The organism is Alphaproteobacteria bacterium, from assembly GCA_017308135.1.
GTDB lineage: Bacteria > Pseudomonadota > Alphaproteobacteria > CACIAM-22H2 > CACIAM-22H2 > Tagaea.
Window position 1 is genome coordinate 284,604 of sequence record JAFKFM010000010.1, and the last position, 57,671, is coordinate 342,274.

51 protein-coding genes (2 of these 51 cut by a window edge) are annotated in these 57,671 nt (G+C 64.6%); 36 read left to right on the plus strand and 15 right to left on the minus strand.

Going from position 1 to position 57,671, the window contains the following annotated elements; all coding sequences use genetic code 11:
• The 8 genes from J0H39_18235 to J0H39_18270 all read left to right on the plus strand — a co-directional run.
• Window positions 1–1,071: the 3' portion of an ABC transporter substrate-binding protein gene (locus J0H39_18235; protein ID MBN9498695.1), read on the plus strand. The gene continues 831 nt to the left of window position 1, outside the view; 1,071 of the gene's 1,902 nt are visible here — the last part of the coding sequence; the start codon falls outside the window, past its left edge; its stop codon occupies window positions 1,069–1,071.
• Window positions 1,072–1,158: 87 nt separating this feature from the next.
• Window positions 1,159–2,163, plus strand: a complete 1,005-nt coding sequence (locus J0H39_18240) for an ABC transporter permease (GenBank protein ID MBN9498696.1) — start codon at window positions 1,159–1,161, stop codon at window positions 2,161–2,163.
• Window positions 2,164–2,165: 2 nt separating this feature from the next.
• The gene (locus J0H39_18245) at window positions 2,166–3,032 is read left to right on the plus strand and encodes an ABC transporter permease (GenBank protein MBN9498697.1); all 867 of its coding nucleotides are present in this window, start codon (window positions 2,166–2,168) and stop codon (window positions 3,030–3,032) included.
• Window positions 3,033–3,040: 8 nt separating this feature from the next.
• Window positions 3,041–4,069, plus strand: coding sequence for an ABC transporter ATP-binding protein (locus tag J0H39_18250; protein ID MBN9498698.1), 1,029 nt, complete (start codon window positions 3,041–3,043; stop codon window positions 4,067–4,069).
• On the plus strand, window positions 4,066–4,893 hold the full coding sequence (locus J0H39_18255) for an ABC transporter ATP-binding protein (GenBank protein ID MBN9498699.1): 828 nt from the start codon (window positions 4,066–4,068) through the stop codon (window positions 4,891–4,893). The genes J0H39_18250 and J0H39_18255 overlap by 4 nt, the downstream gene beginning before the upstream one ends.
• A 38-nt stretch (window positions 4,894–4,931) precedes the next feature.
• Complete coding sequence (locus J0H39_18260) at window positions 4,932–6,479, plus strand: alpha-N-arabinofuranosidase (protein MBN9498700.1); 1,548 nt, start codon at window positions 4,932–4,934, stop codon at window positions 6,477–6,479.
• Window positions 6,451–7,512 (plus strand): helix-turn-helix domain-containing protein, encoded by a 1,062-nt coding sequence (locus tag J0H39_18265; protein ID MBN9498701.1) that lies wholly within the window; start codon window positions 6,451–6,453, stop codon window positions 7,510–7,512. The genes J0H39_18260 and J0H39_18265 overlap by 29 nt, the downstream gene beginning before the upstream one ends.
• Window positions 7,513–7,572: 60 nt before the next feature.
• Window positions 7,573–9,126, plus strand: coding sequence for an amidohydrolase family protein (locus J0H39_18270; protein ID MBN9498702.1), 1,554 nt, complete (start codon window positions 7,573–7,575; stop codon window positions 9,124–9,126).
• 10 nt (window positions 9,127–9,136) lie between these two features.
• On the opposite strand, the gene J0H39_18275 is transcribed toward J0H39_18270, so the two are convergent.
• From J0H39_18275 to J0H39_18305, 7 genes are all read right to left on the minus strand, one after another.
• Complete coding sequence (locus J0H39_18275; GenBank protein ID MBN9498703.1) at window positions 9,137–10,024, minus strand: dihydrodipicolinate synthase family protein; 888 nt, start codon at window positions 10,022–10,024, stop codon at window positions 9,137–9,139.
• A 183-nt stretch (window positions 10,025–10,207) separates the two neighbouring features.
• A complete protein-coding gene (locus J0H39_18280; GenBank protein ID MBN9498704.1) occupies window positions 10,208–10,960 on the minus strand; it encodes a ribonuclease activity regulator RraA in 753 nt (250 codons plus the stop codon).
• A 20-nt stretch (window positions 10,961–10,980) separates the two neighbouring features.
• Window positions 10,981–12,141, minus strand: coding sequence for a mandelate racemase/muconate lactonizing enzyme family protein (locus J0H39_18285; GenBank protein ID MBN9498705.1), 1,161 nt, complete (start codon window positions 12,139–12,141; stop codon window positions 10,981–10,983).
• A 16-nt stretch (window positions 12,142–12,157) separates the two neighbouring features.
• Entirely contained in the window at window positions 12,158–13,255 is a 1,098-nt protein-coding gene (locus J0H39_18290; GenBank protein ID MBN9498706.1) for an ABC transporter ATP-binding protein, read from the minus strand.
• A 12-nt stretch (window positions 13,256–13,267) separates the two neighbouring features.
• Window positions 13,268–14,140 (minus strand): carbohydrate ABC transporter permease, encoded by an 873-nt coding sequence (locus J0H39_18295; protein MBN9498707.1) that lies wholly within the window; start codon window positions 14,138–14,140, stop codon window positions 13,268–13,270.
• On the minus strand, window positions 14,137–15,105 hold the full coding sequence (locus J0H39_18300) for a sugar ABC transporter permease (protein MBN9498708.1): 969 nt from the start codon (window positions 15,103–15,105) through the stop codon (window positions 14,137–14,139). Before J0H39_18300 ends, J0H39_18295 begins: the two co-directional genes overlap by 4 nt.
• A gap of 73 nt (window positions 15,106–15,178) precedes the next feature.
• Window positions 15,179–16,666 (minus strand): sugar ABC transporter substrate-binding protein, encoded by a 1,488-nt coding sequence (locus J0H39_18305; GenBank protein MBN9498709.1) that lies wholly within the window; start codon window positions 16,664–16,666, stop codon window positions 15,179–15,181.
• 322 nt (window positions 16,667–16,988) lie between these two features.
• Between J0H39_18305 and J0H39_18310 the strand changes: the two genes are divergently transcribed.
• From J0H39_18310 to J0H39_18325, 4 genes are all read left to right on the plus strand, one after another.
• A complete protein-coding gene (locus J0H39_18310; GenBank protein ID MBN9498710.1) occupies window positions 16,989–18,149 on the plus strand; it encodes a mandelate racemase/muconate lactonizing enzyme family protein in 1,161 nt (386 codons plus the stop codon).
• A 22-nt stretch (window positions 18,150–18,171) separates the two neighbouring features.
• Entirely contained in the window at window positions 18,172–19,365 is a 1,194-nt protein-coding gene (locus tag J0H39_18315; GenBank protein MBN9498711.1) for a mandelate racemase/muconate lactonizing enzyme family protein, read from the plus strand.
• 31 nt (window positions 19,366–19,396) lie between these two features.
• Window positions 19,397–20,596, plus strand: coding sequence for a mandelate racemase/muconate lactonizing enzyme family protein (locus J0H39_18320; protein MBN9498712.1), 1,200 nt, complete (start codon window positions 19,397–19,399; stop codon window positions 20,594–20,596).
• Window positions 20,597–20,735: 139 nt separating this feature from the next.
• On the plus strand, window positions 20,736–22,544 hold the full coding sequence (locus tag J0H39_18325) for a phosphogluconate dehydratase (protein ID MBN9498713.1): 1,809 nt from the start codon (window positions 20,736–20,738) through the stop codon (window positions 22,542–22,544).
• Window positions 22,545–22,565: 21 nt separating this feature from the next.
• Here J0H39_18325 and J0H39_18330 read toward each other — a convergent pair whose 3' ends face one another.
• The gene (locus tag J0H39_18330) at window positions 22,566–23,630 is read right to left on the minus strand and encodes an Ldh family oxidoreductase (protein ID MBN9498714.1); all 1,065 of its coding nucleotides are present in this window, start codon (window positions 23,628–23,630) and stop codon (window positions 22,566–22,568) included.
• A 112-nt stretch (window positions 23,631–23,742) separates the two neighbouring features.
• Here J0H39_18330 and J0H39_18335 point away from each other — a divergent pair, with 112 nt between their 5' ends.
• From J0H39_18335 to J0H39_18345, 3 genes are all read left to right on the plus strand, one after another.
• Entirely contained in the window at window positions 23,743–25,440 is a 1,698-nt protein-coding gene (locus J0H39_18335; GenBank protein ID MBN9498715.1) for a dihydroxy-acid dehydratase, read from the plus strand.
• 83 nt (window positions 25,441–25,523) lie between these two features.
• The gene (tal, locus tag J0H39_18340; protein MBN9498716.1) at window positions 25,524–26,489 is read left to right on the plus strand and encodes a transaldolase; all 966 of its coding nucleotides are present in this window, start codon (window positions 25,524–25,526) and stop codon (window positions 26,487–26,489) included.
• A gap of 59 nt (window positions 26,490–26,548) precedes the next feature.
• A complete protein-coding gene (locus J0H39_18345; GenBank protein MBN9498717.1) occupies window positions 26,549–28,318 on the plus strand; it encodes a phosphoenolpyruvate hydrolase family protein in 1,770 nt (589 codons plus the stop codon).
• Here J0H39_18345 and J0H39_18350 read toward each other — a convergent pair.
• Complete coding sequence (locus J0H39_18350; GenBank protein ID MBN9498718.1) at window positions 28,315–28,884, minus strand: phosphoenolpyruvate hydrolase family protein; 570 nt, start codon at window positions 28,882–28,884, stop codon at window positions 28,315–28,317. The genes J0H39_18345 and J0H39_18350 overlap by 4 nt on opposite strands.
• Window positions 28,885–29,130: 246 nt before the next feature.
• Here J0H39_18350 and J0H39_18355 point away from each other — a divergent pair, with 246 nt between their 5' ends.
• From J0H39_18355 to J0H39_18390, 8 genes are all read left to right on the plus strand, one after another.
• A complete protein-coding gene (locus tag J0H39_18355; GenBank protein ID MBN9498719.1) occupies window positions 29,131–30,015 on the plus strand; it encodes a branched-chain amino acid ABC transporter permease in 885 nt (294 codons plus the stop codon).
• A 26-nt stretch (window positions 30,016–30,041) separates the two neighbouring features.
• Window positions 30,042–31,013 (plus strand): branched-chain amino acid ABC transporter permease, encoded by a 972-nt coding sequence (locus tag J0H39_18360; GenBank protein ID MBN9498720.1) that lies wholly within the window; start codon window positions 30,042–30,044, stop codon window positions 31,011–31,013.
• Window positions 31,014–31,095: 82 nt separating this feature from the next.
• Window positions 31,096–32,373 (plus strand): ABC transporter substrate-binding protein, encoded by a 1,278-nt coding sequence (locus J0H39_18365; protein ID MBN9498721.1) that lies wholly within the window; start codon window positions 31,096–31,098, stop codon window positions 32,371–32,373.
• Window positions 32,374–32,448: 75 nt separating this feature from the next.
• A complete protein-coding gene (locus J0H39_18370; GenBank protein MBN9498722.1) occupies window positions 32,449–33,207 on the plus strand; it encodes an ABC transporter ATP-binding protein in 759 nt (252 codons plus the stop codon).
• A 12-nt stretch (window positions 33,208–33,219) separates the two neighbouring features.
• Window positions 33,220–34,050, plus strand: a complete 831-nt coding sequence (locus tag J0H39_18375) for a phosphoenolpyruvate hydrolase family protein (protein MBN9498723.1) — start codon at window positions 33,220–33,222, stop codon at window positions 34,048–34,050.
• Window positions 34,051–34,052: 2 nt separating this feature from the next.
• Complete coding sequence (locus J0H39_18380; GenBank protein MBN9498724.1) at window positions 34,053–34,973, plus strand: SRPBCC family protein; 921 nt, start codon at window positions 34,053–34,055, stop codon at window positions 34,971–34,973.
• Window positions 34,970–35,692, plus strand: coding sequence for an ABC transporter ATP-binding protein (locus tag J0H39_18385; GenBank protein MBN9498725.1), 723 nt, complete (start codon window positions 34,970–34,972; stop codon window positions 35,690–35,692). Before J0H39_18380 ends, J0H39_18385 begins: the two co-directional genes overlap by 4 nt.
• 15 nt (window positions 35,693–35,707) lie before the next feature.
• On the plus strand, window positions 35,708–36,910 hold the full coding sequence (locus J0H39_18390; protein ID MBN9498726.1) for a Tm-1-like ATP-binding domain-containing protein: 1,203 nt from the start codon (window positions 35,708–35,710) through the stop codon (window positions 36,908–36,910).
• On the opposite strand, the gene J0H39_18395 is transcribed toward J0H39_18390, so the two are convergent.
• Window positions 36,900–37,868, minus strand: coding sequence for a LacI family DNA-binding transcriptional regulator (locus J0H39_18395; protein MBN9498727.1), 969 nt, complete (start codon window positions 37,866–37,868; stop codon window positions 36,900–36,902). The two genes, J0H39_18390 and J0H39_18395, sit on opposite strands and share 11 nt — an antisense overlap.
• Before the next feature lie 246 nt (window positions 37,869–38,114).
• On the opposite strand from J0H39_18395, the gene J0H39_18400 reads away from it, so the two are divergent.
• From J0H39_18400 to J0H39_18420, 5 genes are read left to right on the plus strand one after another with little or no spacing between them, the layout of a single operon-like run.
• Window positions 38,115–39,056, plus strand: coding sequence for an ABC transporter permease (locus J0H39_18400; protein ID MBN9498728.1), 942 nt, complete (start codon window positions 38,115–38,117; stop codon window positions 39,054–39,056).
• 45 nt (window positions 39,057–39,101) lie between these two features.
• Window positions 39,102–39,929, plus strand: coding sequence for an ABC transporter permease (locus J0H39_18405; protein MBN9498729.1), 828 nt, complete (start codon window positions 39,102–39,104; stop codon window positions 39,927–39,929).
• On the plus strand, window positions 39,926–40,921 hold the full coding sequence (locus tag J0H39_18410) for an ABC transporter ATP-binding protein (GenBank protein ID MBN9498730.1): 996 nt from the start codon (window positions 39,926–39,928) through the stop codon (window positions 40,919–40,921). The genes J0H39_18405 and J0H39_18410 overlap by 4 nt, the downstream gene beginning before the upstream one ends.
• Window positions 40,918–41,904: an ABC transporter ATP-binding protein gene (locus J0H39_18415; GenBank protein ID MBN9498731.1), complete on the plus strand. Its 987-nt coding sequence runs from the start codon at window positions 40,918–40,920 to the stop codon at window positions 41,902–41,904. The genes J0H39_18410 and J0H39_18415 overlap by 4 nt, the downstream gene beginning before the upstream one ends.
• Window positions 41,905–41,909: 5 nt before the next feature.
• Window positions 41,910–43,475: an ABC transporter substrate-binding protein gene (locus tag J0H39_18420; protein MBN9498732.1), complete on the plus strand. Its 1,566-nt coding sequence runs from the start codon at window positions 41,910–41,912 to the stop codon at window positions 43,473–43,475.
• 87 nt (window positions 43,476–43,562) lie between these two features.
• Here the strand turns inward: J0H39_18420 and J0H39_18425 are convergent, their stop codons facing one another.
• A complete protein-coding gene (locus J0H39_18425) occupies window positions 43,563–45,161 on the minus strand; it encodes an ABC transporter substrate-binding protein (GenBank protein MBN9498733.1) in 1,599 nt (532 codons plus the stop codon).
• A gap of 289 nt (window positions 45,162–45,450) precedes the next feature.
• On the opposite strand from J0H39_18425, the gene J0H39_18430 reads away from it, so the two are divergent.
• Genes J0H39_18430 through J0H39_18465 form a run of 8 tightly spaced genes read left to right on the plus strand, consistent with a single transcriptional unit; the run spans window position 45,451 to window position 53,526 of the window.
• Window positions 45,451–47,097: an ABC transporter substrate-binding protein gene (locus J0H39_18430; protein ID MBN9498734.1), complete on the plus strand. Its 1,647-nt coding sequence runs from the start codon at window positions 45,451–45,453 to the stop codon at window positions 47,095–47,097.
• 47 nt (window positions 47,098–47,144) lie between these two features.
• Entirely contained in the window at window positions 47,145–48,098 is a 954-nt protein-coding gene (locus J0H39_18435) for an ABC transporter permease (GenBank protein ID MBN9498735.1), read from the plus strand.
• Window positions 48,095–48,994: an ABC transporter permease gene (locus J0H39_18440; protein ID MBN9498736.1), complete on the plus strand. Its 900-nt coding sequence runs from the start codon at window positions 48,095–48,097 to the stop codon at window positions 48,992–48,994. Before J0H39_18435 ends, J0H39_18440 begins: the two co-directional genes overlap by 4 nt.
• Before the next feature lie 2 nt (window positions 48,995–48,996).
• Window positions 48,997–50,043 (plus strand): ATP-binding cassette domain-containing protein, encoded by a 1,047-nt coding sequence (locus tag J0H39_18445; GenBank protein MBN9498737.1) that lies wholly within the window; start codon window positions 48,997–48,999, stop codon window positions 50,041–50,043.
• Window positions 50,040–50,228 (plus strand): hypothetical protein, encoded by a 189-nt coding sequence (locus J0H39_18450; GenBank protein MBN9498738.1) that lies wholly within the window; start codon window positions 50,040–50,042, stop codon window positions 50,226–50,228. Before J0H39_18445 ends, J0H39_18450 begins: the two co-directional genes overlap by 4 nt.
• On the plus strand, window positions 50,225–51,622 hold the full coding sequence (locus J0H39_18455; GenBank protein ID MBN9498739.1) for an amidase: 1,398 nt from the start codon (window positions 50,225–50,227) through the stop codon (window positions 51,620–51,622). The genes J0H39_18450 and J0H39_18455 overlap by 4 nt, the downstream gene beginning before the upstream one ends.
• Complete coding sequence (locus tag J0H39_18460) at window positions 51,619–52,593, plus strand: ABC transporter ATP-binding protein (GenBank protein ID MBN9498740.1); 975 nt, start codon at window positions 51,619–51,621, stop codon at window positions 52,591–52,593. Before J0H39_18455 ends, J0H39_18460 begins: the two co-directional genes overlap by 4 nt.
• A 21-nt stretch (window positions 52,594–52,614) precedes the next feature.
• Window positions 52,615–53,526 carry a polysaccharide deacetylase family protein gene (locus tag J0H39_18465; GenBank protein ID MBN9498741.1) on the plus strand — a complete coding sequence of 304 codons (912 nt, stop codon included), beginning with the start codon at window positions 52,615–52,617 and terminating at the stop codon, window positions 53,524–53,526.
• Window positions 53,527–53,532: 6 nt separating this feature from the next.
• On the opposite strand, the gene nagA is transcribed toward J0H39_18465, so the two are convergent.
• The 4 genes from nagA to J0H39_18485 all read right to left on the minus strand — a co-directional run.
• Window positions 53,533–54,660, minus strand: coding sequence for an N-acetylglucosamine-6-phosphate deacetylase (gene nagA / locus J0H39_18470; GenBank protein MBN9498742.1), 1,128 nt, complete (start codon window positions 54,658–54,660; stop codon window positions 53,533–53,535).
• Window positions 54,661–54,664: 4 nt separating this feature from the next.
• Window positions 54,665–56,296: an iron ABC transporter permease gene (locus J0H39_18475; GenBank protein MBN9498743.1), complete on the minus strand. Its 1,632-nt coding sequence runs from the start codon at window positions 56,294–56,296 to the stop codon at window positions 54,665–54,667.
• The gene (locus J0H39_18480) at window positions 56,293–57,369 is read right to left on the minus strand and encodes an ABC transporter ATP-binding protein (GenBank protein MBN9498744.1); all 1,077 of its coding nucleotides are present in this window, start codon (window positions 57,367–57,369) and stop codon (window positions 56,293–56,295) included. The genes J0H39_18475 and J0H39_18480 overlap by 4 nt, the downstream gene beginning before the upstream one ends.
• A 76-nt stretch (window positions 57,370–57,445) precedes the next feature.
• Window positions 57,446–57,671 carry the 3' portion of a protein phosphatase 2C domain-containing protein gene (locus tag J0H39_18485; GenBank protein ID MBN9498745.1) on the minus strand. Its footprint extends 764 nt past the window's final position, so 226 of the gene's 990 nt are visible here — the last part of the coding sequence; its start codon lies off the right edge, out of view; the stop codon is at window positions 57,446–57,448.

The following is a 57,671-nucleotide window of genomic DNA, read 5'->3' on the forward strand; positions in this document are numbered from 1 at the left end:
GAAGGCATGTTCACGCTCGCGCGCCAGAACCCGACCTCGAAGGCGTGGTTCAAGGGTTTCCCGTTCGGGCATCCCGATCCCACGCTGCCGTCGGCGATCTTCAACACCCAGCTCGACATGTTCAAGAACAAGGACGTGCGTTGGGCGTTGACGCTGCTGGTCGACATCAAGGCCGTTTCGATGGCGTCCTATCGCGGTGCGGCGACGATCTCGCCGATCCACGTGCCGCCGACCGGCCGCCATCCGGAGACGTATCACCTCGCGATGCAGGATTGGCTCGCGGATTTCGAGATCGACACCGGCAAGCGCAAGATCAAGCCGTATGACCGGACGATGGCGCGCCAGATCGCGGACAGCTTGCGTCCGTCGATGGGCAACCAGATCCCGTCGGATCCGAAGGACATCGCGAAGGCCTTCGGGACCGGCTGGTGGAAGCCCGATCCGCAGGCGGCCACCGAATTGCTGGAGCGCGCGGGTTTCCGCAAGCAAGGCAATCAGTGGCTCAAGCCCGACGGCACGCCGTTCGTCATCCGCGTGGTGGTGGAAGGCGACGCGCGTCCGATCATGACCCGCGCGGGTTCGATGATCGCGCAAAGCTGGCGTCAGTTCGGGATCGACGCGCGCGTCGACGTGGCGGCGGGCACGCTGCTCACGCGCCGCGCGGCGGGCGATTTCGACGTGATCCTGAGCTGGAGCGTCGAGACCTGGGGCGGTCACCAGGATCTGTCCTTCTTCATGGACAGCTGGCACTCGGCCTATGTCGCGCCCCCGGGGCAATCGCAGCCTTCGCGCAACTGGCAGCGCTGGTCGCACCCGGAGCTCGACAAGATCATCGAACAGATCCGCGGGATCGACTTCGACGATCCCAAGGGCATCGAGCTCGGCAAGGAGTTCGTCAAGCTCGCGACGCGCGAAATGCCGGTGATCCCGCTGATGTCGTACAACGTGTTCACCGTGGCCGACGAAACCTACTGGACCGGTTTCCCGACCGCGGACAACCCGTACGCCAATCCGGTGCCGAACTGGGGTAACTCCCGCTACATGTTCGTGAAGATCAAGCCGAAGCAGTAAGCGACGATCCGCTCCGGCCGGCCGGCATGCGCAGTTCGCGTGCCGGCCGGAAGGCGGACTTCACGTTCCCCGGGAAAGCACACGAATATGCGCGCCTACGCCAGATATGCCTTCGGCCGGTTTTTGCAATTTCTGCTGGTCGTCTTCATCGGCATCAATATCGCCTATATCATCACGCATGCCACGCCGATCGATCCGGTGGAGCATACGGTTTCCGTCGCCACGGCTTTCGGGCACACGGCCCCCGAAGCGATCGAATCGATGCGCCAGTCGTTGCGCGAGCTCTATGGCCTGACCGGTTCGCCGATCGAGCAGTATCTGAATTTCTGGCGCCGCGTTCTGGTCGCCGATTTCGGACCTTCGCTCTCCGCCTTTCCGTCGCCCGTGTCGACGCTGATCGGGCGCGCCATTCCCTGGACGGTCGGTCTGTTGGGCGTGGCCACGATTCTCACCTGGATCATCGGCAATCTGCTGGGCGGTCTCGCCGGCTATTATCGCCGCAGCCGTATCCTTAAGGGCTTCGGCATCGTCGCGATGGCGCTGCATCCGATGCCCTACTATATCGCCGCGATCCTGCTGCTGATCGTGTTCGGCTATCTCTGGCCGATCCTGCCGATCTCGGGCGGTTCCCAGATGAACGTCGCGCGCGGCTGGTCGTCCGAATACATTCTGTCGGTCGTTCGCCATTCGATGCTGCCGCTGTTGTCGCTGCTGCTCGTCGGGCTGGGCGGCTGGTTCGTCGGCATGCGCAGCCTCGTGTCGAACGTCGTGACCGAGGATTACGTCGTCTACGCCGAACTCGCGGGCGTGTCGAAGCGGCGCATCCTGACCGCTTACGTGATGCGCAACGCAATCGCCCCGCAGGTCACCGGCCTCGCGATTTCGCTCGGCCATGTCTTCTCCGGGGCGCTGATCACCGAACGCGTGTTCGGTTATCCGGGCATCGGCTCGCTGCTGGTCGACGGCGTTCACGCCGGCGATTACAGCCTCGTCCTCGGCGTCACGACGGTGTCGATCGTCGGCGTTTCGCTCGCGGTGCTGGTCATCGACTTGATCTATCCGCTTATCGACCCTCGCGTCACGGTATCTTGAGCATGTTCGTCGTTCTTCGCGATCTCCTGCGCTACAACGGCGAATTCCTCGCCGGCATCCTCATGACCGGCGTGGTCGTGGCGATGGCGCTGCTATCTTTCGTCTCGCCGTATCCGCCGCTCGACCAGTTCGTGGCGCCGATGGACGTGCCGCCCTCGGGCGCGCATTGGTTCGGCACCACGTCGCGCGGGCAGGATCTGTTCTGGCTGCTGACCTACTCGATCCGCAACACGCTGGCCTTCGGCCTGCTGGTCGCGATTTTGAGCCGCATCCTGTCGCTGTCGATCGGCTTGCTCGCCGGCTATCGCGGCGGCTGGGTCGATCGGGTGCTGATGTCGATCAACGACACCTTCATCGTCATCCCGCTATTCCCGATCCTGGTGCTGTTCTACTTCGTCATGCGCGACAACATGTCGTGGGTGATGCTGGCGGTGCTGACGGCGCTGTTGGGCTGGTCCTACGACGCGCGGCTGATCCGCTCCGTGGCGCTCAGTCTCCGGCATCGGGAATTCACGCAGACGGCCGTGTTCTCCGGCATGCGCACGCACGAAATCCTGTCGCGCGAGCATTTGCCCTTCGTGCTGCCGATCGTGTTCTCGACCTCGCTCAACAATATGAACTGGTCGATCGGCTTGGAGGTGACGCTCGCGGTGCTGGGCTTCACCGATATCAATCGGCCCAGCGTGGGCGGGATGATCTATTGGGCCAATCAGCACAGCGCCGTCGTTGCCGGCGTGTGGTGGTGGATCGCGTTCCCGGTCGGCCTGGTGGTGATGCTGTTCATCGGCCTCTATCTGCTCGCGATCTCGATGAACGAGTACATCGATCCGCGATCTAGGCTCGAACGGGGCGGGGGGCGCAAAGAATGAGCGCCGCCATGCGAAACCCCGCCGCCAAGCCGGAAACGGACGAAGGCCCCGTCGTCGCGGTGCGCGATCTGCGCGCTTGGTATCGTCTGCGTCTGTTCGGCGTCGACCGGGAAGTGAAGGCCGTCGACGGCATCACCTTCGAAGTCCGCAAGGACGAGATTTACGGCCTCGCCGGCGAATCGAGCTCGGGCAAGTCGACGCTGGTGAAGACCATCGCGGGTGCCATGCGCCCGCCGCTGGAAATCGTCGGCGGCGATATCCAGTTCAGCTTCATGGACGGCACGATGGGCTTGAATCGCGCTCCGGCCGATCTGGTCGAGCGCGTTCGCTGGCGGCATCTCTCCTACGTCATGCAAGGCTCGATGAGCGTGCTGAACCCCGTGCGGCGCATCGGCACGTCGTTCTTCGATTTCGCCTTCCGCCATATGGGCCTGGACAAAGCCGGGTTCGAAGCGGCGGTCGTCGCGCATCTGGCGCGCGTCAATCTACCCGCCTCGGTGCTGAAAGCCTATCCGCACGAATTGTCGGGCGGCATGCGCCAGCGCGTGACGATCGCGCTCGCCACGATCTGCCGGCCGCAATTCATCATCGCCGACGAGCCGACGACCGCACTCGACGTCGTGGTGCAGAAGGACGTGCTGGCGATGTTCCGCTCGATCCAGCGGGAAATGGCGTCGTCGGTGCTGTTCGTGACGCACGATATGGGCGTGCACGCGCATCTGACCGATCGCCTGGGCATCATGTATGCCGGACGATTGGTGGAGGAGGCGCGCACTCCGGACGTGTTCGCACGGCCGCGCCATCCCTATACGCGCCATTTGATTCACTCGTTGCCGCGCATCGGCGACGACCGGCCGCGCAGCGGCTTGGAAGGAACGCCGCCCAGCCTCGCCAATCCGCCCTCGGGCTGCCGGTTCCATCCGCGCTGCGTTTTCGCGACGGAACGCTGCCGCGTGGAAGTTCCGCCGATGGAGCAGGTGGCACCCGATCATCGCGTCGCCTGCTTCGAGAAAGACCGCGTGGAGGCCACGCCATGACCGACGCGTTGCTCGAACTCGATTCCGTCTCCAAGACCTTCACGCGCGGCGGACTATTCTCCCGCACGCAGGTCGAGGCAGTGATCGACGTCAGCTTCCGGCTGGAAACGGCGAAGCCGGAGATTTTCTCGATCATCGGCGAATCCGGCTCGGGCAAGTCCACGCTGGCGCGGATCATCCTGGCACTGCAAACGCCGACGCGCGGGACCGCGCGTTTCAAAGGACGCGATCTTGCCGGATTGCGCAATGGCGCGGATCGCCACGCGTTTATGGCGTCGGTCCAGCCCGTGTTTCAAAATCCGTTCGAGGCGTTCAATCCGTTGAAACGGCTCGACCGCTATCTCTACGCGACGTGTCAGCGCTTCGCCGGCGCCAAGGACGAGGCGGCGATGCAGGCGGGGGCGGACAAGGCGTTGCGCCAAGTCGGTCTATCGCTTGCCGAAATCAAAGGCCGTTATCCGCACGAATTGTCGGGCGGGCAGTTGCAGCGCGTGGCGATCGCCCGCGCTTTGGCGTCCGGCCCGTCGCTGCTGATCGCGGATGAGCCCGTGTCGATGGTCGATGCGTCGCTACGCGCGTCGATCGTCAATCTGTTCCGCAAGCTGCGCGACGAGCTGGGCCTGTCGATCATCTATATCACGCACGATCTGGCGACCGCGTATTCGATTTCCGACCGCATCATCATCATGCAGAAGGGCAAGGTGGTGGAAAGCGGCGATGCGCGGACCATTCTCGCCGATCCCCAGCATCCCTATTCCAAAACGTTGAAGGAATCCGTGCTCGAACCGCTCGCCCCCGGCGAGCGTCCTTTGTTCGCGCGGTAGAGACATCGAAACAACATCAAGCAAGTCAGGGAAACGCCATGAGAAAAGCATCCGTTCTACTCGACCGCGACTTTACGATCGGTCGCACCGATCCCCGCCTGTTCGGCGCGTTCATCGAACATCTGGGTCGTTGCGTCTATGGCGGCATCTACGAGCCCGGCCACAAGACCGCGGACAAGAACGGTTTTCGCGGCGACGTGCTGGCGCTGGTGCGCGAATTGGCGCCGACGATCATGCGCTATCCCGGCGGCAATTTCGTCTCGGGCTATAATTGGGAAGACGGCGTGGGGCCGGTGAAGGATCGCCCGGCGCGCCTCGACCTCGCTTGGTTCTCGACCGAGCCCAACACCTTCGGCACCAACGAATTCGTCGATTGGTGCAAGGCCGCGAATATCGAGCCGATGCTGGCGGTCAATCTGGGCACGCGCGGCGGCGACGCGGCGCGCAATCTGGTCGAATACTGCAACCATCCCGGCGGCACGTATTATTCGGACCTGCGCAAGAAGCACGGCTGGGAAAAGCCGCACGACATCAAGTTCTGGTGCCTGGGCAACGAAATGGACGGGCCCTGGCAGATGGAAACCAAGACCGCCCGCCAATATGGCGCGGTCGCGCGCGAAGCGGCGAAGATGATGCGCTGGATCGATCCGTCGCTGGAACTGGCGGCGTGCGGCTCGTCCGGCCGTACGATGCCGACCTACGGCCAGTGGGAAGACGAGGTGCTGGACGAGACGTTCGAGCATGTCGAATTCATCTCGCTGCACACCTATCTCAACAACTACAACGGCGACACGGCGGCCTTGCTCGCCAGCCCCGATCTGATGGACAGCTTCATCGACGAGGTCGTGGCGATCGCGGACGCGGTGTCGGCCAAGCGCCGGTCGTCCAAGCGCATCATGCTGTCCTTCGACGAGTGGAACGTCTGGTATCGCACGCGCCGTCCGCGCGCCAACCGGATCAAGCCCGGCTGGCCGGTGGCGCCGGAGATTCTGGAGGAAATCTACGACATGGCCGACGCGCTAGCGTTCGGCGGTGCGTGCATTTCCTTGTTGAACCACGCGGACCGCGTGAAGGCCGCATGTTTGGCGCAGCTCGTCAATGTGATCGCGCCGATCATGACCGAAACGGGCGGTCCCGCCTGGCGTCAGACGATCTTCCATCCCTTCGCCCAGATGAGCCGCTATGGCCGCGGCGACGTGCTGCGCACGCGGATCGAAAGCGACATCTACGACGCGTCGTATTACGACCCGCGCGGCGATCAGGACCTCTATTATCCCGTCAAGGCGCCGTATCTGAAGCTGTCGGCGGTGGCGGGCGAGGACGGCAAGTCGCTGACGCTGTTCGCGCTCAACCGCGACCTGAAGGGCGAAATGCAGGTCAAGGTCGATATGCGCGGCTTCGGCGGAATGAAGGTCGCGGTCGCCGAGGAGTTGCGGCATGATAGCCTCACGGCGGTCAACGACAAGAATGCTCCCGACCGCGTGTCGCCCAAGCGCCTCGAAGGCGTGACGGTGGCGGACGGAGCTGTAACGATGACGCTGAAACCGGCCTCGTGGAATGTCATCCGACTCGAGTCGTCGAAATAAGGGAGAGACATCCGGCGGGGCGGGTCACACCGCCTTCGCCGGGTCCGACCCGCGCCGCGGCCCCGCCGATATCGCGGCGGGCGCCGGCGCGGATGGGGAAGCGACTCATAGCTTCCTCGCCGTCGATCCCGCGCGTCAGTTCGCGGTCGTGCGCGGACTTGCCTCGCCGATCCGCGTGCGCATTCTTCAGCTATTGCGCCGTACCGGTCCGTTGAACGTTAACCAGATCGCCGAGGCGCTCGAGCTGCCGCAATCGACCGTCGCGACCAACGTGCAGATTTTGACCGATGCCGAGCTCATCGAAACCTCGCTCGGCAAAGCCAGCAAAGGGCAGCAGAAGATCTGCTGGGCCCGATTCGACGAGATCGTCATTCAATTGGCGCCCGAACGGCCGAGCCGCGACAGCAACGTGGTCGAGGTCGAGATGCCGCTCGGCCTCTACACGAGTTGCGAGGTCTCGGCGCCCTGCGGCATTTGCTCGACCGAGCGCATCATGGGCGTGCTCGACGTGCCCGACCTGTTTCTCGATCCCGCGCGCGTGCAGGCGGCGTTGATCTGGTTCGGGCGCGGCTATGTCGAGTACAAGTTCCCGAACAACGCGAAGCTGATGAACCGCACGGTCGAGGCTTTGGAGTTCGAGCTCGAGCTGTCGTCCGAAGTGCCGGGCACCAACAAGAATTGGCCGTCGGATATTTCGCTATGGGTCAACCATGTCCATGTCGGCGTGTGGACGGCACCGGGCGATTACGGCGACCGGCGCGGGCGCTTCACGCCGCGCTGGTGGAAGCTGGAAGGCTCGCAATACGGCGATCTCACGCAATGGCGGATCAGCCGCGACGGCACGTTCGTCAACGGCAAACGCATCTCGAGCATCGGTTTGTCGAAGCTCGATCTGCCGAACCATCACTCGATCCGCCTGCGCGTCGGCATCCAGGAAAAAGCCAAGCGTCCCGGCGGCGTGAATATTTTCGGCAAAGGCTTCGGCAATCACGGCCGCGATATCGTGATGCGATTGAAACTCGCGCCGCGTTGATCCTTCGGCGCCGCTGGCACGGCGCTTGCTGTCACCCTCCATCGCCGATGGGAGGGTGCCGTGACGTCCGTTCGTAAAACATTGATCGCCGATGCGCTGCTGGTTCGGTCGAGCGGCAAGATCTATCGCTGGGCACGCGGCGATCTGTTGATCGACGGCGACCGGATTGCGGCGATCGAGGCGCCGGGGGCGATTCCGCACGACCGGGCCGACGCCGTGGTCGATGGCGCGCGGCTACTGGTGATGCCGGGGCTGATCAACGGCCATATGCATTCTTGGGATCATTATCTCAAAGGCTGCCTGGAGAACCTGACGACCGAGGTCGCGATGTCGCTGATCCGCCCGCGCAAGGCGGTGGCGTTGACGCCGCGCCAGATGTATCTGCGCACGGTCGTCGGCGCGCTCGAATCCTTGCGCACGGGTGCGACGACGATCGTCGACGATTTGTCGCTGGGGCAGTTGTTCTCGCGCGAACATATCGACGCGGCGTTCCAGGCCTACGAAGATACGGGCACGCGCGCTTTCGTCGGCTTCTCGATGATCGACCGCGCGGTGGTCGATTCCTATCCCTTCGGCGAGGCGGAATTCCCGCCGGCATTGCTCGGCGAACTTCGCGGGCTGAAGCGGCCGACCGCCGACCAGCTTCTGGGGCTCGTACGCGATCTCGCGGCCAAGGGCAAACATCCCAAATCGGCGCGCGTCGCGACACTCGTGTCGCCGTCGGCGCCGCATCGCTGCACCGACGGATTTCTGGTCGCGAGCCGCAAGCTCGCCGACGAGCTCGATCTGCCGGTGATGACGCATTGCCAGGAAACGCGCATGCAACTCATCACGGCCGAGGAATTCTACGGCCGATCGCTGGTGGCGCATCTCGACCATTTGGGATTCTTGAAGGAAAACACGTCTCTGATCCATGCGACGTGGCTGTCCAAGCGCGATATCGAGATCATCGCGCGGTCGGGCGCATCGGTTCAGTACAACCCGTGGAGCAACGCGATCATGGGGTCGGGGGTGGCGCCGCTGCGCGCGTTGCTCGACGCGGGTATCAACGTCTCGATGGGCTCGGACGGCTGCGGACTGCTCTACGGCGTCAACATGCTCAACACGCTGGGCACCGGGGCGGTGATCCCCAAAATCGCCTCGCCGGACAGCGACAGCTGGCCGACGGCGGAGGATATCTATCGCGCGGGCTGCGAGGGCGGGGCGAAGGCGTTCGGCCTTGCGGATCGGCTCGGCAGGATCGAGCCCGGCTTCAAGGCCGATCTTGTCTGCTACGATCTCGACGCGACGACGTTGACGCCGCTCAACCATCCCGTCCGCCAGATCGTCTATGGCGAGCGTGGGGCGGCGATCCGCGAGGTGTTTGTCGATGGCCGCCACGTGTTGCGTGAAGGCCGCAATACGATGGTGGACGAGACGGCGCTGCTGCGCGAGATGCAGGCGGCGCATGCCGAGCTTGGCGATACGCTGGTGTCCTCGCAGGAAGACGCGGCGCCGTTCCACGACGCGTTGATGCGCGTCTATCTGCGCGCCTTGTCGTGCCCGATCGCCAGCGACCACTATGCGGCGTTGATGACCGGCAACAATATCGCCGGCCAATCGCCCAACGCGTGAACGCGATGCGTCAGGCCGTCAGCTTGCGATAACCGTCGATCACGGCGTCGCGATCGGCGGCGCTTAGCGCATCGAACGGCGGCAGCAGCTTCGCGATCGCGTCGTCGCCCAGAATATGCGCGGTCAGCGCCTTGACGCCGGGCACGAGCGGCTTGCCGTCGAACAATTTGCGGATCTCGACGGCGGTTTTATGCGCCGTCTCGTCGCCGTCGCGGAATGCGCGGCCGCAATAGGGCGCGTTGGTGTTGGCGGTCGCCGAGATGCAACCGGCGAAATCGCCCTTGCGCGCGTCGAGCAGGCAGGCTTCGTTCGACGGGAACACGTCGAGCGATTTCGACAGCGCCACGACCGAACGCGCATAGGGCATGTCGCCGGACGAATCCTTCAACCCGGCGATCCGCGCGCCGAAGGTCTTGATCAGCTTTTCGATCAGCGCCAGCGTGTAGGGCACGCCCGATTGCGCGGGGAAGTGATAGAGGTAGAGCGGAACGTCGCTCGCCTTCGTCGCGTCGGCGATGCGGTCGAAATAGCGCACGATGCCGCTTTCCGGCACGCCTTTGTAATAGAAGGGCGGCAGCAGCAGGGCGCCCGCGAAGCCAAGCTCGCCCGCCAGAAGCGACAACGCAGCAGCATCCTCGACGGCGGCGGCCCCCGTGCCGACCATCATGCGCGAGACAGGCAACGGCGAGGCCGCGATCTTGCGCATCAGGTCGGTGCGCTGGCGCAAGGAGAACGACGTCGCTTCGCCGGTCGTGCCGAGCACGTTCAAGCCGTCGCAACCATTGTCGAGAAGATGTTTGGCGACGCGCGCGAAACGGTCGAAATCGGGCTCGCCATGGGCATCGATCGGCGTGACGATCGCGGCGATCACGCCGCGCAGCTTCTTGGACAAAGTCATCTCCCTCGACGGATGGGTCATTCGACCGATTCGTCGATAATGTTCCGTCGCGGAGCGCCGAACAAGGCTGAATACAAAATTCGCCAACCGCTTCACGTTTGCACTTGCGCTCCAAACAGCAAAAAGCCCGCCCTTGGCGAACCAAGCGGCGGGCTTTCGCGTTCGAGCGGGTATCGACCTGCGTTAGCGCTTCTTGCCCCCGATCGGGTTGAGCTTGCGCCACGCCTGATATTCGTCGTTCGCGTCGGGGTGCAGCGGGTAGTAACGCTGCAACGATTCGCCCTGCGTCAACTTTATGCGGGAGAATTCCTCCCACTCGGCGTGCTTCTTCGCCTCTTCGATCACCGCTTTGGCCATCGACACGGGCACGATCACCACGCCGTCGTCGTCCGCGACCACGATATCGCCGGGGATCACGGTGACACCGCCGCAGGCGATCGGCACGTTGACTTCCATCGGGAAGATCGTCGTCTGCACGTGATAATTCGGCGTCCAGCCGCGCAGCCACAAGGCGAGATCGAGCTTCTTCACGTTGGGCCAATCGCGCATGCATCCGTCGATGACGATGCCGGCCCCGCCGCGCCCCTTGAAATAGGTCGACATCATGTCGCCGAACACGCCCGAGCTCATATCGCCGCGCGCGTCCACGACCACCACATCGCCTTCCTGCACGTGATAGAGCACGTGGCGGTGCAGCTGCGTTTCGGGATCGGCGTATTCGCCTTCGCTGAACAGATCGGGCCGCTGCGGCATGAATTTCAGGGTCAGCGCCGGCCCGACGATCGATTTGCCGGCGTTCTGCGAAACCGGGCCCACCATATGCGGGTTCTTATAACCCATATGGCCGAGCGTGCCGGCGACCGTCGCCGCCCCGATATTCCTGAGCCCGTCGATCAGTTCCTTGGGCGGGCGGACGATGTCTGCACTACGCGTCATTTTGACCTCGGAAGTTGGAGCTACCAGTTCGTGACGGAGCCGTCGCGTCGCGTGAGATGCGGTGCTTCCCAGAAGCGCAGGCTTTGCGCGGCGATCGCCGCCTCGTTGACCTCGACGCCAAGCCCCGGCAGATCGCTGACCGGATAATCGGCGCGGTCGAGCCGCGGCTGCACGGGGAAGTATTCCGCGCTGTCGAAGCCCTTGGCTTCGGGCACGCGCGTTTCGAGCCAGGCAAAATTCGGGATCGCCGCCGCCAGATGCACGGTCGCGGCCGTGCAGATGGGGCCGAGCGGGTTGTGCGGCATTAGGTCGACGTAGTGGGCTTCGCTCCAGCCGGCGACCTTCATCGCCTCCGTAATCCCGCCGACATTGCAGACGTCGAGCCGGTTGAACTGATGAATGCCGCGCTCGATATAGGGCAGGAACTGCCATTTGCTGGCGAATTCCTCGCCGATCGCGAACGGCACCTGCGTCAGCGTGCGCAGCGACTCATAGGCTTCGGGCGTTTCGTCGCGGATCGGCTCCTCGAGGAAGTCGAGCGTGTCGCGCCCGAGCTTGGCGCAGAAGCTCGCCGCCTCGGCGACAGATAGGCGGTGGTGATAGTCGATCCCGAGCACGAGATCGCCGCCCAACGTTTCGCGCGCCTTATTGAGCATCTTCGCCGTCGGGCCGATCGACTCGCGCGGCTCGAAAATGTCGCGGCTTTTCTGCCCGACAGGGAAGAAGCGGATCGCCTGCCAGCCTTGGGCCGCCAATTGGCGCGCGCGTTCGATCGCGACATCGCCTTCCGCCTCGTCGCCGGTCGAGGCGAAGGTCGGCACGCGGTCGCGCTGCTTGCCGCCAAGCAACTCGTAGACCGGTACGCCCAGCACCTTGCCCTTGATGTCGTGCAGCGCGATGTCGATCGCGGAGATCGCCGCCTGCAGCACCCGACCGCCCTCGAAATACTGGCTGCGATAGGTTTCCTGCCAGATCCGGCCGATCTGCATCGGGTTCTGGCCGATCAGGAATTCCCGGTAATGCTCGATGGCGCCGGCCACGGCCTTTTCGCGGCCGCTCAAGCCGCTTTCGCCCCAGCCGAACACGCCTTGGTCGGTCTCGACCTTGACCAGCATCTGGTTCCGGATGCCGACCCACACGGGATAGGGCTTGATCGCCGTGATCTTCAACTTCGCGGTCATACTAGAAATTCCTACGTCAATCCGCCTTGAGCGCCATTTGCGTGGCGCCGTCGAACAGGTGCATGCGCTCCTGATCGAATTCCAGCCAGATCGGCTGATCGGCTTCGACGGCGACATCCGGCGCCACGCTGATATTGACGATCGCGCCGGACAGCATGGCTTGAACGAAGGTCACGTCGCCGGTCGGTTCGACCGTATAGGCCTTGGCCGGCACCGCGCCGGGGACCGCGACGGTAGAAAGCTTGATCGCCGAATGGCGCGCGCCGAGCACGACTTTGCCGGACGTCGCGCGCTGTACCTTGCGCGCGTTCTTGGGCGACAGCGCGACCGTCCAGCCTTCGGCGCCGGTCAACACGGCGTTGCCGTCGCGCGTCGACGCCTCCAGCGGGATCAAGCTCATCGCCGGGCTGCCGATGAAGCTCGCGACGAACATATTCACCGGGTTGGCGAACACTTTGGCGGGCGCGTCGTATTGCTGGAGGAAGCCGCCGCTCATCACCGCCAGCTTGTCCGCCATCGTCACGGCTTCGAGCTGGTCGTGCGTCACGTAGATGATCGTCGCCTTCAGATCCTGGTGGAAACGCTTGATTTCGGAGCGCATCTGCACGCGCAGCTTGGCGTCGAGATTGGACAGCGGCTCGTCCATCAGGAACACGGCCGGATCGCGCACCAGCGCGCGGCCCAGCGCCACGCGCTGCTGCTGGCCGCCGGACAATTCGCGCGGCTTGCGCTCCAGCAGATGCGTCATGTCGAGCATCTGCGCCGCTTGCTTGACCTTGCGGTCGATCTCCTCGCGCCCCAATTTGCGCATTTGCAGCGGGAAGGCGAGGTTGGCGTAGACGGTCTTTTGCGGATACAGCGCGTAATTCTGGAAGACCATCGCGATATCGCGATTCTTCGGATCGATATCGTTGACGACGCGATCGCCGATGACGATGTCGCCGGAGGTGAGCGACGTCAAACCCGCGACGAGATTGAGCGTCGTCGTCTTGCCGCAACCCGAGGGGCCGACAAGGGCGACGAACTCGCCGTCGTTGATCGTCAGGGACACGTCGTTGACCGCCGTATAGGCGCCATACGTCTTGACGAGGTTCTTCAGAACTACATGGGCCATACGGCGAACTTTCTAGTGTTTGACCGCGCCCTCGGTGAGGGCGCGGACGAAGTAGCGTTGGAGCATGAGGAAGAGGACGACGACCGGCACGCTCATCATGAAACTCGCCGCCATCAGGCCAGGGAAGTCGGACGAGCTTTCGGAGAAGAAGCGCTGAATGCCGATCGGCAGAGTCAGGCGGTCGTTCCGGTTGATGAACGTGTAGGCGAAGATGTACTCGTTCCACGCCCCGATGAAGGAATAGATCGCCGTCGCGATGATGCCCGGCACCGACAGCGGCATGACGATCAGCAGGAACGCCTGGAAGCGCGAGGCGCCGTCGATACGCGCGGCTTGTTCGAGCTGGTAGGGAATGTTGTCGTAGAACCCTTTCAGCAGCCAGATCGCGAGCGGCAGGCCGAACGTCAGATAGGTCAAGATCAGCGACCCGTGCGTGTTCATCAGCCCGAGCAGGCGCATCAGGATGAACAACGGCACCAGGAACACGACCGCCGGGAACATGTTGCGCAGCAGGACCGAGAAGAACAGGAATTTACGGCCCGGAAAGTCGAAGCGCGAGAAGGCGTAGGCGGCCGGGACGGCGACGATGACCGACAGGATCGTCGACATGGTCGAGACGAAAAGACTGTTCCAGAAGAAGCGCAGGAAATCGGCACCCACGCTGTTCGTGGGGTCGAGCAGCTTGCGATAGCTCGCGAGCGTGGGTTCCTTCGGCCACCATTGCGGCGGGAATTGCAGCGCCGCGAAGCCCGATTTGAAGGATGTCAGCAACATCCAGACCATCGGCAGCAGCGTGAACAGCAGCATCACCGTCAGGAAGATGCGGCCGGCCCAGCGCCAGAGATCGATTCCGGCGCGGGAGCGGGGGGTTACGGCGTCGGTCATGATCCGCCGCCTTCCTTCTCGGCGCCGCCCAGGCCGCGCACGTAGAAATAGCCGAGCGACATGACGATCAGGAACAGGATGACCGAATAGGCGGCCGCAATGCCCCAGCGCTGCCGTCCGAATGCGATTTCGTAGATATGCGTGATCCAGATATGCGAGGCGTTGGACGGGCCGCCGCCGGTCATGATCCAGGTCACGATGAAGGAATTGAAGTTCGCGACGGCCAGCAGCAGGATCGTGGCGATCGACACGCCGCGCAGATGCGGGAAGGTCACGTGCCAGAAACTGTGCCAGGCGCCCGCGCCATCGACCTTCGCCGCGCGCAGCAGCTGGTCCGGCACGGTTTGCAGGCCCGCCGCCAGCATGATCATCGCGAAGGGAAATTCGCGCCACACATTGACCACGATCAGCGACGCCAGAACCGTGTTGACGTTGTCGATGAAGTTTGGCTGCCGGTCCATGATCCCGAGTTCGACCAGAATCGCGCCGATCACGCCGAAATTGGAATGGTAGATCCACTTCCAGATATACGAAGCGGCGACCGCGCTGATGACCCAAGGAATGATCAGGATGGCGCGCATCACGGCGCGGCCGGGGAAGGCTTGATGCAGGCACAGCGCGCAGCCCAATCCAAGGATATAGGCGCAGCCTGTCGAGACGATGGTCCAGATGAAGGTGTTCAGCGTTACCCGCCAGAACACCTCGCTTTCGAGAATGGTCTTGTAATTGTCGAAGCCGATGAAAATTTTGTCGCGCAGCTGCAAGCTGGGCGGCGTGCTGTAGAACGACAGATCGATGGTGTAGTAGACCGGATACGCGATGACGATCAGCATCACCACGATCGCGGGCAGCACATAGAGATAGTCGGCGCGATGAATCCAAGTCCGCCGAAGAACGCCGGGTTCGCGCGCCGCCGTTCGTGCCGGTGCTCCGCCCGCCGGTGCGTCGCTTGTACGTATCGACATGTTTGCCAAGCCAGTCCGTTCGCGTCGCCGGAAGACCGGCGGCTTTCGCCGCCGGTCCCGCGGGTGATGTCCGTTAGAGCTTGTTGCCGCGCATGACGTTTTGGATCTTCTTGGCGGCGTCCTCGGCGGCCTGATCCACCGTCATCGTGCCGGTCAGCGCGTTCTGCAGCATGTCGGGAACGATGATGTTCATGATCTCCGGCGTTTCCGGGATCGTCGGGAACGGGATGCCGTAAGGCAGCATCGATGTCGTCACGTCGAGGAACTTGATGTTCTCCAGACGCTCCTTCATCCACTTGGTCTTAAAGCCGTTGAGATTGCCGGGGTTCGACCCGGCATAAGCCATCTTCAGCGACCATTCGGGGCTCGTCCAGAAGCAGACGAGCGCCTTCGCGGCCGGCTGATCGACCTTGCCGCCGTCGACGTATTCGGGCTTCAGGATGTGCATGTTCGACCCGCCGAACACGACGGCGCGCTTGCCGTCCGGCCCCTTCGGGATCAGGCCGTAGCGCATGTTGTCGATGACCGCCTGCGCCGTCTGGGCGTCGCTGCCGGTCGCCTTCTTGCGCAGATCGTGCATCACGTCGTAGTCGGACGGATGCGAGATCATCATCGCAAGCTGGCCGGCCAGGAACAGCGGCTGGTTGTCGGCTTGCTGGTTGGTCAACGCCGAGACCGGCACCGACTTGTCGCGCACGAACATATCGTACGAGGCCTGCAAGGCGCGCTTGCTCGCCGCCGTATTGATCTGAATCTGCGAATAGTTCGGGTTCGCGGCGGATTCGTCGAACACGCCGCCGCCATAGGCCCAAAGCTGCGGCATAAATCGATAGGGCGTGTTGCCGGCGTTTTTGCGGGCGACCAGGCCATAGCCGGCCGCGCCGGTCTTCTCCTTGATCTCCTTCGAATAACGGACGACGTCGTCCCAGGTTTCCGGCGGCTTGTCCGGGTCGAGCCCGGCGCGCTTGAAGAGATCGGCATTCCAAATCAATGCCATCGTCTCGTTGTTGGTCGGGATGCCGTAGGTCTTGCCCTTCCACATGTTCGACTTCATGGCGCCGGGCCAGAAATCTTGGGTCTTGAGACCGATATCCTCGGGCTTCAGTTCCTGAAGATATCCCTTCGAGGCGAACTCGACGCCGCCCAGGATTTGCAGGCGCACGACCATCGGGCCGGCGGAGCCGAGCAGCGCCGTGCGGAATTTATCCAGCAGGTCGTTATAGGTCAGCGCCTGATCGACGAGCTGGATGTTCGGATAGGTCTTCCGGAACTCCGCGAAGAAGTCCCGATAGTACTGGCGCAGAAGATCCGGATCGCCTTCGAATGCGCCCTGATACCAGAACGTGACGCGCCCGCGATAATCGCGCGGCGTGACTTTGGCGCAATCGGCGGCCGTGTCGTAATCCTGGGTGCCGGCGATCGAGCGCACATACTCGGGCGACCATTTGCTGAGGTCGATGGGCGCTTGCGCCGATGCGGGGCCCCAAACGGCGAGTGCCGCCGCGATTGAAGCCATCGAAACGCCACGCCGAATGGCGCGGCCGAGGTGAACCTGCGACATGCTTCCGTTTCCTCCTGTTTCGCCACCGCCCACGAGACGTTGGCGTTGTTTGTTATCTTTCATGGCTTCGGAGCATCTGTATTCGTGCCCCGTTTGCGTCACGGTTGCAGAAGTCATATTGCGAGTCAATTTCGTATTAATGTATATCCAGAAAAAATGATATGCGCCCGTCGGATTTTGAGGGGTTTGAGGGGAAATGCCGCGCCATCGCACGGCAAATCTGTCGGGTGGCTTTGAAAAGATCGACGCATTCGCCGCGGCCGACTGGGCAGGGGAGATGTCTCGCTGGCCGTTTTTGATCCTCGAACAAGAGCGACAAAAAATGAAGATCACCAAAATCGAGCCATGGCTTATCAAGTCGGCGGCGTCCTACTGGGGCGAGTTTTTGTTCGTCGAAATCCGTACGGATGAAGGCGTCACAGGCTGGGGCGAGATCACCACGACGACGAAAATCGCGAACCGCGCGCTCACGGCGATGCTGCGGCGGATCAGCGACATGATGGTCGGCGAAGATCCCGCGCATATCGAACGCCTCTGGCACAAACTTTTCCGCAGCTTCACCTATATGGGCAGCCGCGGGGCGGCGGTCGAATGCGTCAGCGCGATCGATATCGCGCTATGGGACATTCGCGGCAAAGTTCTCGGCAAGCCGATCTACGAATTGCTGGGCGGCCCCGTGCGCGACGAGATCGCACTTTATACACATCCCGATCAGCGGAAATTCACCAGCAAGGAAAACGTGATTGCCGAGATCCGCGACATCGTGAAGTCGGGCCACACCGCGCTCAAATTCGATCCGTTCCCGCAACAGGGGCCGTATGTGGATGGCCGCGCGCGCGAGCAGCGTGAGGGCTATCTCGACGGCAGCATGACGCGCAAGGATCAGCGCAAAGCGGCCGAGCTGACCGCGTTGATCCGCGAAACCGCGGGGCCGGACGTCGAAATCCTGATCGACGCGCATGGCCGCTTCGACGTGCCCACGGCGATCCGCTTGTGCAATTCGCTGGAGGAAGCGGGGCAGATCGACTGGTTCGAGGAACCGTGTCCGCCCGAAAGCGTCGATGCGCTGATGCAAGTGCGCGAGAAGGTCAATGTGCCGATCTCGTGGGGCGAGCGCGGGCACACGAAATGGGATTTCGTGCCGATCCTGGAGAACCGTCTGGCCGACTACATCATGCCCGACGTCACGTGGACCGGCGGGATCAGCGAGCTCAAGAAAATCTCGACGCTGTGCGAGGCGTTCTACATTCCCGTGTCGCCGCACGACGCGGCAGGCCCGATCAATGTCGTCGCCGGCGCGCAAGTGATGATGACGGTGCCGAATTTCTACAAGCTCGAGACGTCGGAGTGGAATCTGTCGAAATACGATCCGCTCATCGACAAGCCGCTCGACAATTCGAACGGCAGCCTCAAACTGAACAAGACGCCGGGGCTCGGCATCGAAATGAATCGCGAATATCTGGCGGCGAACGTCGTCGAGTAAGCGGACGGAAAAGGCATCGAACATGAAGATCGTCGATTTGAAATGCGCCGTGATCGGCGGAAGCCCGATCGTGCGGATCGTCACCGACCAGGGCATCAGCGGCTTCGGCCAGGTCGAGAAGTACAAGCCTTACCTCAAGCCGTTCGTTTTGCAGTTTCGCGAGCCGTTGCTCGGCGCCGATCCGACGGATGTCGAGCGCACGATGCTGCGCATCCGCCAGCGCGGCGCGTTCAAACCCTATGGTGCGGCGATCAGCGCGATCGAAATGGCGCTGTGGGATGTCGCGGGGAAGGCGGCCGGCGTGCCCGTCTACAAGCTGTTGGGCGGAAAGGTGCGCGATCGCGTGCGCGTCTATAACGGCGCCTATCGCAAGCCGTTGGCGCGCCATCGACCCGAAGATTTCGCCGACGAAATGAAGCGCATGATGGCGCTGCCCGAAGGCTTCACGATCGTCAAACAGGGCATTTCGTTCCACAGCCCGATGAAGAACGAGCCGGGCTATTTCTACGGCGAGGTCGAGAAGAGCTCGCTGCATGGCTGGCTCGATCGCGGAATGCTGACCGAACGCGGTATGGCCTATACGCTCGATTGCGTTGCGGCGATGAAGGAAGCGCTGGGCGACAAGGTCGGGCTCGCGCTCGATTGCGGGCCCGGCTGGATGCTGCCCGACGCGATCCGCTTCGCCCGCGCGGTCGAGAAGCATCATTTGATGTGGCTCGAGGATATGCTGACCGGCGATTACGTGCCGTTCGTCAACGCCGACGTCTATCGCGACTTGACGCAATCGACATCGACGCCGATCCATACCGGCGAGCAAATCTATCTGCGCCAGAACTTCAAAGATTTGATCGAGCGGCAGGCCGTGCGCGTCGTCGGCCCGGATCCGTGCGACGTGGGCGGCATCGCCGAACTTAAATGGATCGCGGAATACGCCGATCTGCACGGCATTCTGATGGCGCCGCATGGCACGGGCAACGGTCTGCTGGGACTTGCGGCTCTCGTGCAAGTCGGCGCGACGCTGCCGCATAATTTCATCGCCTTCGAATGCCCGGTCGGCGATCCCGAATGGTGGTACGACATCGTGGACGGCTTGCCCAATCCGATCATCCGCAATGGCATGATCGAGGTGTGGGACCGGCCGGGCATGGGCGTCGAACTCGTGCCCGAGCGGGCGAAACGCTATTTGGCGGCGGAAGACAGCGCGTTCTTCGATTGAGCGCGGTCGATAAACGAATTCGGAGGACACGGTGAAGATCACGGATATCAAATGCGCGGTTATCGCGAACAGCCCGGTTATCCGCATCACGACGGATGAGGGGATCACGGGCTGGAGCCAGATCGAAACGCCCAAGCCTTATATGCAGCCGATCGTACTGCAGCTGAAATCCTGGCTGGTCGGCCAGGACCCCGTGAATGTCGAGCGGATCATGAAGCGCATCCGCGTGCGCGGCGGGTTCAAACCGTTCGGTGCCGCCGTCAGCGCCATCGAGATCGCGCTGTGGGATATCGCGGGGAAGGCCGCCAATTTGCCGATCTATCGCTTGCTCGGCGGCAAGGTGCGCGATCAGGTACGGACCTATCGCACGCTCTATCAGCACGAGGCGAAGGTCGGGCACACGCCCGACGATTATCGCAAATGGGCGGAATACGGGATGTCGCTCGAAGGCGGCTTCACGATGTTCAAGCTGCCGACGTCGTTCCATTCTTCGATGGTCGCCGACTTCCCCGATTTCCATTACGGCGCGGTCCAGCGCGATGCGCCGTTCCCTTATCCGCATAAGGGACTGCTGAGCGAGCAGGGCTTCGATCATCTCGTCGCTTGCGTGCGCGCGGCGAAGGAAACGCTGGGCAAGGGCATCGGCCTCGCCGTCGATGCCGGCCCCGGTTATCTCAAGCAGGATGCGCTGCGTTTCGCCAAGGCGGTCGAGGATCTGCATCTGCTGTGGATCGAGGATATGATCACCGGCGATTACGTTCCGTATGTGAACGCGGACGTCTATCGCGAGGTGACGCCGCACACGACCACGCCGATCCACACCGGCGAGCAAATCTATCTGCGCCAGAACTTCAAGACGCTGATCGACGGCCATGCGGTCGACGTGATCGGGCCGGACCCGTGCGATGTCGGCGGAATCGCCGAACTCAAATGGATCGCCGAATACGCCGACCTGTACGGCATCTCGATCGCGCCGCACGGCACGGCGAATGGCATTTTCGGCTTGGCGTCGCTGATCCAAGTTTGCGCGACGCTGCCGGACAATCTGATCGCGTTCGAGTATCCCGCGCGTTTCGAGCCGTTCTGGTACGACATCACTGAAGGCTTCGACCGGATGCCGGTCAAGAACGGCTTGATCGACGTCTATGACCGGCCCGGGCTCGGTGTGAACCTCATTCCCGCGAAGGCGAAGAAGTATCTGACGGAAGGGGATTCCGACTTCTTCGACTGAGGGCGCGATCAAGCCCTTACGCGTATACGCGAACGTGCCAGCGAAGCGCAGAAGCGCTATGTTGCCGAGAATCGGTATTGGCGGTGGCGGCGACGGCTTTGACCGGCCGCGACGGCCGCTTATGGCATGAGGAACGACGATGAAGCTCCATTCCGTGCTCGAATCGACCGCCGCCGCGATCGCTTCCCGTAGCGCCAAATCGCGCGCCGCCTATCTGGCGCGGCTTTCGCGCATGCGCGACGCCGGTACGGGGCGCGGGAAGATCGGTTGCGCCAATCTGGCGCATGGTGTGGCCGCGTGCCCGGCCGACGACAAGGCGGCGCTGGTCGCCGGCGATGCGCCCAACGTCGCGATCGTCACGGCCTATAACGATATGCTCTCGGCGCATCAGCCGTTCGAGACCTATCCGCAGGCGATAAAGAAGGCGGTGCGCGCGGCGGGCGGCGTGGCGCAGGTCGCGGGCGGCGTGCCCGCGATGTGCGACGGCGTTACCCAAGGCCGCAAGGGCATGGAGATGTCGCTGTTCAGCCGCGACACGATCGCCATGTCGACGGCGATCGCGTTGTCGCACGATATTTTCGACGCCGTGCTGTGCCTGGGCGTTTGCGACAAGATCGTGCCCGGCTTGGTGATGGGGGCGTTGTCCTACGGCCATCTGCCCGCGATCTTCGTGCCCGCCGGACCGATGACATCGGGCCTGGGCAATTCGGAAAAGAGCAAGATCCGTCAGCTCCACGCCGAAGGCAAAGTCGATCGCGCGGCGCTGCTGGCGGCGGAAAGTGCGGCCTATCACGGGCCGGGGACGTGCACGTTCTACGGCACGGCGAATTCCAATCAGTTGCTGATGGAGGCGATGGGCTTGCATATCGCGGGTGCGGCCTTCGCCAATCCGGACACGCCCTTGCGCGCGGCCTTTACCGACGCCGCGGCGCGTCGTGCGGTGGAACTGGCGCGTACCAAAGCCAAGGGTACCGGCGAAATGCTCGACGAGCGCACCTGGGTCAACGCGATCGTGGCGCTGCTGGCGACCGGCGGGTCGACCAACCACACGATCCATCTGATCGCGATGGCGCGTATGGCGGGGATCGAACTCAATTGGGACGATTTCGACGCGTTGTCGAGCGTCGTGCCGCTGCTGGCGCGCATCTATCCCAACGGCAACGCCGACGTGAACCATTTCGCGGCGGCGGGCGGTACGGCTTTCCTGATGCGCGAACTGATCGACGGCGGTTTGCTGTTCGCCGATGTGACGACGGCGATGGGCGAGGGGCTTGGCGCTTACGCGCGCGAACCCTGGCTCGATAACGGAAGCTTGGCGTGGCGCGAGCCGCCACGCGACAGCGCCGACCGCAACGTGCTGCGCGCGATCGGCGAACCGTTCGACGCGCAAGGCGGTATTCGCATTCTCGCCGGCAATCTCGGCCGCGCGGTGACGAAGATATCCGCCGTCGCGGCGGATCGCCGGCGTATCGAAGCGCCCGCGAAAGTGTTCGCCGATCAGGCGGAGCTGCTGGCGGCGTTCGGGGAGGGCGCGTTGACCGGCGATTTCGTCGCGGTCGTGCGCTTCCAAGGCCCGCGCGCCAACGGCATGCCGGAACTCCACAAGCTGATCCCGCCTTTGGGCGTGTTGCAGGATCGCGGGCAGCGCGTGGCGCTGGTAACCGATGGGCGCATGTCGGGCGCTTCGGGCAAGGTCCTCGCCGCGATCCATCTCTCGCCCGAAGGGGCGGCGGGCGGGCCGATCGCGCGTTTGCGCGATGGCGACATGATCCGCATCGACGCCGAAGCGGGCACGCTCGAGGTGTTGGCCGACATTTCGGCGCGCGAGCCGGCGATCCTCGACCCTGCGCGCGACGCCGATGGCTGGGGGCGGGAATTGTTCGCGTCGTTCCGCGCCGTCGCCGGCACATCCGAGGAAGGCGCCTCGGTCATCGCGGCGCAGCGCTAACGCCGCGATGACGTCGTTCGTTTAGCCGCCGCGCAGTTTGGGCAATTCGACGCCGGTCTCGGCGGCGAGTTTGGCCAGCGCGGGCATGATTTCCGGATGCAAGGCGACGCCGTCTTCGCGTTGACGTTTGCGCAAGGCGAGGGCGCGTTCGCCGGGAATGCGGACGGGCGGATTGCCCGGCGCCACCGGTGCCGTCCGGCATGAATCGACGAACCAGCCAAGCTCGCGCTTGAACGCGTCGCCGCCGCCGAACGCATTGGGATCGATGATCTGAAGGAAAACCGAAGCGCCCCAATTGGTCTCGCCGTCGGCGCGGCCATAGCCGGCGAGTGCGGAGGTCAGCGCTTCGACGATCAGGCCCAGCGCGAAACCTTTATGGCCGAGATCGAGCCCGCCGAGCGGCAGGATGGCCCCCGGCGGTTTGCCGAAAAGCACGGCGGGATCGTCGCTGCTTTCGCCATCGGGCCCGACCAGCCAAGGGCCGGGCAGGCGCGCGGCGGGATCGGTGCGGTGCATGCGGCCGGTCAGGCCGTTGGTCGTGGTCGAGGCGCTGATATCGATCAGTACCGGATCGCCGCCGGTCGGGAATCCCGCCGCGAAAGGATTGGGCGTATAGCGCGGGGCGACCGCGCCATGCGGGGCGACCGACGCGACCGACGGGTCGGAACAGGTCAGCAGCATCACCAGCCCGCGATCGGTCGCGCGCGTCAGATAAGCGGCGAGGCAGCCGATATGATGCGCACGGCGGATCGCCACGCTGACGACCGGATGCGTCGTGATCCGTGCGAAGGCGGTCTCCATCGCTTGCACGACCAGCCAAGGGCCGGGCAGGAAATGTCCATCCCACGTAAGGGCCGATCCGCGATCGGCGATAACCGTCGGCGCGCCCGTTACCTTCATCTTTCCGGATTTCGCGGCGGCCAGATAAGGAGCGAGCAATTGCAGTCCATGGGTCGTGTGTCCCATCAAATCGCCGTCGACGAGGATCTCCGCGACGGTCTTCGCCTTGTCGGCATCGAGCCCCGATTTGATTGCGACGCCGGCCGCGAACGCGATCAGTTCGTCGGCATTGTAGGTGCTGGTCATCGAGATACCGTCCTGATGTGGGATTGCGCACCGCAGATTGTGACCCGCTTTGGCGCAAGGCAAGCGCGTTCGCATCGTGCACGCAAAACGCTTTTGGTGTTAAGAAAGGGATATGACGAAGAACACGAAGCACGGCATCGCGGGCGGCCTCACCAATTACGGCGACCCGGAATTCGCGGCGTATCTGCGCCGATCCTTCGCGCGCTCGATGGGCTATTCCAGCGAAGCGCTGGCGCGCCCGATCGTGGGCATCGCCAACACCTATAGCGGCTTCAACAACTGCCATCGCCATTTTCCGGAATTGGTCGAGGCGACGAAGCGCGGCGTGCTGATGGCGGGCGGATTGCCGGTCGAGTTTCCGACCACGTCGCTGGGCGAGGTGTTCCTCAATCCGACCAGCCTCAAATTCCGCAATCTGATGGCGATGGACACGGAGGAGATGATCCGCGCCCAGCCGATCGATGCGGTCGTTTTGTTGGGCGGCTGCGACAAGACCGTGCCGGCACAGCTGATGGCGGCGCTGTCGGCGAACGTGCCGGCCGTGCAGGTCGTCGCGGGGCCGATGTCGACCGGCCGCCATAAAGGCGAGCGTCTGGGCGCTTGCACCGATTGCCGCCGCTTCTGGGCGCGTTATCGCGCGGGCGACGTCGATGCGGCGGAGATCGAGACCGTCGAAGGCCGCCTCGCCACCACGGCGGGGACTTGCGCCGTGATGGGGACGGCCTCGACGATGGCCTGCATTTCCGAAACGCTGGGCATGTCGCTGCCGAACTCGGCGGCGATCCCGGCGGTGCATGCCGATCGCCTGCGCAACGCGGAAGAAAGCGGCAAGCGCGCGGTCGAGTTGATCGGTACGAATACGCTGCGTCCGCGCGATATCGTGACCGAAAAATCGATCGAGAACGCCTGGCGCGTGCTGCTGGCGATCTCCGGCTCGACCAACGCGGTGATTCACCTCACGGCGATCGCGCGCCGCGCGGGCGTGAAGGTCGATCTCAACCGATTGAACCAACTCTCCGACGAAACGCCGGTGCTGGTGAACCTCAAACCCGTCGGCGACAATTATATGGAGGATTTCCACGCGGGCGGCGGCGTGCCGGCCGTGCTGAAGGAGATCCGCGACCTGCTGCATCTCGACGTGCCGACCGTGTCGGGTAAGTCGCTGCGCGAGTTGATCGATGCACCCCTGGCCGATCAGGTGAACCGCACGATCGTGCGTCCGCGCGCCGAGCCGGTCGATCCCGATGGCGGCTTGGTCGCGGTGTTCGGCTCGCTCGCCCCGCGTGGTGCCATCGTGAAGCGCGCGGCGGCCGACAAGAAGCTGCTGGAGCATGAGGGGCGGGCGGTCGTGTTCTCGTCGCTCGAAGACCTCTCGAAGCGCATTGACGATCCCGATCTCGACGTCACCGCCGACGATATTCTGGTGTTGCAGAATGCGGGGCCGCGCAGTGCGGCCGCGATGCCGGAGGCGGGGTATCTGCCGATCCCGCGCAAGCTCGCCAAAGCGGGGGTCAAAGACATGGTGCGCATCTCCGATGCGCGTATGTCGGGCACGGCCTATGGCGCCATCGTGCTGCATGTGGCGCCGGAGGCCGCCGTGGGCGGACCGCTGGCGCTGGTCAAGAACGGCGACCGGATCAAGCTCAGCGTCGCTCAGCGCAAACTCGATCTATTGGTCGACGAAGCCGAGCTCGAAAAGCGGCGCAAGGCGCTGCCCGCACCGGCGAAAATCGAACGGCGCGGCTACGACAAGCTTTACGACGCGCATGTCCTCCAGGCCGACGAAGGCGTGGATTTCGACATCTTTTAGCCTCCGACGGCCCCGGTCGAAACCCGGGGCCGGACGTGCTATGGGACTCCGACGCTAAGGCGCGATTCCGGAAGAGAGAGACGATGACGACAGCCAAAAAATCCAAGCTCGATCAGCTGCGCGAAATGTCGACCGTGGTCGCCGATACCGGCGATATCGACGCGGTGCGCCGCCTGAAGCCGGTCGATTGCACGACCAATCCGTCGTTGATCCTAAAGGCGGTCGAGAATCCGGCGGCGTCGGCGATCGTCGATGCGGCGATCGCGTGGGGCAAGAAATCGTCCTTGCCGCGCGATGCGGCGATCCATGCCGTGTGCGACCGCCTCGCCGTCGATTTCGGCGCCGAGCTCGCCAAGATCGTGCCGGGCCGCGTGTCGACCGAGGTCGATGCGGATTTATCGTTCGATGCGAAGGCGTCGGTCGAAAAGGCGCGCGAAGTGATTGCGGGCTATCAGGCGCGCGGGATCGGCCGCGAGCGCATCCTGATCAAGCTCGCCGCGACCTGGGAAGGGGTGCGCGCCGCCGAAGTGCTTCAGCGCGAAGGCATCGACTGCAATCTGACGCTCGTCTTCAGCCTCGCCCAGGCGATCGTTTGCGCCGAAGCGGGCGCGTTCCTGATCTCGCCCTTCGTCGGGCGCATCCTCGATTGGCACGTCAAGGCGGGCAAGGGCCCGTTCGACGCGGAAACCGATCCCGGCGTCGTCTCGGTGCGGAACATCTACGCCTATTACAAGGCGCGCGGCTTCGCGACCGTCGTGATGGGCGCTTCGTTCCGCAACACGGGCGAGATCGAAGCTTTGGCCGGCTGCGATCGTCTGACGATCAGCCCCGCGCTGCTCGACCAATTGGCCGCGCAGGAAGGCGATCTGCCACGCAAGCTGACCGCCCCCGCCATGCCGACGGAAGCCGCCGCGCCGAAAATGAGCGAGGCGGAATTCCGCCGTCGCCTCAACGACGACGCGATGGCGACCGAGAAACTGTCGGAAGGCATTCGCCTGTTCTCGGCCGATCTCGCCAAATTGCGCGCCATCGTCGCCGCGCGGTTGTAAACGCGCCTCGGCACGGCCGGTCACTTGCGCGGCCGCATCGTTCCGCGCGACGATGCGCCATGTTCGACGAACGCCCCGCGACGTACCCTTCGCAGCGCCGGCCGTGGCGCAGTCCGCGCAAGCGTGACGGCGGCTTGCTGGTCGGCGCGGCGATCGGCGTGGGCCGTGCCGCGACCGCGGCCGAACGCGGCGGTGCGGATTTCCTGCTGGCGCTGAATGCAGGTCGGTTGCGGGTGCGCGGCGCCACGTCGCTCGCTTCGATGCTGCCGCTCGCCGATTCCAACGCCTACACGCTCGATTTCGCGCGCGCGGAGATTCTGCGCCGCGTCGCGATCCCGGTTTTTTTCGGCGCTTGCGCCTTCGATCCGCAGCTCGATATCGGCGCCTTCGTGCGCGATCTGGCCGACGAAGGCTTCGCGGGTGTGGCCAATTTTCCGACCGTCACGCATATCAGCGGCCGGTTTCGCGCGGCGCTGGAGGCGGCGGGGCTCGGCTATGCCCGCGAAGTGGCGCTGCTGAAGGCGGCCAAACGCGAAGGCTTGGCGGCGTTCGGTTATGCCAAGACGCGCGACGAGGTCGATGCGCTGATCGAAATCGGGGCCGATATCGTCTGCGTCAATTTCGGCTGGAACGCCGGCGGTCCGGCGGGATTCGACGAATGGGTCGGACTCGACGAAGCGACCGAGCGCGCGCGTCAGCTCGTGCGGCGCATCCGGCGTGCGGCACCCGGCACGATCTGCGTCATCGAAGGCGGGCCGATCGTGACGCCCGAGCAGATGTACCAAGTCTGCGCGCAAGCCGGCGCCGACGGCTATGTCGGCGGTTCGACGCTCGATCGCTTGCCGTTCGAACTCGCGGTGATGCAATCGACGTCGGCTTTCAAGACGGCGGCGGTCGTCGGCCAGCGCGCCTTGGCCGACAAAGCGGGTGGGGCGCGCACGCCGGGCTTCGGCGGGTTGGTCGGGCAATCGGCGGCGTTCCGCGAATTGATGGCGACGATCGGGCGCGTCGCGGCGAACGATCTGCCGGTGCTGATCGTCGGCGAAGCGGGGTCGGGCAAGTCGCTGGCCGCGCGCGCGATCCACGCGGCGGGACCGCGACGGCGCGGACCGGTGATCGTCGTCGATGGCGGGGCCGATGCGGCCGAAACCGAGTTGAAACTATTCGGGCGCGAGGCGAGCGAGGGGCAGAAGCGTCGCATCGCCGCGATCGAAGCCGCCGATACGACGGTGATCGTCGAACGTTTCGAACGCTTGCGGGCGGATCTGCAATTGCGTATCGCCGCGTGGCTCGAAAGCGGCAATTTCGAACGCGGCGGCGGGGCGCCGGTGCGCGGGCTCGCGCGGCTGATCGGCATGACGTCGTCCGATCCGCTGCGGCTGGCGGCGGAAGGCGCGTTGCGCGAGGATCTTCTCGCGCGTTTCCTGCCCGCGCGCGTCGATGTGCCGTCGTTGCGGGATCGATTGGACGACGTGCCGCTGATCGCGCGCCATGTTCTGGCCTCACTGCCGGGGCAAGCGCCCACGCTCGACGCCGAAGCCTATCGCGCTTTGCTGCGCCACGCCTGGCCCGGCAATCAACGCGAATTGCGCGCGGTGCTGGAACGTTGCGCGCTTCGCACGCGCGGTGGAAGTATCTCGGCCGCGGCGATCGAAGACGCGATCGCGGGCGCTGCCGCACCCGCACCGGCGGATCCGGAAGACGAGCGCGGCTGGATCGTCGAAGGATTGCGCCGCCATCGCTTCCGGCGCGGGGCGGCGGCGGCCTATCTCGGCCTGTCGCGCAAGACGCTCTACAACAAGATGCGCCGTTACGGCATCGACGGCTAAGTTCCGAGGGGGAGCACCACGCCGCGCGCCTTCGCACACGCCGCGTCGAGCGCGGTGTCATAGCCGGCGGCGCGATGGACCAGAACGGGGGCGCCCTTCAGCGCCGCGCATGCCGCGTCGATCGCCGCCGCCGCTGTTTTATTCGCGCGCTTGTCCGGCGTGGCAGGGCCGGGATGCAAGGCGACGCGCGTTGCGCCGTCGGCCAGCAGCGCTTTGGCCGCGGCAAGATCGGTCGCGAGGGCGAGTGTGGCGAAGCCCGCCGCCTTCGCCGCGCGCACGAATGCGAGATCGGCGCTCAGGCCGTAGCCGGCGGTCGCGATGGCGCGCGCGGTTTCGCCGTCGAAGAGTTGCGCCGACGGAAACGTCGCGAGCGCTTCGACACCCGCCCGCTTGGCCGCGCGAAACACGGTCGGCAGATGTAAAAAAGGATCGCCCGCGAACAACGCGAGATGCGTGTTCTTGTTCGGCTTCGCTATGCCGTCGAGTGCGGCGAGGGCGGCGCCGTTCGCATCGCACACCGGCAAATGAACAAGGATTTCCGCTTGCGCCGCCGGCAGTTTCGCCATCGCGGGGCAAACAACCCAGCCGGTCGCCGGTGTTTCACCCGGTCCCGGAAAGGTTGTCGTCAGCCGAAATTCTTCCTTTTTCATATCAACTGTTTACTTGCCGATTACCCGAAATTACCCAACAACCCTTCCGCGCAACGTGGCATGGCATGCCGCCCCGTTCAATAGTCGCGGTCGCCGCCGCGTGATGATTCCCGGCATGTACCGGAATTCGGACGCGACGGTGGAGAGGAATCGTTCGCGCCCGTGACGTCGCAACTCGCCCTGACGATCATATTGAACGGCCTGACTCTGGCGGCGCTGTATTTCATCGTCGCGAGCGGCTTCTCGTTGATCTTCGGCCTGATGCGCACGGTCAACATGGCGCATGGCTCGCTCTATATGGTCGGCGCCTATGTCGGTTACGCGCTGTGGGAGCCGCTTTACGACGCCGATGCGTGGTACGCGTGGTATGTCGGGGTCGCCATGGGCATGGCCGCCGCGGCGATCGTCGGCGTGGCGATGCAGCGCGTGGTGCTCGGCTGGATGCAAGGCCAGGAATTGCGACAAGCGCTGGTGACGATCGGCCTGTCGATCATCATCGCCGATCAGATCCTGGCTTATTACGGCGGCAATCCGCGCCAGTTCTTCGCGCCCGACGCGATTTTCGGCGCTTCCGAATTGCCCGGTATCGGCCGCTATCCGACATTCCGCTTGTTCCAGATCGGCGTCGCCGTCGTCGTCGGCATAGGGCTGTGGCTGCTTTTGAACCGCACCAAAGTCGGCTTGATGATCCGCGCGGGCGTCGACGATCGCGACATGTTGTCGGCCTGCGGCGTCGACGTGCCGAAGATCAACATCATCGTCTTCGCGCTGGGCGCAGCACTCGCCGGGCTCGGCGGCGTGATCGGCGCCACGGCGCAGCCGCTTGCCCAGGGCGTGGACGGGCGCTTCCTGTTGATCTCGCTGGTCGTCGTCATCGTCGGCGGCATGGGCTCGATCACGGGGACCGCGATCGGCGCGATCCTGGTGGGCCTTGCCGAACAGATCGGACAGGCGCTGTTCCCGACCTATTCAGTGATCCTCACCTTCGTCATCATGGTCGTCGTGCTGGCGCTGCGCCCGCAAGGCATCATGGGGCGGCTGCGATGAGCGCTTGGCTGCGCACGCCCGTGGGGATGGCGTCGGCCGCGACGCTGGCGTTGCTGTTGCTGCTGCCGGCAATATTGCCGGAGTTGATGCCGCAGAATCAGGCGCGCTTCTGGCTCGCCAACATTTTCGGCCGCGCGATCATCTATGGCATTATCGCGATGTCGCTGATCTTCCTGGCGACCTATGGCGGTCTCGTCTCGCTGGCGCAGATGAGCCTCGCGGGTGTGGCCGGTTACGTCGTCGCGATCACGATCAACGGGGCGGCGCCCAGCATCGTCGGCGGTTTGTCCTACGCGGCGGCGATCCCGCTGGGGATCGCGGCGGCGACGCTGGCGGCGCTGTTCGTCGGCCTCGTCTCCGTCCGCACGCGCGACATCTATCTGCTGATGATTACGTTGGCTTTGGCGATGGGCTTCTTCCGCTTCGTCGAAACCAATCTCGCCTGGTTCAACGGCTACGAAGGGATTCGCAACGTGTTGGGGCCGACGGTCTTCGGCCTGCCGTTCCGCGAACCGCATGTCCTCTATTACGTGTCGCTGGCCGTCGCCGTGCTGCTCTATGCGGCCGTGCTCTATCTCGTGCGCTCGCCCTTCGGCTTGGTGCTGCAAGGGATCCGCGACAATCCGCGCCGCGTGGCGGCGCTGGGCTACAACGTCGCACTCCATCGCATCGCCGCGTTCGGCGTGGCGGGGTTCATCGCCGGCTGCGGCGGCGTGCTGGCGACGATCTACAATATCGGGATTTCGCCAGGCTCCATCGGCTTGGGCGCCACGGTCAACGTGCTGATCATGAGCGTGATCGGCGGCCTCGGCCATCCGATCGGCGCCTTCATCGGCTCGCTGATCTTCGCCTTTTTCGACACGTTCGCGGCGTCGATCTACGACCGCAACCGCTTCAACACGCTGATCGGAATCGTCTTCCTCGTCATCGTGCTGCTCTCGCCCGACGGCGTGATCGGCCTCGCCAAACGCGTGGGGGCGTTCATGCGGCGCGATTGACGCGAAGGTACAAGCGGGCGGGAACGAGGTTCCGGACCGGCCGCGCACGATCAACCGGAACCGCAAACCATGGAGGAAACCAATGTCGCTTCGTCTCTCCCGGCGTTCGGCTCTCAAAGGGGCGGGTGCACTCGCCCTCACCGCGGCGGCGACCGGCGCCATCAAGGCCCCGGCGATCGCCCAGAACACCCCGATCCGTCTCGGCTCGGTCACGACGCTCGAAGGTCCGTTCGCGACCGGCGGGCAAGACGCCTATCGCGCGATGGAAATGCTGCTCCAAGCCGACAACTTCACCATCGGCGGGCGCCGCATCGAATGGACGCGCGAATCCTCGAACGCGCAGGCCGACGTGGCGCTGGCCCGCGCGCGCAAACTCATCGAGCAGGACAACGTCGACATCATCGTCGGCCCGCTGTCGGGTGCGGAAGGCATCGCGCTGAAGGATTACTCGGCGACGCTGACCGGCAAGACGATCGTCAACGGCTCGTCGGGCGCTTCGGACACCACGCTGCGCAATCCATCGCGGAACTTCTTCCGCTTCAACACCGACGGCACGCAATGGATGGCGGGTCTCGGCAACTATGTGCGCCGTACGCTCAACGTGTCGGAAGTCACGGTCGTCGCGGGTGACTACGCGTTCCCCTACGCGCAGGTCTTCGGCTTCAGCCTTGAATACTGCCGTGCGGGCGGCAAGGTGAATTATCTGTGGTCGCCCTTGGGCACCACCGATTTCGCCTCGCAGATCGCGCAGATCCCGCGCAGCTCGGGCGCGCTGGTCGTCGTCCATGGCGGCACCGACGGTCTGGCGTTCATGACCCAATACGCCCAGGCTGGCGGCAATCTGCCGATCATCGGCGGCTCGATCATGGCCGACCAGACCATGCTGTCGGCGCGCGGTCCCCATCGCCGCCTGATGGTGGGCATGGTGGCTTCCGGCCCGATGGCCGACGTCATCGACGATCCGATGTGGACCGATTTCGTCGCGCGCTACAAGCGCATGCCGAACGCGTTCCCGTCGCCGTCGATCCACGCGGTCAACTATTCGACCAACCTGATGGGCGTGATCCGGGCGTTGAAGGAGGTCAACGGCGACCTCTCCAACAACCAGGCCGCGTTCCAGCGCGCGCTGGCGGCGCAAAAGTTCAAGGCGCCGACCGGGGCGGATGTGTCGCTCGACCATAACCGCCAGGCGGTTTCCGACATCTTCCTGACGAAGATCGAGGAACGGGGCGGCGCGCCGATGACGGTCGCGTTCGAACGCGCGCGTCAGATCAACCAAACGCTGGGCACGCCGGAGCCGGCGTTCCTGGCGCTGGGCGCGCCCTCGCGCAACAACACGGGCTGCATCGCCGCATCCTGACGCGGACGAGGCAACGGTGAAGGGGCGGGGGCCGGGAAGCCGGTCCCCCTCCCGATCCGCGGCTGGAAACACGAGATGACACCAACACCCGCGATCGAATTGAAGAATGTCGGCCGCCGTTTCGGCGCGTTGCAGGCCGTGCGCGACGTCACGTTCGACGTGGCGGTGGGCGAACGGCGCGCCGTGCTCGGCCCCAACGGGGCGGGCAAGACGACCTTGTTCAACACGATCTGCGGCGATTTTCCGCCGACCGCCGGCACGATCAAGCTGTTCGGCGAGGATATTTCGCATTTGCCCGCGCATACGCGCGCGCGGCGCGGTATCGGGCGTACCTACCAGCAATCGCTGCTGTTCGACGGGCTCAGCGTGCGCGACAATATTTTCGTCGCGGTGCGCGGGGTGAAACCCAACCGTTTCAGCTTCCTGGCGCCCGGCCGGTCCGATGCGCATCTCGCCCAAGCGCGCGACGTCGCCGAACGCGTGCGCCTGACGCATCTGCTGGACGTGAATGTCGGCGATTTGAGTCACGGCCAACGCCGCCAACTCGAAGTCGGGATGGCGCTCGCAGCCGAGCCGAAACTGCTGATGCTCGACGAGCCCGCCGCCGGCCTTTCGCCGGTCGAGCGGCCCGAGCTTCTACGCCTGCTGCGCGATCTGCCGCGCGATCTGACGATCGTGCTGATCGAACACGACATGGACGTCGCCTTGCCCTTCGCCGATCTGGTGACGGTGATGAAGGACGGCGAAGTCGTGGTCTCCGACACGCCCGGCCGGATCCAGAACGATCCGGTCGTGCACGAAATTTATCTCGGCCATAGCGGCCGCAAGCACTGAAGGACAGCGACGATGCCCCGCTTCGAACGCAAGAAACTCCTCGCGAAGTTCCAGAACATGGTGAAGAAGCGCATTCCCATCGTCGGCGGCGGTGCGGGGACGGGCTTGTCCGCCAAATGCGAGGAAGCGGGCGGCATCGACCTGATCGTGATCTACAATTCCGGCCGCTATCGCATGGCGGGCAGGGGCTCTCTTGCCGGTGTTCTCGCCTACGGCAACGCCAACGACATCGTGAAGGATATGGCGCGCGAAGTGCTGCCGGTCGTCAAGCGCACGCCGGTGCTCGCGGGCGTCAACGGCACCGATCCCTTCGCCATCATGGATCATCTGCTCGACGAACTCGCGGCGCTGGGCTTCTCGGGCGTGCAGAATTTCCCGACCGTCGGCCTGATCGACGGCACGTTCCGCGCCAATCTCGAGGAGACGGGCATGGGCTACGGCCACGAGGTCGACATGATCCGCCTCGCGCGCCAGAAGGATCTGCTGACCACGCCTTACGTGTTCAACCCCGACGAAGCGGTCGAGATGGCGAAGGCGGGGGCCGACATTATCGTCGCGCATATGGGATTGACGACGGGCGGCGCCATCGGTGCGGAAACCTCGCTGTCCTTGAAGGATTGCCCCAAGCTGATCGACGAATGCGCGGAAGCCGCCAAGCGCGTGCGCAAGGACGTGATCGTGCTGTGTCACGGCGGGCCGATCGCGAATCCCGACGACGCGCAATTCGTGCTGCGCAATACGCGCAATTGTCACGGCTTCTACGGCGCTTCGTCGATGGAGCGTTTGCCGACCGAAACCGCGCTCGTCGAGCAGACGAAGCGCTTCAAGAACGTGGAGTTCTGACCATGGCCCGCGCCTATGCCAGCACGATCATCGATGCGCCCGTCGAGAAGGTCTGGGGCGTCGTCCGCGATTTCAACGGCCTGCCGAATTGGAATCCGGCGATCGCGAAAAGCAAAATCGAGGACGGGCTCGCGTCCGACGTCGTCGGCTGCGTGCGCAGCTTCCATCTGAACGACGGCACGCATGTGCGCGAGCGTCTGCTGAGCCTCAACGACGCCGATCGCAGCTTCAGCTACAATTTCGAAACGCCGGCATTTCCGGTGAGCGATTATCTCGCCACGCTGCGGGTGATCCCGGTCACGGCGGGCGACCGCAGCTTCGTCGAATGGGAAGCGACGTTCGAGGAACCGGCCAACGAGCGCGGCAAATACGAAGCGATCGTGTCGCGCGACGTGTTCGCGGGCGGCCTCGCCTCGCTCGCGACCGCGGTCGCGAAGGCCGAAACGCCGGTGGGTGCCAAACGCTGGAAAGGCCGGCGCCCGGCGAAGGTTTTCGCTTCGACCGTCATCCGGGGGGCCACGAAAGACGTGTGGCCCATCTTGCGCGATTTCGCGGGCATGGGCGAATGGCATTCCGACATCACGAAGATGCATATGCTCGACGGCAAGCGGTCGGATCAGGTTTCGGGCGTGCGCGAATTCCTGTTCGGCGAGGGCTTGCTGCACGAGGAATTGCTGCATGTCTGCGACCGCACGCGCAGCTTTTCCTACCGCATCAACAAAAGCCCGATGCCGTGGCTCGAATACGTCGCGGGCGCGCGGCTCTATCCGATCACCGACCGCAATCACACCTTCGCCGTGTGGACCGCCGATTGGGACGCCAGCGCCAACGACGATGTCGAGTTGATCCCGACGGTCCACAACAACGTGTTCCTCAAGGCGTTCGACACGATCGACGCCAAGTATTTCGGCGGCGGCAAATGACATCGCCGCTGCTGGAGATCGTCGATCTTCAGGTCCATTACGGGCGGGCCCATGTGCTGCAAGGCGTGTCGCTGCGCTTGTCGCGCGGCGTGCTGGGCGTGATCGGCCGCAACGGCATGGGCAAAACGACCTTATGCCAGACGATCATCGGCCTGAAGGCGGCGACATCCGGCTCGATCAAATTCATGGGGCAAGAATTGATCGGCCTGCCGCCCAACAAGATCGCCAATCTCGGCATCGGCTACGTGCCGCAAGGGCGGCGTACTTGGCCGTCGCTGACGGTCGACGAACATTTGCGCTTGGTCGCGCAGAAGCGTCCGCCCGCGGGCGGCTGGACGATCGAGCGCGTCTACGCGACGTTTCCGCGCCTCGCCGAGCGGCGGCGCAATGGCGGCACGCAGCTTTCCGGCGGCGAACAGCAGATGCTGGCGATCGGCCGCGCCTTGCTGCTCAACCCGCGTCTTCTGGTGATGGACGAGCCGACCGAAGGCCTTGCTCCGGTCATCGTCGAGCAGGTCGAGGCGCTGCTGAAAAGCCTCGCCGCCGACGGTTCGCTCGCGGTGTTGCTGGTCGAGCAGAATTTGGGCGTGGCGACCGCGACGGCCGAGACCGTCGCGATCGTCGTCAACGGCGGTATCGCGCGCGAAATGCCGGCCGCCGATCTGGCCGCCGACCGCGAATTGCAGGAACGCCTGCTCGGCACCCGCGTCGACGCATAAGGAAAGGACGAGACGATGCCTGCGCAGAACCGCGTCTATGTCGTCGGCACCTACGACACCAAGTCGCGCGAGCTTCTCTATATGAAAGCGCTGCTCGACCGTGCGGGTGTGGCGGCGCTGTCGGTCGATCTGTCGACCTCGGGCAAGGAATCTTCCGCCGACATCAAGCCGGAGGAAATCGCGGCGCATCATCCCCACGGGATTTCGGCCGTGTTCACCGGCGATCGCGGCGCATCGGTCTCGGCGATGACCGTCGCGTTCGAGCGTTTCGTGGCGACGCGCGACGATATCGGCGGCATGCTGTCCGCCGGTGGATCGGGCGGGACGGCGCTGGCCACACCGGGGATGCGCGCTTTGCCGGTCGGCGTGCCCAAAATCATGGTCTCGACCGTCGCGTCGGGCGATGTCGGGCGCTATGTCGGCCCCGCCGATATCATGATGATGTATTCGGTTGTCGATGTGCAGGGACTCAACCGTATTTCCGAACGCGTGCTCGCCAACGCCGCGCATGCGATGGCGGGCATGGCGTCGAACGCGATCGAAGCGTCGGCGCAGACCAAACCCACGCTGGGGATGACGATGTTCGGCGTCACCACGCCCTGCGTGCAGGAATTGCAGCGGCTGCTGTCGCCCGATTACGATTGCCTCGTCTTCCATGCGACGGGGACCGGCGGTCAGTCGATGGAAAAGCTGGCCGATTCTGGTTTGCTCGAAGGCGTGATCGACGCGACGACGACCGAGGTTTGCGACCATCTATTCGGCGGCGTGTTTCCTTGCACCGACGACCGGCTCGGCGCCTTCGCGCGTACGCGCATTCCCTATGTCGGATCGTGCGGCGCGCTCGACATGGTCAATTTCGGGCCGCTCGAGACCGTGCCGGCGAAGTACAAAGGCCGCAATCTTTACGTCCATAATCCGCAAGTCACGCTGATGCGCACGACGGCGGAGGAAAACGCGCAAATGGGCGAATGGATCGCGGAACGCCTGAACCGTTGCGAAGGTCCGGTGCGGTTCCTCATTCCGGAAGGCGGGGTGTCGCTGATCGATGCGCCGGGCAAGCCATTCCACGATCCCGCCGCCGATGCCGCGTTGTTCGACGCGTTGGCGCGGCGCTTCAAAAGTGCGGGCGACCGCCAGTTGATGCGTTTGCCGTTCGCGATCAACGATCCCGAATTCGCCAAAGCGTTGGCGGAGACCTATTTGCGCATCAAGGGCTGATCGGCCGCGCGGTCGAATCGCGGACGAGCAACGCGGGCTCCAGAACGATCTGTTCGGCGGGCAACACGCGGCCATTCGCGGAGCGGACGCGTTCGAGCAGCGTTTCCATGCAGCGATTGGCCATGGCCTCGGATGGCTGCACGACGACGCTGACGCGCGGCCGGATAACGTCGAACCACGGCAGATCGTCGATCGCCATGACCGAAAGGTCGCGCGGCACCGACAGCCCCGCATCGGCGACGGCGCGCAACATGCCCAGCGCCAAATGGTTGTTGGTCGCGATGATCGCGGTCGGCCGGTCGGGCCGGGCGATCAGGCGCTGAGCCGCGCGGAAGGCGGCGGCTTCGTCGAACGCCATTTTCTCGACGAAGCTTTCCTCGAGCAACACGCCCTGGCGCGCGAAGGCTTCGCGGAACCCGTCGACGCGGTGGCGCGCGATCGCCATTTCCGGTGAGCCCATGATGACCGCGACTTTGCGGTGGCCGAGCGCGTGGAGATGCTCGGCCGCCAGCGCGCCCGCCATCCGGTTGTCGATCGTGACGGAGTCGAAATCGAGCCCGTCGAGCCGCCGATCCAGCAAGATCGCGGGGAAGGGCAAGCGGGTGAGGGCGGCGATCCGCCCGGCCCAACTGTCGCGCGTCGGCACCAGGATCATGCCGTCGGCGCGCTGCGACAGCAGCAGTTGCAGATTGCGCCGCTCGCGCTCGGGGTCTTCGGCGCTGTTGCACAGGATGACCGAATAGCCGGCCTCGCTCGCGCGCTTCTCCAGCGCATCGACGAGCGTGAGGAAGAACGGGTTGGTGATGTCGGCGACGAGCAAGCCGAGAATGCGGCTCGCACCGCTGCGCAAACTGCGCGCGCTGGCATGCGGCGCGTAGCCGAGTTGATTCGCGGCGGCGACGACGCGGGCGAGGAGTTCCTCGCTGACGAAACCCGTGCCGTTCAGCGCTTTCGACACCGTCGCGACGGATACGTCGGCGAGGCGGGCGACTTCGCGAATTGTCGGTAACTCGGCGATCGGAGTCTCCTCCAGAAAAACGATTTTCTAAATTGTAGAATGTCGAACGATCTTCGGCAAGTTCCGAAGCCTTAAATTAACTTTGTTTTTTCAGATGATTGTGTCGGCTTGTGAGATTCATCTTGCCGGTTTCGATCGACTGCGGATAAAGTCAAAAAAACGATTAACTAAGTGAAGGAGGATCGCTTGCTGGGCTATGTCGCGGTCCGGTTGCTCTCGGCCATACCCGTGCTCGGCATCGTCGCGGTCTTCGTCTTCTTTCTTTTGACGATGATCCCGGGCGATCCCGCACAGGTGATCGCCGGCGATTTCGCGTCGCCCGAGCAAGTCCAGCAAATCCGCGCGGCCCTTCAGCTCGATCGGCCGCTCGCCGAACGTTTCGTCGCTTGGGCGCTGCGCCTGGCGAGCGGCGATTTCGGCAAGTCGCTGTTCTCCGGCATTCCGGTCGCCCAGCTTGTCGGCCAGCGCATCGAGCCGACTTTGATGCTGGCGACGATGACCGTATGCATCGCCGTCGTGATCGCCGTGCCGCTCGGTCTCGTCGCCGCCTATAAGCCCGGCGGATGGGTCGCGCGCGTGTCGATGACCACGGCGGTCCTCGGCTTCTCGCTGCCCGTGTTCATCGTCGCTTATCTGCTCGTCTATCCGTTCGCGCTGGGACTGCGCTGGTTTCCGGTGCAAGGCTATGTGCCGCTGTCGCAAGGGCTGTGGGCGTGCCTGCATAGCCTGACGCTGCCCGCGCTGGCGCTGTCGCTCCTCTATATCGCGTTGATCGCACGCGTCACCCGCGCGGCGGTCTTGGAAGTGCTGCGCGAGGATTACGTGCGCACCGCCCATGCCAAGGGCCTCGCGGAACGGCGTGTTCTGGTGCGCCACGTGTTGCGTAATGCCGCCGTGCCGGTCGTCACCGTGGTCGGCATCGGGTTCGCCGCCTTGCTCGGCGGCGTGGTGGTGACAGAAACGATCTTCAGCATTCCCGGTCTCGGTCGGTTGACGGCGGACTCCATCCTGCGCCGCGACTATCCGGTCGTGCAGGCGCTGATCCTGCTGTTCTCGACCGTCTATGTCGTGGTCAATCTCGGCGTCGATCTGATCTACGCCGCGATCGACCCGCGGATCCGGTACTGACCGATGGCCGCGCCCGAAGCTTCGATGCCCCTCGCGAACGCGGACATGCCCGTCTCGGCGCTAGCAGCGTTGCGCCGGCGGCCGCTTTTCCTGATCTGCGTGGGCGTCGTCGTGGCGTTCGCGCTGCTGGCGCTGGTCGTGCCGTTCCTGCCGGTCGATCCGGCGGTGTTGAATCCGCTGCGCCGCTTGCGCGCGCCATCGATGCTCGAGCCGTTCGGCACCGACCATGTCGGCCGCTCGGTCCTCGCGCGCACGCTTTGGGGCACGCAGATATCGCTCGGCGTGGGCCTGGCCGTCGCGGCGTTGACGACGCTCGCGGGCGTGTCGATCGGCTTGCTCGCGGGATATATCCGCGCCCTCGACATGGTGCTGATGCGCGTGATGGACGCGGTGATGGCCGTACCGGCCATTTTGCTGGCGATCGCGCTGGTGGCGCTGATCGGGGCGGGGCCGGTCGTCATCGTGGTCGCGATCAGCATGCCGGAAATCCCCCGCATGGCGCGCACCGTGCGCGCGGGCGTGCTGGTCCTGCGCGAATTGGCGTTCGTCGAAGCGGCGACGATCTGCGGCGGGCGTTTGTCGACCATTCTGCTGCGCCACATCCTGCCCTCGGTCGCCGGCCCGGTGCTGGTGCAAGCGACCTATGTGTTCGCCGCCGCGATGATCCTGGAAGCGATCCTGTCGTTCCTGGGGGCCGGCACGCCGCCCGACGTCGCAAGCTGGGGCAACATGATGGCCGAGGGCCGCCAATATCTCGAGATCGCGCCGTGGATATTGGTGTTCCCGGCGATCGCGCTGACGATCCTGGTTCTCGCCATCAACGTGATCGGCGACGAGCTGCGCGACATGCTCGATCCGGAGAGCGCGCGATGATGGCCCCGTTGCTCGACGTTCAGGGCCTGGAAATCTCGCTGCGTACGGGCGATGCCGCGCGGCCGCTGGTGCACGATCTGAGCTTCCGGATCGAGGCGGGCGAAGCGCTCTGCCTGGTGGGCGAAAGCGGCAGCGGCAAAAGCGTTACCGCACTGGCGTTGATGGGCTTGCTCGATCCCAAGAAGCTGCGCCCGACCGCCGGGCGCGCGATGTTCGAAGGCCAGGATTTGCTGGCGCTGCCGCCCGACCGGATGCGTGCCTTGCGCGGCCATCGCATCGCCATGGTGTTCCAGGAGCCGATGAGCGCGCTCAATCCCGTGCAGCGCATCGGCGATCAGATCGCCGAAACGATCCGCGAGCATCGCGGCACGTCGGCGCGCGACGCGGAACGCCAGGCGGTCGATCTGCTCGATCTCGTCCAAGTACCCGACGCGAAGCGGCGCGCGCGCGAATATCCGCACCAGCTTTCCGGCGGCATGCGCCAGCGCGTGATGATCGCGATGGCGGTGGCGCTGCGCCCCGCCTTGCTGATCGCCGACGAGCCGACGACGGCGCTGGACGTGACGATCCAGGCCCAAGTCCTGTCGCTGATCGACGATCTGCGCCGCGAACTGGGAACGGCCGTGCTGCTGATCACACATGATCTGGGCGTGGTGGCGGAAATCGCCGACCGCGTGCTCGTGCTTTACGCGGGCCGCGCGGTCGAGCAAGCGCCGGTCGCAACGTTGTTCGACGCGCCCGAGCATCCCTATACGGCCGCGCTGATCCAATCGATCCGCCATTTGCAAACCTTCGCCGAAGGCGACCGCTTGATCGAGATTCCGGGCGGCATGCCCGCACCGGGCCGCTGGGTCGAGGGCTGCGCCTTCGCCGAGCGCTGCGCCTATGCGCTGCCCGATTGCGCGACGCGTTTGCCCGATTTCCGCCGCCGCGCGCCGGAGCATTTCGCCGCATGCTGGCGCACGCCGCCTTTCGGGGGTGCGGGGAGATGAGCATCGTGCTGGAAGCGGTGGGCCTCACCAAAACCTTCACGCTGGGCGGCGGCTTTTTTGGCTTGGGCGTCAAGCGGACGATCCGCGCGGTCGACGATGTCAGCTTCACGATCGGCAAAGGGCGCACGCTGTGCGTCGTGGGCGAAAGCGGCTGCGGCAAGACGACGATCGGCCGGATGATTCTGCGCCTGACGGCGCCCAGTGCCGGTAGCGTGCGCCTGGAAGGCGAGGATTTCACCCAATTGCGCGGCGAGGAGCTGCGCACGCGCCGCCAGCGCGTGCAGATGGTCTTTCAAGACCCCGCCGCGTGCCTCAACGCGCGAATGACGGCCGCCGAGATCGTCGCGGAGCCGTTGGTCAATTTCGAATTGCTCGATTCTGCGGGCCGCGCGCGGCGCGTCGAACAGCTTTTCGATCAGGTCGGTCTGCCGCGCGGCATGATGGGCCGGCTGCCGCGCAATCTTTCGGGCGGGCAGCGTCAGCGCCTGGGGATCGCGCGCGCTTTGGCGTCGTCGCCAGCCGTGATCGTCGCCGACGAAGCAGTCGCCGCCCTCGACGTCTCGATCCGCGCGCAGATCCTCAATCTGCTGCGCGACGTGCAGCGTGAAACCGGTGTCGCGTATCTGTTCATCTCCCACGATCTCGCCGTCGTGCGTTACATCGCCGACGAAATCGCGGTGATGTATCTGGGCGCCATCGTCGAACGCGCGCCGGCGCGCGAATTGTTCGAAGCCCCCGCCCATCCTTATACGCGCGCGCTGATCGCCTCGATCCCCGCGACGCATCCCCGGTTCCGCAAGAAGCGCGCGGCGTTGACGGGCGAGGTGCCGAGCGCGGCGGCACTGCCCTCGGGCTGCCGCTTCCGCGCCCGCTGCCCGCTCGCCAGCGATATCTGCGCCGCGCAATCGCCGCCGATGCGTCAGATCGCGCCGGGACACGAAGTCGCCTGCCACAACACGACAACGATCAATCAGGGAGGATGAAACCGATGAGTTGGACAAGGAAACTGACGCTCGCCGTCTGTTCGGCCGCACTCTTCGCGGCGGCGAACGCCGCGCAGGCAGAGACCGTGCTGCGCGTGCGGCCGTTCGGCGATTTGAAGCAGATCGATCCCGTGATCACGTCGGACTATATGGTCCGCAATCACGGCTACATGGTCTACGACACGCTGTTCGCGCTGGACGAGAATCTGAATGTCAAGCCGCAGATGGTCGAGACGTTCACCGTCAGCGACGACAAGCTGACCTATCGCTTCGTGCTGCGCGACAAGCTGGCGTTCCACGACGGCAAAGCCGTAACGTCGGCCGATGTCGTCGCGTCGCTGAACCGCTGGATGGAGCGCGACGGTCTCGGCCAGCAGCTTAAGGCCGTGACGGCGCAGCTTGAAGCGTCGGATGGCAAGACGGTCGTGCTGCGCTTGAAGCAGCCCTGGGGCCTCGTGCTCGACGCGCTGGGCAAGCCCAGCTCCAACGTGCCCTTCATCATGCCCGCGTCGATCGCGGCCACACCCGCAAATACGGCGATCACCGATCCGATGGGGTCGGGCCCGTTCATCATGAAGCGCGACGAATGGGTGCCGGGTTCCAAGGTCGTTTACGTCAAGAACCCGAACTACGTGCCGCGCGCGGACGCCGCCAGCGGCCTTGCGGGCGCCAAGCTCGCCAAGGTCGATCGCGTCGAATGGCGTTACATCCCCGACGCGCAGGCGGCGATCAACGCGCTGCGCGCGGGCGAAATCGATATCCTCGAGGAAGTGCCGCCGGATTTTCTGCCGGCGTTGAAGAACGACGCGAATATCCGCACCCGCGCGCAGGACTCGCTCGGCATGCAGATGGTGTTCCGCATGAACACGATCCAGCCGCCGTTCGACAACCCGAAGATCCGCCAGGCGATCCGCTACATGATCGACCAGGAAGCGTTCGCGCGCGCCTTCGTCAACGATCCGGCGCTTTATAAAGATTGTCCGTCGTTCTTCATGTGCAGCTCGCCTTACTTCACGGATGCGGGCTGGGTGAAGCCGGATATCCGCAAGGCCAAGCAGTTGATCGCCGAAAGCGGCTATGACGGCACGCCGGTGGTCATTCTGCACGCCACGGAATCCGGGCCGACCAACACGTTCAGCCTGGTCGCCGCACAGCTGATGCGCGAGATCGGATTGAAGGTCGAGCCGCAGGCGATGGATTGGGGCACGCTGGTGGGCCGGCGCGCGTCGAAGGAGCCGGTGGGCAAAGGCGGCTGGTCGCTGTTCATGTCGGGCCCGACGGGGGCCGATATGATGGACCCGGCCGGGCATCTGGGCTTGCGGTCCAACTGCGACCGCGCGTGGTTCGGCTGGCCGTGCGACGAGGAGATCGAGAAGCTGCGCACGGCGTTCTCCAACGAGCCCGATCACGCCAAGAAGGTCGAGATCGCCAAGCAGATCCAGCTGCGCGCGGTGGATACCGTGCCGTACTGGCCGGCGGCGCAGTTGCACCTCGTTCGCGGGGTGCGCACCAGCGTCGACGGCATTCTGAATGCCGCGATCCCGGTCTACTGGAACATCACCAAGAAGTGATCCGGCGCATGGACTGAACGAAAAGGCCCGCATCTTGCGATGCGGGCCTTGCCGTTTCGAAGGATGGCGCTTGTTAGGGCGTCCCCATCACGGCGCCATGCTGATCGACGAGAAGTTCTGGAACCAGTTCTGGGCCTGCACGAAGCCCTTCACCTTGGCGCTCATCGCGCGCGGATTGACGTCGTGCGTGACCATCAAGAACAGAGCGTCGTCGACGTATTTTTCGTGGATCTTCTTGAGGACGGCGGTTTGGCCGTCCTTGTCGAAGGTATTGCGCACTTGATCGAACAGCTGGTCCATATCGGGGTCATTGTAGAAGCCCCAATTGGTACCCGCCGGCGGGGCGAGGTTACCCTGCAGATGGCGGATGAAGCCGGTGAACGGATCCTGGATGAAATAGGTGTAGTTCATCCCCGTCGCACCGCGCGACGTCTCGTGCTTGGCGCCCGCCCGCCAGATATTGATCAGCGTGTTCCAGTCGACGACTTCGAAATCGACCTTGATCCACGCTTCGGCAAGCCCCTGCTGCACCGCTTCGTTCATCGGCAAGGGCTGCATCTGGCCCGAGCCCGACGGCGCGATCAGGATCTTGGTCGTCAAGGGCTTCGACGCCGAGTAACCGGCTTCGGTCATCAGCTTGCGCGCTTCGGCGATGTCGTGCTTCAGCTTGAACTTCGGCTCGCCGAACCATTGATGGCCGGGCGGGAAAAAGCCTTGCGCCGGGATCGCCAGGCCGCTCAGCAATTCCTTGATGCCGTCGCGATCGACCGCGAGGTTGGCGGCCTTGCGGATACGGATATCGTTCCACGGGCTGCCTTCGACGCGGCTCAAATGCCAGGTCCAGTTATGCGGATAGGCGTTGACGACGATCGAGAAGCCGGCCGATTTCAGCGACGGAATCGCGTCGGGCGACGGCGCTTCGATCCAATCGACCTGACCCGAGCGCAAAGCCGCCGTGCGCGCCGAAGCCTCGGGCAGCGGGATCAGGATCAGCTTTTCGAGCTTGGGCACGCGCGTCTTGTCCCAATACTCGGCGAAGGGCACCATCTCGGCGCGCTCGCGCGGCACGAAATTGGTTAGCTTCCACGGGCCGGTGCCGGACGGCGTCTTGGCGAAGTTCTCCCACGACTTGCCGACCTTTTCCCACTGCGCCGGGCTCGAGTGCATGATCCAGGCGAGCTGATAGGGCAGGGTCGCGTCCGGCGACTTCGTCGTGATCTCGAGCGTGTATTTATCGACCGCCTTATAGGATGCGACCGCAGGGATACGCGTGCGGCCTTGCGCCGATTGGCGCGGATCGAATTGCGGGGCCTGCTGGTTCAGCAGCTTTTCGAAATTCCAGACCGCGGCTTCGGCGTCGAACGTCGATCCGTCGTGGAACTTGACGCCTTCGCGGATTTTGAAGGTCCATTTGTTCTTGTCGGTCGCGTCGACCGCCCAAGACGTGGCAAGGCCGGGAACCAGGTCGGACGGCTTATCGGCGCTGGTCAGATCCCAATTGATCAGGGAATCGTAGAGCGTGTAGCCGGTGAAGCGCTGACCTTCGCCGCCCTGGTCGGGCTGGCCCGTGGTCAGTGGAATATCCGACGCGGTCATGCCGATGCGCAACGTGCCTTGCGCGAAGACGCCGCCGGTCGACAAAGCGAGCGCCAAACCGGCGGCCGCGAAGATTTTCGAATGGAGCATAGCCCCCCCTTTGTTGAGCGAACGGGGCTGTCCTTCAATTTCCGTGCCCGTGCTGGAGACGCGACTTTTGCGGGCGGCGGCGCGTGGTGTGATTAAATTTAAGGCGCTCAACCGCTGCGTCTTGTGCCGATCCGCGGAATCATCCGCTTAATTCGCCTTTCCGGTTTATGGCACTTGCCTTGCAGTTCGTCTCCCCGGTTCCCGGACGGCTGTCTCGCATCCCCCCGATCGAGCGGCCGCCGATATCGCCGACGCAACGTAACGCCGACGAGACAGGGAGACATGGAAAATGAAAACAGGGAAAATTTTTGGCGGCCTTTTCGCCGCCGCCTTCGCGCTCGCTTCGGGCTACGCGGCCCAGGCGCAAACGGTTTTGCGCATCGGTATGACCGCCGCCGATATTCCGCGCACCCATGGCCAGCCGGATCAGGGCTTCGAAGGCAACCGCTTCACGGGCCTGACGATGTATGACGGCCTGACCGGCTGGGATCTGTCGAGCGCGGAGAAGCCTTCGGTCGTGATCCCCGGCCTTGCCACCGAATGGGCCGTCGACGCCGCCGACAAGACCAAATGGATCTTCAAGCTGCGGCCGAACGTGAAGTTCCACGACGGTTCGCCGTTCAACGCCGACGCCGTCGTCTGGAACGTTCAGAAGGTGTTGGAGAAGGAGGCGCCGCATTTCGATGCGAGCCAAGTCGGCGTGACCGCCAGCCGCATGCCCACGCTGCGTTCGGCGCGCAAGATCGACGATCTGACGGTCGAGCTGACGACCGCGGTGCCCGACAGTTTCCTGCCGATCAATCTGACCAATCTGTTCATGGCGTCGCCCGCACACTGGGCGGCGAAGCTGGCGGCCGTGCCGGCGAGCGTGACCGACGCCGCACAGCGTTCGGCCCAGGCGTGGCAGGCTTTCGCGGCCGACGCATCGGGCACGGGCCCGTGGAAGATGACGCGGTTCGTGCCGCGCGAGCGGCTGGAACTCGCCAAGAACGCCGAATACTGGAACGCCGCGCGCGTGCCGAAAGTCGATCGCATGGTGCTCGTCCCCATGCCGGAGGCCAATGCGCGCACGGCTGCCCTGCTGTCGGGCCAGCTCGACTGGATCGAAGCGCCGGCCCCCGACGCCGTCGCCCAGATCCGGCAGCGCGGCTTCACGGTGCATGCGAACCAGCAGCCACATGTCTGGCCGTGGCAGTTCAGCTTCGTGGAAGGCTCGCCCTGGCTCGACAAGCGGGTGCGCCAGGCCGCCAATCTCTGCGTCAATCGCGACGAGATGAAGGAACTTCTCGCCGGGTTGATGGTGCCGGCGGTCGGTTCGGTGCCGCCGGGCCATCCGTGGTGGGGCAATCCGGCGTTCAAAATCCGCTACGCGCCGGACGAGGCCAAACGCCTGATGGCCGCCGCCGGGCATTCGGCGCAGAAGCCGCTGAAGGTGAAGATCCAGACCTCCGCTTCGGGGTCCGGGCAGATGATGCCGCTGCCGATGAACGAGTTCATCCAGCAGAATCTGCGCGACTGTTTCTTCGACGTCGAACTCGATGTGATCGAATGGAACACGCTGTTCACGAATTGGCGTATGGGCGCCAAGGATGCGACGGCGCGCGGATCCAACGCGATCAACGTGACGTTCGCCGCGATGGACCCTTTCTTCGCGTTCGTGCGCTTCGTCGACAGCAAGATGGCGCCGCCGACCTCGAATAACTGGGGTTTCGTCAACGACCCCGAATTCGACCGTCTGGTGTCGGTCGCGCGTACGACCTTCGAGGCGGCGGAACGCGACAAGGCCTTGGCCGCGCTGCATGCGCGTATCGTCGACGAGACGGTGTTCCTGTGGGCCGCGCACGACGTGGGCCCGCGCGCCACGTCGCCGAAGGTCAAGAACGTGATCCAGCCGCAAAGCTGGTTCATCGACTTCTCGCCCGTGACGATGGACTGAACCTCTAAGAGCGGGGCGGCCGTCGCCGGCCGCCCCGTCAGGACTCGATGCTCCAATATCTTCTCAAGCGTCTCCTCTACGCCGTGCCGATCGCCCTCGGGGTCAGTCTTGTCTGCTTCCTGATGGTCCATATCGCGCCCGGCGATCCGCTGGTTTCGGTGCTGCCGGCCGACGCGTCGCTCGATCTGCAGAACCAGATGCGCGCCGCCTACGGCTTCGACAAGCCGTTGCCGCTGCAATTCGCATTGTGGATCCTGCGCGCATTGTCGGGCGATCTGGGCGTGTCGATCGCCACAGGCCGGCCCGTCGCCGCCGAAGTGTGGCGGGCGCTGGGTAACACCTTCATGCTCGCCGTGCTGGCCGCACTGATCGGCTTCATCCTGGGCGGATTGTTCGGCTTCGTCGCCGGTTATTGGCGCGATACCTGGATCGACCGCGTCGCCTCGGGCCTGTCGATCGTCGGCGTGTCCTTGCCGCATTACTGGATGGGCATGGTGCTGGTTATCGTATTCTCGGTGCAGCTCAACTGGCTGCCCGCGACCGGGGCGGGGCCGGGCGGATCGGCCGATTGGGCCTGGGATTGGGCGCATATCCGGTTTCTGATTTTGCCCGCCGTGACGATGTCGGTCATTCCGCTGGGCATCGTCGCGCGGTCGGTGCGTGCGCTCGTCGCCGACATTCTCAGCCAGGAATTCGTCGACGCGTTGAAGGCCAAGGGCCTCACCGATCGCGGCGTGCTGATGCATGTGGTGAAGAACGCGGCCCCCACCGGGCTTGCGGTAATGGGCTTGCAGCTCGGCTATCTGCTCGGCGGCTCGATCCTGATCGAAACCGTGTTCGCTTGGCCGGGGACGGGCTTCCTGCTCGGCAACGCGATTTTCCAGCGCGATCTGCCGCTGCTCCAGGGCACGATCCTGGTGCTGGCCATGTTCTTCGTCACGCTCAACCTGCTGGTCGACATTCTGCAGACCTGGCTCGACCCCCGGATCAAACGCGCATGACCGCCGCCGCCGCGACCGCCGACAAGGCGCAAAAGCAAACCGCCCCCGCCACCGCCTCGCGCGGCTATTGGGCGGGCGTTCTCCATCGTCTGATGCGCAACAAGCTGGCGATGGTCTGTCTCGCCATTCTGTTGCTGATCGTGCTGGCCGCGATCTTCGCGCCCTATATCGCGCCGCAGGACCCTTATCGCGGCGCGATGCTGCGCCGTTTGCGGCCGATCGGCACGCCGGGCTATCCGCTCGGCACCGACGAGCTGGGGCGCGACATGCTGACTCGTCTGCTTTATGGCGGGCGCCTGTCGCTGTTCATCGGCATCGTGCCGGTGCTCAACGCCTTCGTCATTGGCACGGCGCTGGGCGTGATCGCAGGCTTCGTCGGCGGCAAGACGAATATGGCGATCATGCGTACGATCGACGTGTTCTACGCCTTCCCGTCGGTGCTGCTGGCGATCGCGATTTCCGGCGCACTCGGGGCGGGCATTCTCAACTCGATCATTTCGCTGACCGTCGTGTTCGTGCCGCCGCTCGCGCGCGTGGCGGAAAGCGTGACGACGCAAACCCGCTCGCTTGATTTCGTCGATGCGGCGCGCGCCTCTGGCGCCAGCGCTTTGACGATCATCCGTGTCCATGTGCTGGGCAACGTGATGGGCCCGGTCTTCGTCTACGCCACGTCGCTGGTTTCCGTGTCGATGATCCTGGCGGCGGGTCTGTCGTTCCTGGGCTTGGGCGTCAAGCCGCCGGAAGCGGAGTGGGGCTTGATGCTCAACACGCTGCGCACCGCGATCTACTCCCAGCCTTACGTCGCCGCGTTGCCGGGGGCGATGATCTTCGCGGTGTCGATCTGCTTCAACCTGTTCTCCGACGCGTTGCGCTCGGCGATGGACGTGAAAGTCTGACGATGAGCATCGAAGTCTCCGAAGATCTCGGCGGCCCGGCGCAGCCGCTGCTAACGGTCAAGAATCTGGTCAAGCATTTCCCGATCCGCGGCGGCTTGCTCGGCCGCACGACGGGCCTCGTGCAAGCCGTCGATGGTGTCGATTTCGACGTCGCGAAGGGCGAGACGCTGGGCATCGTCGGCGAATCCGGTTGCGGCAAGTCGACCACCGCGCGCCTGCTGATCCGGCTGATCGAACCTGACTCGGGCGAAGTGCTGTTCGACGGGCAGGCGCTCGGCGCCGTCGATGGCGGGATCACGCTGACCGAATTGCGCCGCCAAGTGCAGATGGTATTCCAAGATTCCTTCGCGTCGCTCAATCCGCGTTTGACGATCGAGGATTCGATCGCCTTCGGCCCGAAGGTGCATGGCGTGCCGGACGGCGAGGCGCGCGGCCGGGCGCGCGATCTGCTCGGCAAGGTCGGGCTCGATCCCAATCTGTTCGGCCGGCGTTATCCGCACGAGCTTTCCGGCGGCCAGCGTCAGCGCGTCAATATCGCGCGCGCGTTGGCGCTGGCGCCGCGCCTCGTGCTGCTCGACGAGTCCGTCTCGGCGCTCGACAAATCGGTCGAGGCGCAGGTGCTGAACCTGCTGCAGGATCTGAAATCCGAGTTCGGCCTGACCTATGTGTTCATCAGCCACGACCTCAATGTCGTGCGCTACATGGCCGATCGGGTGATGGTCATGTATCTCGGTCGCGTCGCCGAGATCGGCCCGGTCGAGGAGCTTTACGACAATCCGCGTCATCCCTATACGCGCGCGCTGTTGTCGGCGATGCCGTCGATGGACCCGGACCATCGCACCCAGGAAGCGCCGATCGCCGGCGATCCCCCCAACCCCATCAACCCGCCCTCGGGATGCCGTTTCCATACGCGCTGCCCCTTTGCGGAAGACGTTTGTGGCGCCAAAATACCCGCGCTCACGCCCACCTTGGCCGATCCCGGCCATCGCGTGGCGTGCCATATGGCCGATTCATCATCGGGCCATTCCAAAGCCGGGAGTGCTTCATGAGTCTCGACCCGCAATCCATCGCCGCCGCCGCGAAGGCGCTGGGCGTTGCCTTGCCGCCGGAACAGGCGGAAGCGGCCGCCAAGTCGTTGGCGGCCCCGCTCGCCAAGATCGCGTCCTTCCGCGTCGACTTCGACGTCGAACCCGCGCATTACGCCGCCGCGCTCGATAAGGGCCGTACGCGATGAGCGATCCGGCGAATTGGATGCTGGTCGAGGCTGCGGACGCCGTCGCGGCCAAGAAGATTTCCGCGCTAGAGTTGACCCAAGCGGCGATCGCGCGCGCGAAAGCATGGCAGCCAAAGATCAATGCCTTTATCGCGCTGGGCGAGGAAGCCGCCCTTGATGCCGCCAAACGCGCCGATGCGTCGCCCGTGAAGGGAAAACTTCACGGCGTGCCGCTCGCGCATAAGGACATGTATTACCGGAAAGGCCGGATCGCGAGCTGCGGCTCTGCCATCCGCCGCGAGTGGAAAGCCGAAACGACGGCGACGGCGGTTGTCCGGCTCGATGACGCCGGGGCGATCGATCTCGGCACGCTCAACATGGCCGAATTCGCCTTCGGTCCGACCGGTCACAATTACCATTACGGCCATTGCCGCAATCCGTGGAATACGGCGCATATGACCGGCGGCTCGTCGTCGGGCTCGGGCGCTTCGGTCGCGGCGCGCATCGTCTATGGCGCGCTGGGGTCCGATACCGGCGGCTCGATCCGCATGCCGTCCTTCTGCAACGGTCTCGTCGGGATCAAGCCGACTTGGGGCCGCGTCAGCAAGGCCGGGGCGATGCCCTTGTCCTGGTCGATGGATACGGTCGGGCCATTGACCCGCAGCGTCGCCGATGCCGCGCGTTTTCTCGGCATCATCGCGGGCGCCGATCCCGAGGATACGACGGCGTCGGCCGTCCCGGTCGAGGATTACGAAGCCGCGTGCGGCAAGCCCGTCGCGGGGATGCGTCTTGGCCTGCCGCAAGGCTATTTCGATCAGAATATCGACGGCCAGGTCGCGGCATCGATCGAAGCGGCCGCGAAGGTGTTCGAAAAGCTCGGCGTGAAACTCGTGCCCGTGAAAATGCCCGATCTCGACGCGATCAACGCCGCGGGCACGATGATCACGGGGGCGGAAGCGGCCAGCGCGCATCGCGCCTGGCTCGCCGATATGCCCGAGAAATACTCCGAACAGGTGCGCGCGCGCCTGTCGACCGGTCTCGCCATTCCGGCGGTCGCCTATCTCGACGCGTTGCGCAACCGCGCCGCCGCGATTCCCGGCTTCGTCGCCGACGTTTTCGGCCAATGCGACGCGCTGCTCTGCCCGGTCAGCGACCGGCCCGTGCCGACGATCGCGGAAACAGACGTCGGCGGCGGCCCGGCGATGGGGCCGTTGCTGGCGGCCCTCACGCGGCTCTGCCGGCCGTTCAACGTGCTGGGCCTGCCGTCGCTATCGATCCCTTGCGGCTTCGACAAAGCGGGATTGCCGCTCGGCTTCCAACTGGCCGGACGGCCTTTCGCCGAAGCGACATTGTTCGCGCTGGGTGCCGCTTACGAAAGGGAAACACCATGGTCGCGGATGGCGCCACAAGCATGAGCGGCGATCTCGTCACGATGCGCGATCTGCGCGTGCTGTTCCGCAGCGCCGATCGCACGGTCCATGCGGTCAACGGCGTGGATCTTACGCTCGCGCAGGGTGAGGTGATGGGTTTGCTGGGCGAGTCCGGCTCGGGCAAGTCCGTCACGTTGCGCGCCTTGCTGCGCCTGTTGCCGCCCAAGCGCAGCCACATCACCGGCAAGATCGAAGTCGCCGGCCACGACGTGATGGCGATGGACGAGGCGGCGACGCGCGATTATCGCGGCAGCGTCGTGTCGATGATCTTCCAGGAGCCGATGCTCGCTTTCGATCCGGTGTTCACCGTGGGCGAGCAGATCGCCGAAGCGGTGATGCGCCATGAAAAGGTAAACAAGGCGGCGGGCATGGCGCGCGCGCTCGAAATGCTCGACCGGGTGCGCATCCCGTCGGCCAAGCGGCGTTTGGAAGCGTACCCCCATGAAATGTCGGGCGGCATGCGCCAGCGCGCGATGATCGCGCTCGCGCTGGCGTGCAAGCCCAAGTTGCTGCTGGCCGACGAGCCGACCACGGCGCTCGACGCGACGGTGCAGATCCAGATTCTGCTGTTGCTGCGCGAGTTGCAGCGCGAGATGGGAATGGGCGTCATTTTCGTGACCCACGATATGGGGGTGGCGGTCGAAGTCTCCGACAAGATCGCGGTGATGTATGCCGGTCGCGTGATCGAAAGCGGCACGGTGCGCGACGTGATCCGTTCGCCCTCGCATCCTTATACGCAAGGGCTGCTGTCCTCGACCGTGCATGGTTCGATGCGCGGCAAACGGTTGGAGGCCATTCCGGGCGCGCCGCCGAATTTGGCGACGGCGCCCGTCGATTGCGCCTTCTCGCCGCGCTGCAAGCACGTGGCGCCGGAATGCAAGACGGGAATTCCAGCACTCGCCCCGGTCGCGCAGGGCCATCTTGCGGCTTGCGCGCGGCTGGGGGCCTTGGTCTAATTCGGCGTGGTCGAAAATAGTATGAACGCTCGGGTGCGGGATCTGCGGGGTTACGGCTTCGCCAAGCCGAAAATCGTCTGGCCGAACGGCGCGCGGCTGGCGGTGTCGCTGAACGTCAATTTCGAGGAAGGGGCGGAGTTCGCCGTCGGCGACGGCGACCCGAAGAACGAAGTCTTCGGCGAGGTGCAAAGCATCGTGCCGCCCGGCAAGCGCGATCTGACGCTGGAGGAAGTCTTCGGCTACGGCATGCGCGCCGCCCTGCCGCGTTTTCTGCGCGCGTTCGAGAAGCGCAAGATCGCGACCACCTTCATGATGTGCGGCCGCGCGGTCGAGCGCTTGCCCGAATTCGCCAAGGCGAGCATCGGCGCGGGCCACGAGGCGGCGTTGCATGGTTGGCGCTGGGCGGCGCATTTCGATTTCGACGACGCGGAGGCCGAGCGCAAGCTGATCCGCCACGCGCGCGACACGATCGCGTCGGTGACCGGCGAAACGCCGGTCGGCTTCATGTGCCGATCCAGCCAAAGCGCGTTTACGCGCCGTTTGCTGGCCGAGGAAGGGTTCCTCTACGATTCGAACGCGCTCGACGACGATCTGCCCTATTGGGACAAGGCGAGCGGGCCCAAGCCCATTCTGGTGGTGCCCTACGCGTTCGACACGAACGACATGAAGTTCTATCACCCGACGGGCTTCCGCACGGCGGACGAATTCCTGTCATATCTGCGCCGCGCGCTGGAAACGTTGCTCGCCGAATGCGACGACGGCGAAACGCGGCTCCTGAATGTCGGCCTGCATTTGCGCATCATCGGTCGCCCGGCGCGGTTCTGGGCGCTCGACAAGTTCCTCGACGATCTTGTGGCGCTGAAGGATCGCGTTTGGGTCGCACGGCGGCGCGATATCGCCGCACACTGGATCGCGCACGGCCCGAAGCCGTAAGCGGCCTTAGGCGAGCACGTCGCGGACGTTAAACGCGTCGTCGAGCAGCACGATATCCGCTTTGGCGCCGGGCGCGAAGGCGCCGATCTTGCCGTCGAGGCGCATCGCCGTGGCCGGAATCGATGTTGCCATAGCGAGTGCGTGTTCGATGGGTTCGCCGAGTTTCGCAACGACGTTGCGCACGGAAGTCGCCATGTCGATATGGGCGCCGGCGAGCGAACCCTCCGCGTTGACCAGCCTTCCGTCGCGCACTTCGATGCGCTGGCCGTAGAGTTCGAAGAAATCCGGGCCGCCGACCGTCGACATGGCGTCGGAGACGAGGAACATCCGATCGGGACGGGGGCGTGCGCGCAGGCTGACGCGCAACGTGGTCGCCGAGACGTGATGCAGATCGGCAATCAGGCCGCAATAGGCGTCGCTGTCCAGGGCGGCGCCGACCACGCCGGGCTCCCGCGAATTCATCGGCGTCATCGCGTTGTGCAGGTGGGTGAAGCAGCGCAAGCCTTCGTCCAACGCCGCGCGGATCTGTGCCGCGTTCGCCGCCGTATGGCCGGCCGAGACGACGACCCCCATATCGGTCAGCTTGCGGATCGTGCCGGATTCGACGCGGTCGGGCGCCAAGGTCAGCATCGTCGGGATATTCGCCGCGCGCAGGCGCTTGACGCTCGCCAGCGTGCGGTCGTCGAAGGGGCGTAAGTATTGCGCGGCATGCGTCCCGCGCCGTTCGGGGGCGAGATGCGGACCTTCGATATGGATACCCGCGACGCCGTTCGCACCTTCATTGGCGATCACCGCATCGATCGCTTGGTCGAGCCGGTCGGGCGCATCGGTGATGAAGGTCGCGAGCCACGACGTGGTGCCGCGCGCGCGATGGGCGGCGCCGATGGTCGCCAGAGTGTCGCGTGTGGGCGCATTGTTGAACAAGGCGCCGCCGCCACCATTCACTTGCAGATCGATATAGCCGGGGGCCGCGATGAAGTCGCTCGTCACCACGGGGGCCGGACCGGTCACGGGGCCGATCGCCGCGATCTTGCCGTTCTCGATGCGCAACGCCGAACCGTGATGGAACGCCGTGCCGTCGAACAGACGGCGCGGGGCGAGCCACCAGCTTGCGGCATCGGGCGGAACGAGCATGGCGTCAGCTTTTGTACTGGCGCTTGGCCGCGTAGGACATCGCCAGGATCGCGACGATGGTCATCGCCAGCAGAATCGTCGACAGCGCCGCCGCGATGCCGTATTCGCCGTCGATCACGGCGATATAGATGCGCACCGGCATGGTGATCGTCCGCCCGATATAGAGCACGAGCGAGGATGAGAGCTCGTTCATCGCGGTCACAAGGCTCATCATCGCGCCCGCGACGATGCCCGGGATCAGCAGCGGTGCGGTCACCTTCAGGAAGGCGCGGCCCGGCGGCACGCCCAGGCTCATCGCCGCCTGTTCGAGGTTGGGGCTGATTTGGCGCAACGCGGCACCGACCGAGCTGACCGTATAGGGCAGGCGGCGGATGAAGATCGCCAGGATGATGATGGCACCCGTGCCCGTCAGCACCAGCGGCGCCACGTTGAATGCGGCGGCGTAGGCGATGCCCATGACGACGCCGGGCACGACGTAAGGCACGGTCAGAATCCCGTCGAGTGCCCCGGTCGCGAGCGACCGGCGGCGCGTGATCAGATAGCCGAGCAGCGTGCCGACCACCACGATCGCGACGACGGCGATCGCCGAATAGATCAGCGTGTTGACGATGGGATCGGACAGGCGTTGCAGTACGCGCTCGTAGCTTTGCAGCCCGAACCCGTCCTGGAACACCGGCCCGCGCGTGCGGCGGAAGGAATAATAGATCACCGTGATCGTGGGGATCGAGCCGAGCAGCACCAGGCCATAGGCGGCGATATGCAGATAGAGGCTCTTGAGCCCCGCGATCGGTCGGCGTTCGGCGCGTTTCATGCCGCTGTTGTGATAGATGTCGCGGCGCATCATCCAGCGCTGCAACAGCACGAACACCATCGAGATGCCGACCAGGATCAAGCTGATCGCCGAGGCGAGGCCTTGATTCGAACCGAGATCGGCCGAATAAAGGATATAGGCCTGGGTCGCCAGCACCTGAAGGCCGCGGCCGATGATCTGCGGCGTGCCGAAATCCGCGATCGACATGACGAAGGCGAGCAGGCCGCTCGCCGTGATGGCCGGCATGATCAGCGGCAGGGTAATCGTGAACAGGCGCCGCGTGGGCGAGACGCCCAGACTTTCCGCCGCTTCCTCCAGCGACCGGCTGACGGCCGCGAAGGCGCCCGCCGTGATCAGGAACACTTGCGGGAAGAATTTCAGCGCGAAGACCATGATCACGCCGGGCGTGCCGTAGATCGGCGGAATGTCGATGCCGATGCTGGCGAGCGACGTGCGCACGAGGCCGTTGGCGCCGAACAGCACGATCCAGGAATAGGCGCCGATGAAGGGCGGCGAGACCATCGCGATCAGCGCCAGCACTTCGATCGCCGTCCGGCCGCGGATTTCGAAGCGCGACACGACGAAAGCGAGGCCCACGCCCAGGATCAGCGCCCCGATCATGCCGCCGAAGCCGACCAGGAACGTGTTGCCGATCGTGTTGAGGAAGCGCGGCTCGGAGAAGATCAGCGTGTAGTTTGCGAACGTATATTCGCCGTCGACCACGAAGCTCGACAGCAGGATCTTGCCGAGCGGCCAGACGAGCAGGCCGAGAACGATCGCCCAGGCGGCGATAAGGACCGGCGTCCAGATATCGCGGCGCGTCATTGCGCGAACTCGACGCGCGAACCGTCGGGGCGGAACAGCACGATGTCCGCGACGGGAAGGTGAAGCTCGGCGTTCTGCGTCGCTCTGTCGAGCTCGCTGCGCGCGGGGCTCGCGACCTGCGCCAGCACATTGCCTTCGGGCGTTTCGACCATATGGATCGCTTCGCGGCCCAGATAGGTCGTCTTGAGGATCTTGCCGGCCAACGCAATCCCGTCCGTGGTCCCGGCGGCGCGCAAGCGCACCGCTTCGGGACGGAAGGCGAGTTCGACGGGGCCGGGGGCCGCCTTGCCGGGCAGCACCCATTCCTTGCCGCCCAAGCGCAATGCGCCGCTTTGCGTGAGTTCGGCCGACAGGAAATTCATCGTGCCGATGAAGGCCGAGGCGAAGCGGCGCTTGGGGTGGTTATAGATGTCGTAGGGCGTGCCGAGCTGTTCCACACGCCCCGCATTCATCACGCAAATCCGGTCGGAAACGGCCAGCGCTTCCTCCTGATCGTGCGTGACGTAGATCGTGGTGATGCCCAAACGCTGCTGGATCTCGCGGATATCCTCGCGCAACTCGACGCGCAGCTTGGCGTCGAGATTGGACAAGGGCTCGTCCATCAACAGCAGCTTGGGGCGGATCGTCATGGCGCGCGCGAGGCCCACGCGCTGCTGCTGGCCGCCCGATAACGCCGACGGCAAGCGGTCGCCATAGTCGGCGAGGCGCACAGTATTGAGACTTTCCTCGACGCGCTTGGCGATTTCGTCGGCAGGCAGATTACGCGCCTTCAAACCGAAGGCGACGTTCTGCGCGACCGTGAGGTGCGGGAAGATCGCGTAGTCCTGGAACACCATGCCGATATCGCGCTTATGCGCGGGCAGCGGATCGAGTTTCACGCCGTCGGCGATCACTTCGCCGCTATCCTGCTGGTGGAAACCGGCGACGATGCGCAGCAAGGTCGTCTTGCCGCAACCGCTGGGCCCCAGCAGGGTGAAGAACTCGCCCGAGACGAGTTCGAGATCGATACCGTCCAGGACCTTGATGCCGGGTCCGTAGGATTTGTGGATCGCGCGGAGGCTGAGTGCGGTCATGGTGGTTTCGGACTCTATCGGTTGGGCGCCCGGAGCGGCGCCGGAATGTACGCAAAAATGGGGCCGGACGCTCCGGTCATCGACGGATCCCGAGATAGGTCCGGTCGTCGGTCCACAGACCGGCGAGCGACCCGCGCGGGGCGAGAATTTCGGTGATCTTATGCGGGTCGCGGCGTTCGATTTCGCGGAACTTCGCTTCCCATGAATCGATTCCGAACGTGTCGCCGGGCTCGAAATAGCCGTCGCTGTAAAGCTCCAGCGTTTCGATATCGGCGGCGGGAAGCGTTTCGATGCGGATTTTG

What these genes read in the sequence shown, in the direction of transcription:
- J0H39_18390 (MBN9498726.1), top strand. Translation starts at nt 35,708, where the DNA reads ATGCCTGCGCAGAACCGCGTCTATGTCGTCGGCACCTACGACACCAAG.
- J0H39_18415 (MBN9498731.1), top strand. Translation starts at nt 40,918, where the DNA reads ATGAGCATCGTGCTGGAAGCGGTGGGCCTCACCAAAACCTTCACGCTG.
- J0H39_18255 (MBN9498699.1), top strand. Translation starts at nt 4,066, where the DNA reads ATGACCGACGCGTTGCTCGAACTCGATTCCGTCTCCAAGACCTTCACG.
- J0H39_18300 (MBN9498708.1), bottom strand. Translation starts at nt 15,105, where the DNA reads ATGTCGATACGTACAAGCGACGCACCGGCGGGCGGAGCACCGGCACGA.
- J0H39_18480 (MBN9498744.1), bottom strand. Translation starts at nt 57,369, where the DNA reads ATGACCGCACTCAGCCTCCGCGCGATCCACAAATCCTACGGACCCGGC.
- J0H39_18435 (MBN9498735.1), top strand. Translation starts at nt 47,145, where the DNA reads ATGCTCCAATATCTTCTCAAGCGTCTCCTCTACGCCGTGCCGATCGCC.
- J0H39_18315 (MBN9498711.1), top strand. Translation starts at nt 18,172, where the DNA reads ATGAAGATCGTCGATTTGAAATGCGCCGTGATCGGCGGAAGCCCGATC.
- J0H39_18460 (MBN9498740.1), top strand. Translation starts at nt 51,619, where the DNA reads ATGAGCGGCGATCTCGTCACGATGCGCGATCTGCGCGTGCTGTTCCGC.
- J0H39_18250 (MBN9498698.1), top strand. Translation starts at nt 3,041, where the DNA reads ATGCGAAACCCCGCCGCCAAGCCGGAAACGGACGAAGGCCCCGTCGTC.
- J0H39_18345 (MBN9498717.1), top strand. Translation starts at nt 26,549, where the DNA reads ATGTTCGACGAACGCCCCGCGACGTACCCTTCGCAGCGCCGGCCGTGG.
- J0H39_18350 (MBN9498718.1), bottom strand. Translation starts at nt 28,884, where the DNA reads ATGGCGAAACTGCCGGCGGCGCAAGCGGAAATCCTTGTTCATTTGCCG.
- J0H39_18370 (MBN9498722.1), top strand. Translation starts at nt 32,449, where the DNA reads ATGACACCAACACCCGCGATCGAATTGAAGAATGTCGGCCGCCGTTTC.
- J0H39_18325 (MBN9498713.1), top strand. Translation starts at nt 20,736, where the DNA reads ATGAAGCTCCATTCCGTGCTCGAATCGACCGCCGCCGCGATCGCTTCC.
- J0H39_18425 (MBN9498733.1), bottom strand. Translation starts at nt 45,161, where the DNA reads ATGCTCCATTCGAAAATCTTCGCGGCCGCCGGTTTGGCGCTCGCTTTG.
- J0H39_18430 (MBN9498734.1), top strand. Translation starts at nt 45,451, where the DNA reads ATGAAAACAGGGAAAATTTTTGGCGGCCTTTTCGCCGCCGCCTTCGCG.
- J0H39_18445 (MBN9498737.1), top strand. Translation starts at nt 48,997, where the DNA reads ATGAGCATCGAAGTCTCCGAAGATCTCGGCGGCCCGGCGCAGCCGCTG.
- J0H39_18310 (MBN9498710.1), top strand. Translation starts at nt 16,989, where the DNA reads ATGAAGATCACCAAAATCGAGCCATGGCTTATCAAGTCGGCGGCGTCC.
- tal (MBN9498716.1), top strand. Translation starts at nt 25,524, where the DNA reads ATGACGACAGCCAAAAAATCCAAGCTCGATCAGCTGCGCGAAATGTCG.
- J0H39_18365 (MBN9498721.1), top strand. Translation starts at nt 31,096, where the DNA reads ATGTCGCTTCGTCTCTCCCGGCGTTCGGCTCTCAAAGGGGCGGGTGCA.
- J0H39_18295 (MBN9498707.1), bottom strand. Translation starts at nt 14,140, where the DNA reads ATGACCGACGCCGTAACCCCCCGCTCCCGCGCCGGAATCGATCTCTGG.
- J0H39_18275 (MBN9498703.1), bottom strand. Translation starts at nt 10,024, where the DNA reads ATGACTTTGTCCAAGAAGCTGCGCGGCGTGATCGCCGCGATCGTCACG.
- J0H39_18380 (MBN9498724.1), top strand. Translation starts at nt 34,053, where the DNA reads ATGGCCCGCGCCTATGCCAGCACGATCATCGATGCGCCCGTCGAGAAG.
- J0H39_18440 (MBN9498736.1), top strand. Translation starts at nt 48,095, where the DNA reads ATGACCGCCGCCGCCGCGACCGCCGACAAGGCGCAAAAGCAAACCGCC.
- J0H39_18360 (MBN9498720.1), top strand. Translation starts at nt 30,042, where the DNA reads ATGGCGTCGGCCGCGACGCTGGCGTTGCTGTTGCTGCTGCCGGCAATA.
- J0H39_18280 (MBN9498704.1), bottom strand. Translation starts at nt 10,960, where the DNA reads ATGACGCGTAGTGCAGACATCGTCCGCCCGCCCAAGGAACTGATCGAC.
- J0H39_18240 (MBN9498696.1), top strand. Translation starts at nt 1,159, where the DNA reads ATGCGCGCCTACGCCAGATATGCCTTCGGCCGGTTTTTGCAATTTCTG.
- J0H39_18265 (MBN9498701.1), top strand. Translation starts at nt 6,451, where the DNA reads ATGTCATCCGACTCGAGTCGTCGAAATAAGGGAGAGACATCCGGCGGG.
- J0H39_18260 (MBN9498700.1), top strand. Translation starts at nt 4,932, where the DNA reads ATGAGAAAAGCATCCGTTCTACTCGACCGCGACTTTACGATCGGTCGC.
- J0H39_18465 (MBN9498741.1), top strand. Translation starts at nt 52,615, where the DNA reads ATGAACGCTCGGGTGCGGGATCTGCGGGGTTACGGCTTCGCCAAGCCG.
- J0H39_18305 (MBN9498709.1), bottom strand. Translation starts at nt 16,666, where the DNA reads ATGTCGCAGGTTCACCTCGGCCGCGCCATTCGGCGTGGCGTTTCGATG.
- J0H39_18405 (MBN9498729.1), top strand. Translation starts at nt 39,102, where the DNA reads ATGCCCGTCTCGGCGCTAGCAGCGTTGCGCCGGCGGCCGCTTTTCCTG.
- J0H39_18420 (MBN9498732.1), top strand. Translation starts at nt 41,910, where the DNA reads ATGAGTTGGACAAGGAAACTGACGCTCGCCGTCTGTTCGGCCGCACTC.
- J0H39_18410 (MBN9498730.1), top strand. Translation starts at nt 39,926, where the DNA reads ATGATGGCCCCGTTGCTCGACGTTCAGGGCCTGGAAATCTCGCTGCGT.
- J0H39_18455 (MBN9498739.1), top strand. Translation starts at nt 50,225, where the DNA reads ATGAGCGATCCGGCGAATTGGATGCTGGTCGAGGCTGCGGACGCCGTC.
- J0H39_18450 (MBN9498738.1), top strand. Translation starts at nt 50,040, where the DNA reads ATGAGTCTCGACCCGCAATCCATCGCCGCCGCCGCGAAGGCGCTGGGC.
- J0H39_18375 (MBN9498723.1), top strand. Translation starts at nt 33,220, where the DNA reads ATGCCCCGCTTCGAACGCAAGAAACTCCTCGCGAAGTTCCAGAACATG.
- J0H39_18285 (MBN9498705.1), bottom strand. Translation starts at nt 12,141, where the DNA reads ATGACCGCGAAGTTGAAGATCACGGCGATCAAGCCCTATCCCGTGTGG.
- nagA (MBN9498742.1), bottom strand. Translation starts at nt 54,660, where the DNA reads ATGCTCGTTCCGCCCGATGCCGCAAGCTGGTGGCTCGCCCCGCGCCGT.
- J0H39_18290 (MBN9498706.1), bottom strand. Translation starts at nt 13,255, where the DNA reads ATGGCCCATGTAGTTCTGAAGAACCTCGTCAAGACGTATGGCGCCTAT.
- J0H39_18330 (MBN9498714.1), bottom strand. Translation starts at nt 23,630, where the DNA reads ATGACCAGCACCTACAATGCCGACGAACTGATCGCGTTCGCGGCCGGC.
- J0H39_18245 (MBN9498697.1), top strand. Translation starts at nt 2,166, where the DNA reads ATGTTCGTCGTTCTTCGCGATCTCCTGCGCTACAACGGCGAATTCCTC.
- J0H39_18335 (MBN9498715.1), top strand. Translation starts at nt 23,743, where the DNA reads ATGACGAAGAACACGAAGCACGGCATCGCGGGCGGCCTCACCAATTAC.
- J0H39_18475 (MBN9498743.1), bottom strand. Translation starts at nt 56,296, where the DNA reads ATGACGCGCCGCGATATCTGGACGCCGGTCCTTATCGCCGCCTGGGCG.
- J0H39_18385 (MBN9498725.1), top strand. Translation starts at nt 34,970, where the DNA reads ATGACATCGCCGCTGCTGGAGATCGTCGATCTTCAGGTCCATTACGGG.